This window comes from Streptococcus sp. SC1 (assembly GCF_030272855.1).
Taxonomy (GTDB): domain Bacteria; phylum Bacillota; class Bacilli; order Lactobacillales; family Streptococcaceae; genus Streptococcus.
Genome location: NZ_JAQCMU010000004.1, coordinates 171599 through 223341, shown reverse-complemented (window position 1 = coordinate 223341; position 51743 = coordinate 171599). Strand labels below are relative to the sequence as shown.

The following is a 51743-nucleotide window of genomic DNA, read 5'->3' as shown; positions in this document are numbered from 1 at the left end:
AGCAAGTGCAAGTGCCTCAGCTTCGTTGAGCTTGAGTCAATCAGTTTCAACAAGTGAATCAGCCTCAGCTTCGTTGAGTGGCAGCCAATCTGTCTCAACAAGCGCAAGTGCTTCAGCATCAGTAAGCTTGAGCCAATCCGTTTCAACAAGTGCGAGCGCTTCAGCTTCGTTGAGCGCAAGCCAGTCTGTCTCAACAAGCACAAGTGCTTCAGCATCAGTAAGCTTGAGCCAATCCGTTTCAACAAGTGCAAGTGCCTCAGCATCATTGAGCTTGAGTCAGTCAGTTTCAACAAGCGAGTCAGCTTCAGCGTCATTGAGCGCAAGCCAGTCCGTTTCAACAAGTGAATCTGTTTCAACCTCATTGAGCACCAGCCAGTCTGTCTCAGCAAGTACAAGTGCTTCAGCATCATTGAGCTTGAGCCAATCAGTTTCAACAAGTGAATCAGCTTCAGCATCAGTAAGCCTGAGCCAATCAGTTTCAACAAGTGAATCAGCTTCAGCATCAGTAAGTCTGAGCCAGTCAATTTCATTGAGCACGAGCGCTTCAGCATCAGTAAGCCTGAGCCAGTCAGTCTCAGCAAGCACAAGCACTTCAGCATCAGTAAGCTTGAGTCAATCTGTTTCAACAAGCGCAAGTGCCTCAGCGTCCTTGAGCTTGAGCCAGTCTGTCTCAGCAAGTGCCAGTGCTTCAACCTCATTGAGCACCAGCCAGTCCGTTTCAGTAAGTGCCAGTGCTTCAGCTTCGTTGAGCTTGAGCCAGTCAGTCTCAGCAAGTGCCAGTGCTTCAGCATCAGTAAGCCTGAGCCAGTCAGTTTCAACAAGCGAGTCTGCTTCAGCTTTGTTGAGCTTGAGTCAGTCTGTATCAGCAAGTGAATCAGCTTCAACCTCAATGAGCACCAGTCAGTCTGTCTCAGTAAGCACAAGTGCCTCAGCGTCCTTGAGCTTGAGCCAGTCAGTCTCAGTAAGTGCCAGTGCTTCAGCATCAGTAAGCCTGAGCCAGTCAGTCTCAGCAAGCACAAGCACTTCAGCATCATTGAGCCTGAGCCAATCCGTTTCAACAAGCGAGTCTGCTTCAGCGTCATTGAGCGCAAGCCAGTCGGTTTCAACAAGTGCGAGCGCTTCAGCTTCGTTGAGCTTGAGTCAGTCAGTTTCAGCAAGTGCAAGTGCTTCAGCTTCGTTGAGCTTGAGCCAGTCTGTATCAGCAAGCACAAGCACTTCAGCATCAGTAAGCTTGAGCCAATCCGTTTCAACAAGTGCAAGTGCCTCAGCATCAGTAAGCCTGAGCCAATCAGTTTCAACAAGTGCAAGTGCCTCAGCATCGTTGAGCTTGAGTCAGTCAGTTTCAACAAGCACAAGCGCCTCAGCATCAGTAAGCCTGAGCCAGTCAGTTTCAACAAGCGAGTCAGCCTCAGCATCGTTGAGCTTGAGTCAATCAGTTTCAACAAGCGAGTCAGCTTCAGCGTCATTGAGCGCAAGCCAGTCCGTTTCAACAAGTGAATCTGTTTCAACCTCATTGAGCACCAGCCAGTCTGTATCAGCAAGTGAATCAGCTTCAACTTCATTGAGCACCAGCCAGTCTGTCTCAGTAAGTGCCAGTGCTTCAGCATCAGTAAGCCTGAGCCAATCAGTTTCAACAAGTGCAAGTGCCTCAGCATCGTTGAGCTTGAGTCAGTCAGTTTCAACAAGCACAAGCGCCTCAGCATCAGTAAGCCTGAGCCAGTCAGTTTCAACAAGCGAGTCAGCCTCAGCATCGTTGAGCTTGAGTCAATCAGTTTCAACAAGCGAGTCAGCTTCAGCGTCATTGAGCGCAAGCCAGTCCGTTTCAACAAGTGAATCTGTTTCAACCTCATTGAGCGCAAGCCAGTCCGTTTCAACAAGTGAATCTGTTTCAACCTCATTGAGCACCAGCCAGTCTGTCTCAGCAAGTGAATCAGCTTCAACTTCATTGAGCACAAGTCAGTCTGTCTCAGCAAGTGCAAGTGCTTCAACCTCATTGAGCACCAGCCAGTCTGTCTCAGCAAGTACAAGTGCTTCAGCATCATTGAGCTTGAGCCAATCAGTTTCAACAAGTGAATCAGCTTCAGCGTCACTGAGCTTGAGCCAGTCAGTTTCAACAAGCGAGTCTGCTTCAGCGTCATTGAGCACAAGTCAGTCTGTCTCAGTAAGCGCAAGTGCCTCAGCTTCGTTGAGCTTGAGCCAGTCAGTCTCAGCAAGCGAGTCTGCTTCAACCTCATTGAGCGCAAGCCAGTCTGTATCAGCAAGCGAGTCTGCTTCAGCGTCATTGAGCTTGAGTCAATCAGTTTCAACAAGTGCAAGTGCCTCAGCATCAGTAAGCTTGAGTCAATCAGTCTCAACAAGTGAATCAGCTTCAAGCTCATTGAGCTTGAGCCAGTCTGTCTCAGTAAGTGCCAGTGCTTCAGCATCGTTGAGCTTGAGTCAATCCGTTTCAATAAGTGAATCAGCATCGTTGAGCTTGAGTCAATCAGTTTCAACAAGTGCAAGTGCCTCAGATTCAGCAAGCACCAGCTTGAGTACTAGCCTCAGTGCCTCAATTAGTGCTTCAGATTCAGCAAGCACCAGCTTGAGCACGAGCCTCAGTGCCTCAATTAGCGCTTCAGATTCAGCAAGCACGAGCCTGAGCACGAGCCTTAGTGCTTCAATTAGTGCTTCAGATTCAGCAAGTACAAGTTTGAGCACGAGCCTCAGTGCCTCAATTAGCGCTTCAGATTCAGCAAGCACGAGCCTGAGTACAAGCCTCAGTGCCTCACTCAGTGCCTCAGATTCAGCAAGCACCAGCTTGAGTACAAGCCTCAGTGCCTCAATTAGTGCTTCAGATTCAGCAAGCACCAGCTTGAGCACTAGCCTCAGTGCCTCAATTAGCGCTTCAGATTCAGCAAGCACCAGCTTGAGTACAAGCCTCAGTGCCTCACTCAGCGCCTCAGATTCAGCAAGCACGAGCCTGAGCACGAGCCTCAGTGCTTCAATTAGTGCCTCAGATTCAGCAAGCACGAGCCTGAGCACGAGCCTCAGTGCTTCAATTAGTACTTCAGATTCAGCAAGTACAAGTTTGAGCACAAGTCTAAGTGCATCAATCAGTGCCTCAGATTCAGCAAGCACGAGCCTGAGCACAAGCCTCAGTGCATCGCTTAGTGCGTCAGATTCAGCCAGCACAAGCTTGAGCACAAGCCTCAGTGCATCAATCAGTGCCTCAGACTCAGCAAGCACCAGCTTGAGCACAAGCCTCAGTGCATCAATTAGTGCCTCAGATTCAGTAAGTACAAGTTTGAGCACAAGCCTCAGTGCCTCAATCAGTGCCTCAGACTCAGCAAGCACCAGCTTGAGCACAAGCCTCAGTGCCTCAATTAGTGCGTCAGATTCAGTAAGTACAAGTTTGAGCACTAGCCTCAGTGCCTCAATTAGTGCCTCAGATTCAACAAGTACAAGTTTGAGCACTAGCCTCAGTGCCTCAATTAGTGCCTCAGATTCAACAAGTACAAGTTTGAGCACAAGCCTCAGTGCCTCACTTAGCGCATCAGATTCAGCCAGCACAAGTTTGAGCACGAGCCTCAGTGCATCAATCAGTGCCTCAGACTCAGCAAGCACAAGCCTGAGCACGAGCCTCAGTGCCTCAATTAGTGCCTCAGATTCAGTAAGTACAAGTTTGAGTACCAGCCTCAGTGCCTCAATTAGTGCCTCAGAGTCAACAAGCACCAGCTTGAGTACCAGCCTCAGTGCCTCAATTAGTGCTTCAGATTCAGCCAGCACAAGCCTGAGCACAAGCCTCAGTGCATCAATTAGCGCTTCAGATTCAGCAAGTACAAGTTTGAGCACAAGTCTCAGTGCCTCAGATTCAGCAAGCACCAGCTTGAGCACAAGTCTCAGTACCTCAATTAGCGCTTCAGATTCAGTAAGTACAAGTTTGAGTACGAGCCTCAGTGCCTCAGATTCAGCAAGCACAAGCACTTCAGCATCAGTAAGCTTGAGCCAATCAGTCTCAACAAGCGAGAGCACTTCAGTATCATTGAGCACTAGCGCGTCTGCTTTGGCAAGTGAAAATGATTTGGCATCACTGAGCGTAAGCGAATCTCTATCAGCAAGCGCAAGCTTCAGCACTAGTGTATCGGCTTCACTCAGTGCGTCAGATTCAGCAAGCGTAAGTGTAAGTACCTCTACATCACTTAGCGATAGCCTTTCAAGCAGCTTGAGTACAAGTGTGTCACAAGAGTCAAACTCATTCAGCTACAGTAAGGGTGATCCAACCAGCGAGTCTAAGCCAGAGTTTAACCTGCCAAGCTACCTCGCATCTGTAAGTGCAAGTACTTCAGCTTCTGTAAGTGATAGTCAGTCTATCTCTACTTCATTGAGTACAAGTGCAAGCATTTCAGGATCAATCAGTGCCAGTCATGCTATCGCCGACGATTCACTTTCAGCAAGTGCCTACTTGAGCATGAGTGTCTCTGTTTCATTGAGCACATCTGCAAGTGTGTCACTGAGTGATAGCGCGAGCATCTCTACTAGTCTGTCTGAAAGTGCATCTGTATCTAGTGTTACAAATCACTCTCAAGCACCTAAGCCACAGCCTGCACAACCAGAAAAAGTTAAGGTTACTCCAAATACTAAAGCTTTACCAAATACAGGAACTGCCAATAATCCATTAGCAGCTCTTGGATTAGGAATAGCAACGTTAGCATCAGCCTTTCTTAAGAACAAAAAGAAGAAAGAATCAACATCTGATGTGAATTTGGAAGACTAATCTTAAACCCCAGCTAAAATGATACCAGCATTTTAGTGATGGAAAGCAAATCCCAGATAGCCTATGGCTATCTGGGGTTTTTGCTTTTTGCACGTATAGAATGTGAGTTGTGCTGAGACAAACGATAAACTGGGCAATTTAGATGTTTTAAGCCTGAGACTAGAAAGCGGTGAACCAAGCTAAAATATTGAAATTTAGTTCTGTCTACTTGTCTTTTCTTGTAGTGAGAGGGCCTTGTCGCTTGCTCTAGTTTGCTCTTGGGTGTGAAGAAAATAAAAGTTTCAAAATGAGCAAAAATAATTCAATTCTTTTTTAGAAAAGGCTTGTGAGATTAGGCTGGATGTTTTAAAATAGTATAGGAGATTATCCGCTATTTATTTTTCGGAGGAAAAGAAATGTCCATTAATTGGCAAGAAATTATATTTAGCTTTTTAGGAGGCTTAGGGCTGTTCCTATACAGTATTCGTATGATGGGTGACGGCTTGCAGCAGGCAGCGGGAGACCGACTGCGCTATTTCATTGATAAATACACGAGCAATCCTTTTTTAGGTGTGCTAGTTGGAATTGGGATGACAGCCCTGATCCAGTCTAGTTCAGGTGTGACAGTGATCACAGTTGGTCTGGTTAGTGCGGGGCTGTTGACCCTGCGTCAGGCTATCGGGATTGTCATGGGGGCCAATATTGGTACGACCGTGACTTCCTTCATCATTGGTTTTAAGTTGGGTGATTATGCCCTGCCCTTGCTCTTTATTGGTGCGGTCTGCCTCTTTTTCACAAAAAATCGCTCTGTTAACAATATTGGGCGTATCTTCTTTGGTGTTGGCGGGATCTTTTTTGCCCTCAATCTCATGAGTGGAGCCATGGAGCCGCTTAAAGATCTGCAAGTCTTTCGCGACTACATGGTTCAGCTGAGTAAAAATCCAGTCTTAGGTGTCTTTGTCGGAACAGGTTTGACCTTGCTCATCCAGGCATCATCAGCGACTATTGGTATTCTACAAAATCTCTATGCCAGTAATCTCATTGATTTGCATGGAGCCTTGCCTGTCCTCTTTGGTGACAATATCGGAACGACGATTACAGCAATCATTGCTTCCTTGGGCGCTAATATCGCAGCCAAGCGTGTTGCTGGAGCCCATGTGGCCTTTAACGTGTTGGGGACAATCATCTGCATGATTTTCTTGTTGCCTTTTACATCGCTGATTCAGTGGTTTGAGACAGCCTTGCACTTGTCACCAGAAATGACCATTGCCTTTGCCCACGGAACTTTTAATATTACCAATACCATTATCCAGTTTCCTTTTATCGGCCTCCTAGCTTATTTGGTTACTAAGCTGATTCCGGGTGAGGATGAAACCGTTAAATACGAATCCCTCTACCTAGATACGATTTTGATTGACCAAGCCCCATCACTGGCTTTGGGGAATGCCAAAAAGGAACTCCTTCACTTAGGTGGCTACGCTGCTAAATCTTTCGAATTGGCCTATGATTATATCGTGAACTACGAAGAAAAATCTGCCGAAAAGGGTCATAAGACAGAGGAAGCCATCAATGCTATTGATGATGAATTGACGCGCTACCTGATTGTCCTATCTGGTCAGCAGCTCAATCCAAAAGAGAGTGAAGTCTTGACCAGCATTCTGGACTCTAGTCGTGATTTGGAGAGAATCGGTGACCACTCAGAAGCTTTGTTGAATTTGACAGACTACTTGCACCGCAAGAAGGTGGAATTCTCACCAGCTGCCTTAGCAGAGTTGGAAAACATTTATCAATTGACCTTGGACTTTATCAAAGAAGCTTTGACTTCTGTGGAAACAAATAATGTGGAATTGGCCAACACTTTAGAAGCCAAGCATGCAGCTATTGACAAGCTAGAACGCAGCCTGCGCAAGACCCACATTGCCCGTCTCAACAAGGGAGAATGTACGCCTCAGGCTGGGGTCAACTTCATCGATATTATTTCCCACTATACTAGAGTTGCTGACCACGCCATGAATTTGGCTGAGAAAGTACAGATGGAACAAATTTAAAACAGGAGGCTGGGACAAAAGTCCTAGCCTCTCAATTGTCTTTGGATTGTCGAGCAAGACGCAGTGGTTGAGTGGGCTCTACTAGGCTGATTTCATCAGCTTTTACAGCCTTACTCAACTGTGCGGAGGTGGGACGACGAAATCGAATTCTAACGAATCACCGATTTTTGTTCCACTCTCTTTTCTTGATTTAAATAATATAATAAATTTTTCTAAAAAAGAGGTATAGACCATTTACAAATAAAATAGAAAGCGTTATAATAGAGTCAATAGAAATAGAACAAGGGAGGCAGTCAGATGCCTAAATATATCAAAGCCGATCAGTTCTTCTATCCTCAAGGAATTCGCAAAGGTGGATTTTTGGAAGTGATTGATGGAAAATTTGGAAAATTAGTAGAGGAAGTCCCTGCGGATGCAGAAGTGGTGGATTATACAGGCTACTCTGTCGCACCAGGTCTGGTGGATACCCATATCCATGGTTTTGGTGGGGTCGATGTCATGGACAATAACATCGAAGGTACCCTCCATACCATGAGTGAAGGGCTTTTGACGACTGGGGTGACTAGTTTCTTGCCGACTACGCTGACATCATCTTACGAGCAACTCCTAGCTGTGACGGAAAATATTGGTGCTCGCTATCAAGAAGCAAGTGGTGCCAAGATTCGCGGTCTCTACTTTGAAGGGCCTTACTTCACCGAAAAGTACAAGGGTGCCCAAAACCCAGCCTACATGAAGGATCCTCGTATGGATGAATTTCGTGCTTGGCAAAAGGCAGCTAATGGTCTGCTTAATAAGATTGCTTTGGCACCTGAGCGTGAGGGCGTGGAAGAATTTGTCCGCACCATCACTGATGAAGGTGTGACAGTTGCTTTGGGGCATTCTAACGCAACCTATGATGAAGCCAAGACTGCGGTCGAAGCAGGTGCTAGTGTCTGGGTGCATGCCTACAATGGTATGCGAGGCCTGACCCACCGTGAGCTAGGTATGGTTGGGGCTATGTACGAGCTGCCCCACACTTATGCGGAGCTGATTTGTGATGGTCACCACGTGGATCCCAAGGCCTGTGATATTTTGCTCAAGCAAAAGGGTCATGAACATGTAGCCCTCATCACAGACTGTATGACTGCAGGTGGGCTGGAAGACGGCGACTATATGCTGGGAGAATTTCCAGTGGTGGTAGCCAATGGCACAGCTCGTCTCAAATCGACTGGCAACTTAGCAGGATCTATCCTGCAGCTCAAGGATGGCCTGAAAAATGTGGTTGAGTGGGGCATCGCAAATCCTCACCAAGCAGTCATGATGGCCAGTCTCATCCCAGCAAAATCCGTCCACATTGACGATGTCTGTGGCCAGATCAAGGAAGGCTATGATGCCGACTTTATCGTTCTGGACAAGGATTTGGAGCTGGTTGCTACTTATCTGGATGGCGAAAAACGCTTTGAAGCTGCCTCCAGTATTCTTTAATTGAGTCTCCTTATATTTTTAGAAAGGATGGGGTAACCTGTCCTTTTTAATGTGGAGCTACATGCTTTTGATGTAGGACTTCCTAGAGTGGCTGGTGAGAATCAGGAAATGCAGAGCGTGAAAAAAACTTTCTGAGATAGGCCCTTTAAAAAATGATAAGGCTTTCTCAATGAAAGAGAAGATGTTATAATAGGGTTATCACAGACGAGGAGGACAGGATGAAAAAGATTGATTATAAATTTATGGGAATGGGCTTGGTGTTCCTCTTCTTTGGATTGCTATTGCATCGTTTCTTGATATTTATTGCTGGGCTGGCCTTTATCATTTACAGCTTTTTCAGCCGAGGCATGGCCCCAACCAAGGAAAATATCTTTAAGCCAAAATTGTCCAAAAGAAAGAAAAAATAAGGAGAACAGATATGAAAAATTATACCCTTAACAATGGCGTCAAGATCCCAGTTTTGGGCTTTGGTACTTGGAAGGCTCAGGACGGAGAAGAGGCTTATCAGTCAGTCTTGGCCGCCCTTAAGGCTGGCTATCGCCACATTGATACAGCAGCTATCTATAAGAATGAGGAGAGTGTCGGTCGGGCAATTAAAGACAGCGGCATTCCGCGTGAAGAGCTCTTCGTCACCACCAAGCTCTGGAATAGCAAGCATACTTATGAAGAGGCCATGGAAGACTTTGACAGCTCTATGGAGCGGTTGAGGTTGGATTATCTGGATCTCTACCTTATCCACTGGCCAAATCCTAAGCCTTTACGAGAAGATGGAGCTTGGCAAAAGCGCAATGCAGAAGTTTGGCGGGCCATGGAAGACCTCTACCAAGCTGGTAAGATCCGAGCGATCGGCGTCAGCAATTTCCTGCCTCACCACCTAGAGCCTCTGTTGGAAACAGCGCGCATCATTCCGGCTGTCAATCAAATCCGCCTAGCGCCAGGTGTCTATCAGACAGAGGCGGTGGACTTCTGCCGTGCCCATGATATCCTACTTGAAGCTTGGGGACCATTTGGTCAGGGCGAACTCTTCCAAAATCCAGCTGTGCAGGCGATAGCAGATAAGTATGGCAAGACCATTGCCCAAATTGCTCTAGCTTGGAGCTTACAGGAAGGCTTCCTACCCCTACCTAAATCAGTCACTCCAAGTCGGATTGCTAGCAATCTGGACTGCTTTGACATCGAACTGAGTCCAGCTGACCTAGAAATTCTTAAAAATATCAGCGGTTTGGAAGGCGGAGCCCCTAATCCAGATGGAGTGGATTTTTAAGCGCCTGATAGGTATCAGCTGAGTTGAAATCAAGCTACTCTCTGTACTAGTTATTAGTATTTAATGACGTTTTGTAGTGACCTAGGCCTCGGCCGGTCACTTTTCCTATAGTTTCGTGACAATCTAGGTCTCGGCTAGCTACTTTCCCTATAGAATCATGGTAACCTAGGCCTCGGCTGGCTATTTTTCCTATAGAATCATGGCAACTTAGACCTCAGCTAGTCACTTTTCCTATAAATTCATGGCAATCTAGGCCTCGAACGCCCTTTTCTCTTTTATTTATAAAATCGATCGCCCCTCGGTCATTTGTCGTCAAAAACAAGTGCCAGATGAGTGGCGATTTTGTGTCTTTTCTTTTAAAAGGGAAGAAGAGGAGCTGGCAAGAGACTCCGTTTTTGATAAAAATGCCCCTTTCAGGGATAAAAAACGACATTTTAGGTCAGGAGACCCCAAGTTTCATCTCTACATGCTATACTTGCTTTATCAAAAATATTGGAGAGATTTTATGATGAACACTACTTACACCATTCGCCCCTTGTCTTATAGCAATCTGACTCACCGTGAGTTTGAGAGTCTAATGGTTGATTCCTATCAGGTACTCACGATTTTTACGAGTTCCTATAGAGATGAGGATATGTACAGCAAGCACCTAGAGGGCTTTCATAGCAAGCTAGAGCAGTTTCAGGCTCAATTGGCCAATGTGGAAAAGAAAGATTCTATGAGTCTCGTAGAACTAGACAAGGAGCGAGATAACGCTCTGGTTGGTCTGTTTACCTTGCATAAGGGCTTTGCTAAAATCAAAGACAGGGACTTGAAAGAAGCCTACGAAGTTCTGCTTCCAGTCTTTAAAAAATATAAGGATATCACCAAGCGCACCAATGCTGTCGCAACGGCTGAGATTAAGAGTCTGCTTAAAACATTGCAGGAAGAGCCCTATCAGGGAGCTGTGACGAGTCTAGGCCTTCTCCCTATGCTGACGGCTGTGATAGCGGCCCAAGCGGACTATGATAAAGGAGAAGCAGAAGCGCGTGCAGCCAAGTCAGCCAAGGAAGTCGGTAAAACCAAACAGTTACGCAACGAAATCTCCCGTACCTACGACCTCTTTGTGCGCTACACAGCAGCCGTCGCAGAAGCCTATCCAGAGAAAGCTCACTTGACCAAACTTCTCAAAGACCTCAATACGATCCGAGACAGCAAGCGCCGTTTGGTTGGTACAAATAAGAAAACAAAAGCGGAAGAAGCGGGAGAGAAATCAGCATAAAGAAGACCCCCTTAGAAGGAAGATTCTGAGGGGGGATTTTTAGTGCTTTCGTGGTATAATTTAGTTAGTAATTCATTGAAAATAAGAAGTATTAATTTATTTTATCTATAAATTTCAGTGAGGGAAAGATATATGATAGATTGTAATAGTGAAGAAAAGAATACAAAGGAATCAGAGGGAGTAACTATAGAAATAGACTCAAAGCCTTCAAGTTTAGAAGAAGTTAGAGTAAACTTGCAAAAAATCAATATAGATATTTCTGATAAGATGAGATCAATTGCTGGGGCATCTTTAAAAATATTATCTCAAATAGAGATACAAAAAATAGATTTAAGTCCAATGCTTTCAGTGCTTAATAAGATAAAAGAGTCCTATTCCTATACTTTTAAATCGTTAATAGATACTTTTTCTTCGATTGATTTTGAAAAATATAAAAAAGATTTAGAGGAGCTTGATAAAAGAAAAATAGCGCAATTCTTGCACTATGATATTTATCCTCCGTTATTATTCATTGATGAAATGGAACCATATGAAATAGAAAACCAAAAAGAAGCAAATATTGTACTGACGGAATATCTATTATTATGGGAAGAAAAATATGGTAGAACAGTCTATGATTTTGTTCCTAAATCTCTTAAAACTTTTAAAGAGATGGAACAATTACAAAATCTTGAGCAGCTAAAAATGTATAAAACAATGGTTATGTTTTGTTGTGAAAGAATTGAAAATGTACTTGCTAAACTCCAACTACAAAAACAAGAGAAAAAGAAATCTGAAATTAAAGTTTCTCATGAATCGTTTAGAAATTTTATGGATTCTTTGAATCATGATGAGTACCTGAAAGAGTTAATTTCTCATATTGCTTATATTTCTGAATATCATGATAAAGGTTTTAGGGAGATAAACCTCTTCAAGAGATTTGAGAACTTAGACGAAGAATATGATGAAGAAACACTCCCATTAAATAGAAATCTCTTTATGCATGGTTTGGTTGATGAAAAAAATGTGAATTATTTAATGGTTCAGAAGGCTATTTTAGCTTACTCGTTTTTTGAGCAACTATATGTATTAAAAACTAGAAATAGTAAAAAAGCTAGGATAAAAAATTTGAGAAGAAAAGGGATTTCTAGAATTTCAAAAAGTAAAAGGAGATTTTATGCTGACGAATCAATACATTGAAGATATTGTGAGAGAGTTTTTTTATCAAGAAACTGAAGGGGAATATTGGGATTTTAAAGAAAAACCATATTTCTATGAAGGTCAAAGCGAAAAGGATAAGAACAAGAAAAAAGGAGACCTTCTCCATGATATTATTTGTATGGCAAACAATATGAGTAATCATGATGCATACATTATAATGGGAATTAGTGATCATCCAGTAGAGATTACAGGTGTAAAACAATTTACTAAAAAATGGACTCAGGAAAGCTATCAAGATTTTTTGCAAAATTTATCTTGGGCTGGAGATTGTGTGCCGTCAGTTGAGTTAAGAAGTATTAATAATGGTAATTTAGAAGTTCTTGTAGTTAGAAAGTCTAATAAAGTTCCCTTTTATTTGACTAAAAGGTATAATAAAGTGAATGAAAATCACATATATGTAAGAAAGGGAGCAAAAAATACTGCTATTGATAGTCAGGCTAATATAGATGACATTGAAAAACTTTTTAAGTTTAGATTGGGTATAATACCATTTCCGAAAGAGAGAGTTATCACATATATTGATGATACAGAGAATTGGGTGAAGATGAAGAGCTCATATGAAAGTATTTCATGGTACTATGATCCTTTTCCAGAATTTACTATTGATTTAATTGATGATCCACAAAACTATGCATTAAGAACACCAGTTTATGCACTTATTCATCCTAACGCAAGAAGTTCTTGGCAAATTTTACGTCTAAGATACCATCAAACAATCTTATTAGAGTTTACTTCACATTATATTGATGAGCATAGAGGTTTTTCTGTTCAACCACAGTTTAATTTTTTAAAATTTTCCAACGGATTTGAAGATATAAAATTAAATTCTACTTATTACTACTATTTGCATGATTCTATCGAAATTAAGCTAATGTATTTGTTGAAGGAACTACTTGAGCAGGATGGTGATGCATGGAGACGACATTTAAGCTTAATTCCTGTTTTTTATAGCGATGATGAAAGAAAATCTATTGAAGTATATATTGAAGAGAATAAAGATAATATTATTATGAAAATAGCGAAAGAGAGTGAGAAGATTTGTTTGGGTTATAACTATGATGGTGATGAGGAACGAAGTAAATGGGACAAAGAAGAAATAGCAGTAACCAAAGTGGTAAAAAAATTATTAGGTGAATTAAGGGAAAAACAGTTATATACCAAGGGTAAATGAATTGTCCTCATTGGCACCAATAAGGGCGCTATTTTCGAATTATATAAATGAGTCCCTTTTGAATATTTCTAAGGGGACTTATCAGTATTTGATAACTTAAAAGTATTTACTTTCGATAGCTTTTGAGTTATAATAAATTCGAAAAGAGGATGCTTTGTGCACACTATTTATTTTTATAAAGATAAACATGGGAATCAACCAGTTTTGGACTATATGAAGGAGCTGGCTAGTCGCAACAGCAAGGATAGCCGGATCAAACTCAATAAGCTCAATGACTATATCGAGCTCTTGAGTCAACAGGGAACTCGTGCCGGTGAGCCCTACATCAAGCATCTAGAGGCAGAGATTTGGGAGTTAAGACCCTTACGGGATCGGATTTTGTTTGTGGCTTGGATAGATGGAAGCTTTGTCTTACTGCATCATTTTGTTAAAAAGACGCAAAAGACTCCCAGACGGGAGATTGAGAAGGCCAAACGAGAGTTGCAAGATTTGAAAGAAAGAGGGCTAAAAGATGAAGAATAGTGCTATTGGTAGTAATTGGAAAGAAGTGAGGGCAGAGCTTTTCACCAAGGAAGAAATCCTAGAAAGTGATCTGCGGGTAGCGATTATGACAGAGCTGATCGAGGCCAGACATGAAAAGGGTATTAGCCAAAAGAAGCTTGAAGAACTCAGTGGGGTCAGTCAACCTGTCATCGCTCGAATGGAGACAGGAAAGACCAACCCTCAATTGGATACGGTATTGAAAGTATTAGCAAGCCTTGGCAAGACCCTAGTCGTCGTCCCACTAGAGCAAGAAAAGGCTTAATAGAAAATAAGAAATATATATTAGAGAAACAAATCAAACTTACCAGAGGCTTTGACCAATTCCTGCCATAGAGCCAGCTTAGACGCACTCTGATAAAAAGCACACCCCAATCGTTAGATTTTCTGTCTAACTTTTGAGGTGTGCTTTTTTTATTGCAATCTGTTTTATTTATCAATACAATTTCAAATCACGAGGGTCAACTGGGAAGGTTGGGTTGTATGGGTTGTGACGTAGTTTGAAGTGTTTGATATCTTCAATGGTTTGAGTTCCAGATAGTTGCATGACAGTCTTCAATTCTGCATTCAAGTGTTCAAAGACTTGACGCACACCGATGCTACCACCAAGGGCCAAACCATAGATCACAGGGCGACCAATGGCTACTAAGTCTGCTCCTGAAGCCAAGGCTTTAAAGACGTGTTGGCCACGACGAATACCAGAGTCAAAGACAATCGGTACCCGTTTATCTACTGCTTCAGCGACTTCTTGGAGCGAGTCAAAGGCAGCTGGTCCACCGTCGATTTGGCGGCCACCGTGGTTGGTTACCCAGATTCCAGAAGCACCTGCGGCAAGGGAACGTTCGACATCTTCACGGCATTGAGGACCTTTGACATAGACAGGAAGTCCTGAGTATTCAGCGATAAATTCTACATCTCGTGGAGACAGGCGTTGTTTAGCTGATTTGTAGACAAAGTCCATGGACTTACCAGCACCTTCGGGTAAGTATTCTTCAACGATAGGCATGCCAACTGGGAAAACAAAACCATTGCGCCTATCAACTTCACGATTGCCCCCTACAGTCGCATCCGCAGTTAAGACAATGGCTGTGTAGCCTTCTGCCTTGACACGATCCATGATATGGCGGTTAATCCCGTCATCTTTGCTGAAGTAAAATTGGAACCAGTGCGGTGTTCCTTGGAGGGCTTGAGAAATTTCTGGAAGATCAACTGTGGAGTAGGAGCTGGTTGTATAAAGAGAGCCAAACTCATGTACACCACGCGCAGTAGCCACTTCCCCTTGCTCATTTGCTAATTTATGGGCTGCAACAGGCGCCATGATAATCGGTGAAGACAGTTTTTCGCCTGCAAATTCAATCTCAGTGCTTGGATTTTCCACATCACAGAGTGTATGAGGAACAATGAGTTTATGATTAAAAGCTCGAATGTTCTCGCGTAAAGTGAACGTGTCCTCAGCTCCACTCGCGATGTAGCCAAAAGCAGCTTTAGGAATGACTTGCTGCGCCATGGGCTCCAGATCATATGTGTTAATAAAATCCACAGGGCCTTCAGCATTGCTTGTTTTGTATGACATAAAATGTCCTCCTTGATAAAAGTAAACGTTTACTTTTTGATTTACAGGAACATCTTAACTCTTTTTCATATCATTTTCAAAAAATTTGTCTGGAAGTTTCAGAGTCTAATAAATATGATAAATATTTTCTATCATTGTGATAGAAAATACATATTATCCAAACATGCCTTTTAGTGCTACAATAGCTGTATTATTCCTAGATGGGAGGTTCTCTTTTTGGATTGGTCCATTGTTGAACAATATCTACCATTATATCAAAAGGCATTTTTTCTAACCCTACATATCGCAGTTTGGGGCATTTTGGGAGCTTTTCTAGTTGGTTTACTTGTTAGTATCATCCGACATTATCGCATCCCTGTTTTGGCACAGCTAGCCACAGCTTATATTGAATTGTCGCGAAATACGCCTCTTTTGATTCAACTCTTCTTTCTCTATTTCGGGCTTCCTCGGATTGGGATTGTCCTTTCCTCAGAAGTCTGCGCAACTCTAGGCCTCATCTTTTTGGGAGGCTCCTATATGGCAGAATCTTTCCGAAGCGGGCTAGAAGCAGTTAGTCAAACCCAGCATGAGATTGGCTTAGCAATCGGTCTGACACCCGTTCAGGTTTTTCGCTACGTGGTCTTGCCACAAGCCACAGCAGTGGCTCTGCCGTCCTTCAGTGCTAATGTGATTTTCTTGATCAAGGAAACCTCTGTCTTCTCTGCGGTTGCTCTAGCCGACCTCATGTACGTTGCCAAGGACTTGATTGGGCTTTACTATGAGACAGATATTGCACTGGCTATGTTGGTAGTGGCCTATCTTATCATGCTCCTGCCTATATCATTGCTTTTTAGTTGGATAGAAAGGAGGCTCCGCCATGCAGGATTCGGGAATACAAGTACTCTTTCAGGGAAATAATCTCTTGCGAATCTTACAGGGATTGGGAGTCACGATTGGGATTTCCATCCTCTCTGTCCTCTTATCCATGATTTTCGGTACGGTCATGGGAATCATCATGACCTCCCATTCCAGAGTTATTCGTTTTTTAACACGCTTATATCTGGAATTTATCCGTATCATGCCTCAGCTGGTTCTACTCTTCATTGTTTATTTCGGTTTAGCCCGAAATTTTAATATCAACATTTCTGGAGAGACTTCTGCTGTTATCGTTTTTACCCTCTGGGGAACGGCTGAGATGGGAGATTTGGTTCGTGGAGCCATCACTTCCCTTCCCAAACATCAGTTTGAAAGCGGACAGGCGCTGGGCTTAACGAATTTCCAACTTTACTACCACATCATCATCCCGCAGGTCTTGAGAAGACTGCTTCCGCAGGCCATCAACTTGGTCACTCGGATGATTAAAACGACTTCTCTAGTTGTTTTGATTGGGGTTGTTGAAGTCACAAAAGTAGGGCAGCAAATCATCGATAGCAATCGTTTGACCATTCCAACCGCCTCCTTTTGGATTTACGGCACCATACTGGTTCTGTATTTCGCAGTTTGCTTCCCTATTTCCAAGCTATCCACTCACTTAGAAAAACACTGGAGGAACTAAATGTCTGATACCATATTAGAAATCAAGGATCTAAAAAAATCCTTCGGAGACAATCCCATCCTCCAAGGACTTTCCCTAGAAATCAAAAAAGGAGAAGTAGTGGTTATTCTAGGACCATCTGGTTGTGGGAAAAGCACCCTCCTTCGCTGCCTCAATGGCTTGGAAACCATTCAGGGTGGAGATATTCTTCTGGATGGCCAGTCCATTATTGGAAACCAGAAAGACTTTCACTTGGTTCGTCAAAAGATTGGCATGGTCTTTCAAAGTTATGAACTCTTTCCCCATCTGGACGTTCTGCAGAACCTTATCCTAGGTCCTGTCAAGGCACAAGGACGGGATAAGAAAGAGGTGACGGAAGAAGCCCTGCAATTACTGGAACGCGTCGGATTGCTCGATAAAAAACACAGTTTCGCTCGCCAATTATCTGGTGGACAGAAGCAACGGGTTGCCATTGTCCGTGCCCTGCTCATGCATCCAGAAATTATCCTTTTTGACGAAGTGACAGCTTCTCTGGACCCCGAAATGGTGCGTGAGGTCCTTGAACTCATCAACGACCTAGCTCAAGAAGGTCGCACCATGATCTTGGTGACCCACGAAATGCAGTTTGCCCAAGCCATTGCGGACCGGATTATCTTCCTCGACCAAGGGAAGATTGCTGAGGAAGGAACGGCTCAGTCCTTCTTTACCAATCCACAAACCAAACGAGCACAGGAATTTTTAAACGTTTTTGACTTTAGCCAATTTGGCTCATATTTATAAAGGAGATTCTTATGAAACTACTCAAACCACTTTTAACTCTTTTTGCACTTGCCTTTGCCCTTATCTTTGTTACAGCTTGTGGTTCAGGCGGAAATGCTACTTCTTCATCTGGCAAAACTACTGCTAAAGCTCGCACTATTGAGGAAATCAAAAAAAGTGGTGAACTTCGAATTGCTGTATTTGGAGACAAAAAACCTTTTGGTTATGTAGACAACGACGGTTCTTACCAAGGTTATGACATCGAACTGGGAAATCAGCTGGCTAAAGACCTCGGTGTTAAGGCAAAATACGTGTCTGTTGATGCTGCCAACCGTGCGGAATACTTGATTTCTAACAAGGTGGACATCACCCTTGCTAACTTTACCGTCACTGACGAACGTAAGAAACAAGTTGACTTTGCCCTTCCATACATGAAGGTTTCACTGGGTGTTGTGTCTCCTAAGAAAGGTGTCATCACAGATGTTAAACAGCTTGAAGGCAAGACCTTGATTGTAACCAAAGGAACCACCGCTGAAACATACTTTGAGAAAAATCATCCAGAAGTTAAGCTTCAAAAATACGACCAATACAGTGACGCCTACCAAGCTCTTTTGGATGGACGTGGAGATGCCTTCTCGACTGACAATACTGAAGTTCTAGCTTGGGCTCTTGAAAATAAAGGATATGAAGTAGGAATTACTTCTCTCGGTGACCCAGATACCATCGCACCAGCAGTCCAAAAAGGAAACAAAGAGTTGCTTGATTTCATCAATAAAGACATTGAAAAATTGGGCAAGGAAAACTTCTTCCATAAGGCTTATGAAAGGACTCTTCACCCAACCTACGGTGATGCTGCAAAAGCAGATGACCTCGTTGTTGAAGGTGGAAAAGTAGAATAGAAGCGTTGGTCAAGTAGAAAAATCAGCCTTAAAAAATGAACCGCATCTCAACAGTTAGACAGAAAGAGTCTAGCAGTTGAGGTGCGGTTCAAATTATGTTTGTTTTGATTTTTACAAGTAGAGCTCAGTCAGCTTGTGGGCTACACCGTCTTGGTCGTTGGTGAGTTCAAGCTGTCGGTCAGCATAGGACAGCAGGGTTTCGCTGGCATTTTTCATGGCATAGCCTGTTCCCGCAAATTCTAGCATTTCGGTATCATTGTGCTCGTCACCAAAAGCGATCAAGTCTTTGCGATCGGCATTGAGGATATTGAGCAGGTACTGGAGGGCGAAGGCCTTGTTGACACCTTTAGGACCGCACTCAAGGATATTGAGCGGACCGCCCCAGGTATTGATGGAGAGTTCATGCTGGTAAAAAGCATTCATCTCTTCAGCCAGAGCGTATTTGTCTGTGGCATGTGTTTGTAGCAAAATAGCATTTGGATTTTTAGTGACCAGCTGCGCCTGAAATTGATTTTCTGGCTTGAAATTATCAATGCCAAAGAGCTTGGGATCTGCGATTTCTTCGTTTGTATTGGTGATGTAGAATTTCTTACGGTATTCACCAGCGATAAAGTCGGCTTCGATCTCCTCTTTTCGTTGGACCATATCTAGCAAAAAGGCTTTGTCTACTGTCAAGGATTGCTCAAATTCCCACTTTTTTTCAGGAATATGGGTCAAAGAGCCGTTGAAATTTATCATGGGAGTATTCAGCTCTAACTCTTTATAGAAATCCAGAGCCATGCGGTAAGGACGGCCGGTTGTGATGATGACCTTGTGTCCTTTAGCCGATATTTTTTTGATGGTTTCTTTGGTAAAATCAGAAATCTTACTCTCAGAATTGAGCAAGGTTCCGTCCAAATCTACAGCAATTACTTTATTCGTCATTCTTATTCCTCGTACAGTATCAATCAGTATAGTAAATCTATTATAACAGAATTAAGAAAAAATGACACAAGTTGTGGTATAATGTTTCCTCAATAGCTAAGACGAAAGATGTCTGCTAACAGTCTATGAGCGAAGAGAGTTAAAGTAAGGGGAGGATCTTGTATGCGTAAACCAATTTTCATTCACATTTTTTTCATACTAATTGCATTTGTTGTGTATATTCAGGGGATTACGGTTCAGGGACCAGACCTGATCTGGAATATGATTCTGGCCTTAATTGCCTATGACGCTGCTGTCTTAACGACGATATCTAAGAAGCAGAAATGGCTTTATCCACTTTTGTTGGTGGTTTGGCTGGCCTTTTATCCTAATACTTTTTATATGCTGACAGACTTGGTGCACATGACTTGGGTGGGAGATACTCTGTGGAACCCTGTTAGCATGCGCCTATTTATGGCTTTTGTGCCGAGCATTTTATTTGGCATTTACTGCGGGATTGAAAGCTGGAATATTTTGCGTGAGCGCTGGAAGTGGACTTGGTGGTTGGATATGCTTGCAGTTGCGGCTCTGTCTTATCTGTCGAGTCTAGCCATTTATATCGGCCGTTATGACCGCCTCAACTCCTGGGATCTGGTGACGCGGCCCCAGCTAGTTGTCCAAAAGCTACTGGAGACCTTTCAGAAGGATCGTCTGGTATTTATCCTTGGATTTACCTTTATCCAAATCATGACTTTGCTCTTTTTAAGCAGAGAGAATAAAAAATAAGACACTTTAAAGTAATTTTTGGAGCAATGGACTTGAAAAAGTGAATGTTTTTGAGTATAATCATAGTATTGTTCGTAAATAACGAATAAGCAGCACTGTTTTAAAGAAAATCAGGAGTTCTCTTTTAATCAGTTGCCATAAAACAATTTAGGAGATTATCTATAATGGATAAATTATTTAAACTCAAAGAGCACGGTACGGATGTTCGTACGGAAGTTCTCGCTGGGTTAACAACTTTCTTTGCTATGAGCTATATCCTCTTTGTCAATCCAGCCATGCTGTCGCAAACGGGTATGCCAGCTCAAGGTGTCTTTCTGGCTACGATCATCGGTTCCGTTGCTGGAACACTTATGATGGCCTTTTATGCCAACCTCCCTTACGCACAGGCGCCGGGGATGGGTCTCAATGCTTTCTTTACGTTCACGGTTGTCTTTAGTCTGGGCTATACTTGGCAAGAAGCTCTGGGCATGGTCTTCATCTGTGGTCTGATCTCGCTCTTTATTACCCTGACTAAGATTCGGAAGGCTATTATCGAGTCTATTCCATCAGCACTTCGTTCAGCTATTTCCGCTGGTATCGGTGTCTTCCTAGCTTATGTAGGGATTAAAAATGCCGGACTGTTGAAGTTTTCGATCGATCCTGGCAACTATGTAGTAGCCGGTAAGGGAGCTGACCAAGCCAAAGCTGCTATTACAGCAAACTCAGCTGCGACTCCGGGACTGGTTGATTTCAATAATCCGGCAGTTTTACTTGCCTTGCTTGGCCTAGCGATTACAGTTTTCTTTGTTATCAAGGGTATCAAAGGCGGCATTATCTTATCTATCTTTACAACGACAGTCGTAGCGATTGCTGTTGGCTTAGTAAACCTGTCTGCGATTGACTTCGGTCAGCACAATCTGTCAACAGCTCTGAAAGAACTTGGACAAGTGTTCGGGGTGGCAGTTGGTCCAGAAGGTTTGGGAGCTCTCTTTGCTGATACGGCTCGTCTGCCTCAAACATTTATGGCCATCCTAGCCTTCTCTCTGACTGATATTTTTGATACTATCGGTACCTTGATCGGAACTGGTGAAAAAGTGGGTATCGTCGCAAGCTCTGGTGAAAACCATGAGTCAGAAGGTTTGGACAAGGCTTTGTACTCAGACTTAATCGGTACGACTATCGGTGCAATCGCCGGAACATCTAACGTTACTACTTATGTAGAGTCTGCAGCTGGTATCGGAGCTGGCGGACGGACTGGTTTGACAGCCTTGGTTGTAGCGGTCTGCTTTGCGGTATCTAGCTTCTTTAGCCCGCTGTTGGCCATCGTTCCAACAGCAGCAACTGCGCCAATTTTGATTGTCGTAGGGATCATGATGCTTGGCAGTCTGAAAAATATCCAGTGGGATGATATGGCAGAAGCTGTCCCAGCTTTCTTTACTTCTATCTTCATGGGCTTCACTTACAGTATCACGAACGGGATTGCAGCAGGATTTATCATGTATGCTCTTGTGAAAGTTATTAAAGGTCAAGCTAAGGATGTGCATCCAATGATTTGGATTTTAAATCTGCTTTTCATCCTTAATTTTATCAGCCTAGCTTTATCTTAAGAACACTAAGAAGTTGGAATCTTCCAGCTTCTTTTTTGTAGGAAAAATTTAGGAAATGTTCTAGTTTACTTCTAAATAAAAGCGAGTAACCTGCTTTGATTAGAAGATTTCGAAAGCTTATCTAATTTTTTTCAAACATTTTGCTTCCTCTATTAGAAAATTGAGCGCAAACGCAAATCTTCTGGTATAATAAAAGAATGTTTAGTCATAATGAGGAAGAATTAATCAAATGGGGCCAGCGTCTCGGAAGCCTCCTTCAGGAGCAAGATGTTTTGGTTTTGACAGGAGACTTGGGTGCGGGTAAGACGACTTTTACCAAGGGCTTGGCCCAAGGTCTGGGCATCAAGCAGATGATCAAAAGTCCGACCTATACCATTGTTCGCGAGTATGAAGGGCGTTTGCCGCTTTATCATTTAGATGTCTATCGGATTGGTGAAGATCCAGACTCGATTGACTTGGATGATTTTCTCTTTGGTGAGGGAGTTACGGTCATCGAGTGGGGAGAATTGCTAGGTGAGAGTTTACCAGATGATTATCTGAAACTGACTCTTCTAAAGAAAGACGACGGTCGTGAGTTAGTCTTTGAAAGTCAGGGACGCCGTTCTCAGGAACTACTGGAGGAATTACTGCATGGCTGAGTTTGAATTGGCCTTGCGGGAGGCCGAAAAGGCGGATGCCGCTGACTTGATTCGCTTCTTAAATCAAGTCGGAGCCGAGTCAGACTACATGACCTTGGATGAGGCTGGGATTTTGATGGATGAAGATCAGATGGGTCAGTTCATTCAGCGTCAAGCTGAGTCGGATAATCAGCTTTATCTCTTGGCCTTGCTTGATAATGAAATCGCTGGGATTGTCAGTATCACAGCGGATTTTCATGAGCGGATTCGCCACATTGGGCAAGTCTTTATCGTTGTCAAAAAAGCCTTTTGGAATCAAGGTCTCGGTCGTATCTTGCTAGAAGAAGCTGTGGACTGGGCAGAGAATGGAAGTAGTCTTCGCCGTTTGGAACTGACTGTCCAGGTCAGAAATGAGCGAGCTGTTCATCTCTATAAAGAATTAGGATTTGAAATCGAAGGCCTGCAAAAAAGAGGGGCCTATTTAAGAGAAGGGATATTTCTAGATGTTTACCTGATGGGAAAACTGATAGATTGATGAAATATGTTAAAAAAAATTGTACAAATGTTTTTGAGCCTGTTACTTGTCACAGCTATTGGAGTAGGAGGCTATGCTTGGACTATTTACAATCAGTCAACGGACGCTTTGTCCCATACTTACAAGGGTTTTGGGAATGAGACGAACGTTATTGCAGAAACCAAGCCCTTGACGATTTTACTGATGGGGGTAGATACAGGAAGCGGCTCGCGGTCTGATACCTGGAAGGGAAATAGCGACTCCATGCTCCTCCTATCTGTCAATCCTCAGACTAAAAAGACGGTCATGATGAGTTTGGAGCGGGATATTCTGACTCAAATCGATGAAAATGGCGAAACGACAGAAGCCAAACTCAATGCTGCCTATGCTTATGGCGGTGCAGAATTGGCCATTGCGACCATTGAGAAATTGATGAACATCCATATTGACCGTTATGTGATGATTAATATGCAAGGACTGGTTCAGCTAGTCGATGCAGTTGGCGGTATTGAAGTCAACAATACTTTTGATTTCCCTATTTCCATCGAAGAAAATGAACCGGAATATACTGCAACTGTCGAGCCAGGTAAGCATTTGATCAACGGAGACCAAGCTCTGGTTTATGCCCGCATGCGTTACCAGGATCCAGAGGGGGATTACGGTCGTCAGAAACGTCAGCGTGAGGTGATCCGAAAGGTCGTTGAGAAGGTGCTCAGCCTTAATAGTATCAGTCATTATCAAGCTATTTTGCGAGCAGTCAGCAAGAATATGCAGACCAATGTAGCGCTGGATGCGGGAAGTATTCCTCAGTTATTGGGCTACAAAGACGCCTTTAGAAGCATTCAGTCTGAACAATTGCGCGGGGAAGATGCTACCTTGGCTGATGGCGGTAGCTATCAGCTGGTTACGTCTGAGCATTTACTGGAAATGCAAAATTTGATTCGGAAAACGTTGGGCTTGTCTTCAGTTAAGACTCTGAAAACCAATGCCGTACTGTATGAAGACTTGATGGGAGGCCGGAGCTTGCGCTCTTCTAATTCTAGCTCTTCAACAACTTATCAGCATGATGAGCAGCCGATTTACAATCAACCAACGGAGAGCAATTATGGAGGTGCCAACTATAGTAGTTCGACACCGACCTCTCCTGAGCCAAGTGCTAGCAGTGAACCGCCAGCAAGTTCTGCGCCTGCATCTACTCCAGCTCCGACACCGTCAGCATCATCTGCAGATCACCCCACAACATCAGCATCTTCAGAATAAACAAATCGAGGCTGGGACAAAAGTCCTAGCCTCTCAATTGTATTTGGATTGTCGAGCAAGACGCAGTGGTTGAGTGGACTCTATTACGCTGATTACATCAGCTTTTATAGCCCTACTCAACTGTGCGGAGGTGGGACGACGAAATCGAATTCTAACGAATTACCGATTTCTGTCCCACTCTCGATTTTTAATGTTTTTGAGTTTTATTTTGTTAGCAACTTCCAGAAGAAATCGATAATATAGGTCAGTCCGTAAGTGTAGATGATGAGGGTGATGGGTTTGCAGAGAACGATAATCAGCATATATTTTTTGAAGGTCATCTTGGTCAAGGCGGCTAGCATACAGAGGAAATCAGCGGGGCTGATAGGCCAAATCATCATAAAGATAAAGAAACGCTCAAAGCGATTGCCCTCATCCAGCCAGCCCACATACTTGTCATAGGTCCGCTTGCTGACGACGGACTGAACAAAGGCTGGTCCATAGGTGCGAGCCAGATAGAAGATGATGGCGCAGCCGATGACAATACCAACATAGTTGTAGATGGTGCCGACAATATGCCCGTAGATAAAGATGCCTGCAACAGAGGTCAAGGCACCAGGGATAATGGGCACGACAGTCTGTAGGATTTGCAGGAAGATAAACAGAGGTGGCCCCCAGATGCCTGCTTGTCTGATAAAGGCAGACAAGGTTTCCTTGGACTGGAGGATTCCTGCATAGTAGGCCCAGATGCAAAAGGCCACTGTACCTACAGCCCCGATGATGGACGACCAGTTGATGATTTTTTGCAAAAAGGGAGAAACAGTTTTCATTTCTCGATCCTTGCTTGCCATAGGCACCTCCAAGAGAATTATTCTTATATCTACTATAGCATCTTTTGCCATTTTTGTAAGCTTTGAAGCTATAGGTGCTAAAAAGTATGAAAGATGATATAATGATATGACTGGTGAGCAATAATCTATAAGCATTCAAAAATCAGGGAGAGCGATTGTGCTTGCACTAAAAATTCTAAGAGTTAGGAGAGTTATAGTGGAAGAATTTCTAAACTTATATCATCAAAAATTGTGGGAGATTGCTTTCGGTCATGTTGAGAAAGTATTTGGCGTTTTTTTCGTCATTTTGTTAGTTCTATCCATTTTTCCTAGTTATATTTACTTTAACTCCTTGGTCAAAAGAAAAAGCTCGTTTTATCGCTTACATGTATTCCGTTGTGTTTCATTTTCCTTTTTTGTATGGTTGCAGAGTATGCCCACAGTTATGATAAAATTATGAATCCATCTTCTCCATACAACGATTCTTTAAGAATTGCTTCAGTAAAACCTGAAAACGCTCTTCCGATACTTAAGCATGTAGATGAGATTCGCCTAGCTAGTGTTGATGGGGAGCTTAAGAGAGAAGATATTATATTATTTGCGGTATCTAATCCTATTTATTATGATGGTCTGTTTGAAGATGTGGCAAACTCTTTGGCGGGTGATCGGACAATAGGAGCAGCATTTCTAGTTGCTTTAGTAGGCTACGAAGAGAAAAATGGTCAATGGCAATCTGTTGATATTCGCATTGCACCAGGTATTGAGGAGAAGGATTTTCAGAAATTTTCTAAGGTTCTTCACATAAAAAAAGATGAAGCAGAGGGTGCTACCGGTATTATTTCTAAACTTCAAAAACTTTATGAAAAAAAGTTAGAGAGCGAAAAAAAATAGATAGAGGTCTTATGAGCATGATTTTTGTTCCATTTTAAATGAAGCTTCCCGCTTGGGGAGCTGTTTTCATTTGTTTGGGAAATAGGAAGTGGGAATCTCCCAATGGCTCTTGGAAGAAATGGGGTTATAGGTGCCAAAAAGCCCATTTTATGCTATAATAGTGCGAATACGATTTTTGGAGAGAGATGTGGCGATTGAAGATTACATGCCCGACTTTGCGGTCGAGGCGGTTTACGATTTGACAGTAGAGAGTTTGAAAAGACAGGGGATCAAAGCGGTTTTGGTGGATTTGGATAACACCCTGATTGCTTGGAATAATCCTGATGGAACCCCAGAGATGAAGAAGTGGCTCCATGATTTGCGGGATGCTGGCATTCGGATTATCGTGGTGTCCAATAATAACCAAAAACGGGTCAAGCGGGCTGTTGAAAAGTTTGAAATTGACTATATCTACTGGGCCATGAAACCCTTCACTTGGGGCATTGACCGGGCGCTCAAGCTTTTTCATTTTGAAAAAAATGAAGTGGTCATGGTGGGGGACCAGCTCATGACGGATATTCGGGCTGCTCATCGGGCCGGGATTCGTTCGATTTTGGTCAAACCGCTGGTCGAGCATGACTCTATCAAGACCCAGATCAATCGGGCGCGTGAACGCCGTGTGCTCAAGAAAATCACTGAAAAATACGGCCCAATTCAATACAAAAAAGGAATTTAAGAAAGAATGGAAGAACTTCTCTGTATCGGCTGCGGAGCCACTATTCAGACAGAAGACAAGAGCCAGCTAGGCTACACGCCCCAGTCAGCTCTAGAAAAAGGCTTGGAGACAGGCGAACTCTATTGCCAGCGCTGTTTCCGCCTGCGCCATTATAATGAAATCAGCGATGTCCAGCTGACGGATGATGACTTTCTGCGACTTCTGCATGAGGTTGGAGATAGCGATGCTTTGGTCGTCAATGTTGTCGATATTTTTGATTTTAATGGGTCGGTCATTCCTGGCCTGCCTCGCTTTGTCGCAGGAAATGACGTTCTCTTAGTCGGGAACAAAAAGGACATTCTGCCTAAGTCGGTCAAGGATAGCAAGGTGACCCAATGGCTGACGGAGCGAGCTCACGAAGAAGGCCTGCGTCCAGTTGATGTCATTCTGACCTCTGCTCAGAACAAGCAGGCCATCAAGGACTTGATTGACAAGATTGAGCATTACCGCAAGGGACGTGACGTTTATGTGGTCGGCGTGACTAATGTAGGAAAGTCTACTTTGATTAACGCCATTATTCAGGAAATCACAGGGGACAAAGATATTATTACGACTTCGCGCTTCCCAGGTACGACTCTGGATAAAATCGAGATTCCTTTGGCAGATGGCAGTCATATCTATGATACACCGGGCATTATCCATCGTCACCAGATGGCTCATTATCTTTCTGCTAAGAATCTCAAATATGTCAGCCCCAAAAAGGAAATCAAACCCAAAACCTACCAGCTCAATCCTGAGCAAACCCTCTTTTTGGGTGGTTTAGGTCGCTTTGATTTTGTGGTGGGAGACAAGCAAGGCTTCACAGCTTTCTTTGACAATGAGCTCAAGCTCCACCGAACCAAGTTGGAAGGTGCTAGCGACTTTTATGATAAGCATGTCGGCAGTCTCTTAGTGCCGCCAGTTGGCAAGGAAAAGGAAGAATTTCCAGCCTTGGTCAAACATGAATTTACCATCAAGGACAAGACAGACATCGTCTTCTCTGGTCTGGGCTGGATTCGCGTCAGTGGTCCTGCCCGCGTAGCTGGCTGGGCGCCAGAGGGTGTGGCGGTTGTCACTCGGAAAGCTATTATATAATACTCAGGAGAATAAATCTCCTTAAAACAAGGAAGGAAAAGGCTATGAGCAGTAGGGAGTAAAGCGAATCCTAGCTGTATCAAGCCTTATAGAAGAACATGACACTAACATCAAAACAACGCGCCTTTCTCAACAGTCAGGCACATAGTCTCAAACCTATCATTCAGATTGGGAAAAATGGACTCAACGACCAAATCAAAACCAGCGTCCGTCAGGCACTGGACGCACGAGAATTAATCAAGGTTACGCTCTTGCAGAATACGGATGAAAATATCCATGAGGTTGCTGAGATTTTGGAAGAGGAAATTGGAGTGGATACGGTGCAGAAGATTGGCCGGATCTTGATTCTCTACAAGCAGTCCAGCAAGAAGGAAAATCGCAAACTCTCTGTCAAAGTCAAGCAAATTTAAGGAAAAATTTCTGTGGAGATGTCAGCCTATGGCTATTGAATTACTGACCCCCTTTACCAAGGTGGATTTAGAACCAGAAGTTAAAGATAAAAAACGCAAGCAGATTGGGATATTAGGCGGGAATTTCAACCCTGTTCACAATGCTCATTTGGTCGTGGCGGATCAGGTCCGGCAACAGTTAGGTTTGGATCAGGTTCTGCTCATGCCAGAGTATGAGCCGCCCCATGTGGATAAGAAAGAGACCATCGATGAGCAGCATCGGCTGAAAATGCTGGAATTGGCTATCGAGGGCATTGAAGGCCTAGGGATTGAAACCATTGAGCTGGAGCGCAAGGGAATTTCCTATACCTACGACACCATGAAGCTGCTGACGGAGCAGCATCCAGATACGGACTATTACTTTATCATCGGTGCGGATATGGTGGACTATCTTCCCAAGTGGTACCGGATTGATGAGCTGGTTGAGCTAGTTCAGTTTGTCGGTGTTCAGCGGCCACGCTACAAGGCGGGGACTTCTTACCCTGTCATCTGGGTGGATGTCCCACTTATGGATATTTCCTCCAGCATGGTGCGGGATTTCCTGGCCCAGGGACGGACTCCTAATTTCCTGCTGCCTCAGCCAGTCTTAGACTATATTGAGAAAGAAGGGCTTTACCTATGACCTATGAAAGTTATATCCGCATGAGCCGTGAGGCCTTACTGGCTAAGATGGAAACTGTCATGCCCGAGAAACGCTTGCGGCATTGTCTAGGTGTGGAAAAGGCTGCCCGTGAATTAGCGGAGCGCTTCGGTCTTGATGTCGAAAAAGCGGGTTTGGCAGGACTCCTGCACGACTACGCGAAAAAGGTCCCGGATGAGGAGTTTCTAGCCTTGATTGACAAATACCAGCTGGATCCTGACATGAAAAACTGGGGCAACAATGTCTGGCATGGCATGGTGGGCATTTACAAGATTCAGGAAGATTTAGGTGTGAAAGATCCTGAGATTCTGCGAGCCATCGAGATTCATACAGTGGGTAGTGGCACCATGTCTGAGCTGGACAAGGTCATCTACGTAGCTGACTATATTGAGCACAATCGAGACTTTCCGGGAGTGGACAAGGCTAGAGAGCTAGCTCAGCAGTCGCTCAATCAAGCTGTGGCCTACGAAACAGCAAGGACAGTAGAGCATTTGGCTCATAAGGGAATGCCTATCTATCCGCAGACCTTGGGAACCTACAATGCCTTTGTAGGATATTTGAAGGAAATAGAAGAAAATTAAAGAGGAACTATGAAAGAACAAGAATTATTGGAACTGGTCGTGAAGGCGGCCGATGAAAAACGTGCAGAAGATATTGTGGCTTTGGACTTGCGAGGCCTGACCACTGTGACAGACTACTTTGTCATCGTCAGCTCGATGAACAGCCGTCAGCTGGATGCGGTTGCTGAAAATATCCGTGAGAAAGCTGCTGTGGCTGGTGTTTCTGCTGGCCATGTTGAGGGCGACGCAGCAGGTGGCTGGGTTCTCTTAGACTTGGGCGGCATCGTTGTCCATGTCTTTTCTGAGGAAATGCGGGCGCATTACAATCTAGAAAAGCTCTGGCACGAAGCAACTGGTGTGGATGTTGCGGCCTTATTGGAAGAAAAAAATAAGTGATTTTTTGCCCTTAGGCAGAAAGCAGAATTCGGCTCAGTCAGCCTGCTGGCTGGGCTATTTTTGAAAGGAAAAGTATGGCAACTTATGAAACCTTCGCATCGGTTTATGATGCGATTATGGATGATTCTTTGTATGAGAAGTGGACGGATTTCAGTCTGCGTCATTTTCCCAAGGATAAGAAAAGGCTGCTGGAACTGGCCTGTGGTACGGGCATTCAGTCCATTTATTTTAAGCAAGCTGGTTTTGATGTGACGGGGCTGGATCTGAGTCAGGAAATGCTGGATTTGGCAGAGAAGCGCAGCAGAGAGGCCGGTTTGGACATTCCCTTTATCCAGGGCAATATGCTGGATTTGAGTGGTGTCGGTCAGTTTGACTTAGTGACTTGCTATTCGGACTCGATTTGCTACATGGAGGACGAAGTGGATGTCGGTCAGGTATTTACTGAGGTTTACCAGCATCTAAATGAGGGTGGCCGCTTTATCTTTGACGTGCACTCGATTTACCAGATTGACGAGGTTTTTCCAGGTTATTCTTATCATGAAAATGCTGAAAATTTTGCCATGGTCTGGGATTCTTATGCGGACGAACCGCCTCATTCCATCGTGCATGAGCTGACCTTCTTTGTCCAAGACGAGGATGGGAGCTTCACGCGCCATGATGAGGTGCATGAGGAGCGGACCTATGAGATTCTGACCTATGATATCTTGCTGGAGCAGGCTGGCTTTAAGAATGTCAAGGTTTACGCGGACTTTAAGGACAAGGAGCCAACTTACAAGAGCGCTCGCTGGTTCTTTGTGGCGGAGAAATGAGATGACAGTCACCGGTATTATCGCAGAGTTTAATCCTTTTCATAATGGGCACAAATATCTGCTGGAGCAGGCTTCTGGTCTGAAAATTATCGCTATGAGCGGCAATTTTGTTCAGCGAGGGGAGCCGGCTATCGTGGACAAGTGGACTCGGGCTCAGATGGCTTTAGAAGCTGGAGCGGATCTGGTTCTTGAGCTGCCTTTCTTGGTCAGCGTTCAGGCAGCGGATTTTTTCGCTAAGGGGGCAGTAGACATCTTAGAGAGACTGGGCATCGAACAGCTGACTTTTGGGACCGAGGAAGTGCTGGACTACGAGAGTATTTCCAAGGTCTATAGTGAAAAGGCAGAGCAGATGGAGGCTTATCTGGCTGGCTTGCCTGATTCCCTATCTTATCCTCAGAAGACTCAGGCTATGTGGCAGGAATTTGCAGGTCTCAATTTCTCAGGTTCTACTCCCAATCATATCTTGGGTTTGGCCTATGCCAAGGCTGTGGCGGGAAAGGGTATAAAATTGTGTCCGATTCAACGTCAGGGGGCTGGCTACCATTCCTTGTCAGCTGATCAGGAATTTGCCTCCGCAACGGCCCTTCGTCAGAATCTAGATCAGCCAGATTTTCTGAAAAAATTCACTCCAGCCTATCACTCGCTTGAAACGACACCCAAGGTGACTTGGTCGGATCTCTTTCCTTATCTCCGTTACCAGATAGTGACCTATCCTGATTTGACGGACTACTATCAGGTCAATCAGGAGTTGGCTGTTAGGATTAGAGAGGCCTTGAAAAGCAGTGAGACCATAGAAGAACTGGTTGAGCAGGTGGCGACCAAGCGCTATACCAAGGCTCGGGTTCGGCGTTTGCTGACCTACATCCTGGTCGGAGCTAGACAAGAAGAACTTCCGTCTGGCATCCACATTTTAGGCTTTTCCGAGCAGGGGCGCCAGCATTTGTCCAAGCTTAAGGGAAAAGTTGAACTGGTCAGCCGTATTGGCAAAGAGCCATGGGATAGTCTAACCCAGCAGGCTGATAAGGTCTATCAGTTAGGAAATCCTGCACTTAAGGAACAGAACTTTGGACGCTTTCCACTACAAAATACTCTCTGATAGTATGAGCGGATTCGAGCAACCTATTTGTAAATAGAAAAAAGGGGCTAGCAGCCTCTTTTTCTTATTCACTAAATCGTAGGAAATATCCATCTGGATCCAAAACCGCAAATTCATGTGGGTAGATAAAGCTATCTCCTACGCGAAATTCTCTTTTTGTCAGCGGACGATGGATGGGATAGTCAGCTTCCAGCAGTTTTTGGTGGAGCTGAGGGACATCTTCGATGCCAAAGGAAATATTGACACCGCGCCCGAAAGGATAGGTCAGTTGGGCTAATTCTTCTGCGCTGCCTTCTTCTAACATGAGCTGGCAGTCTTCAAGCGAGAGGAAGAGAAATTTCTCCTCTGGACGCTCGTATTCGACAGAGAATCCCAGTAAGTCACAGTAGAAGTGGCGCGACTTTTCGATGTTGGATACCACAAATTCGGGAATAACAGCCTGATAGTCCATCGGATTCCTCCTTAAAGTTCAATTTCCATGACAATCGGAGTGTGGTCTTGCCGTGCACCAGAGTCAATCATATCAGACTTGGTTACCTTGTCAGCCACGCGGTTGCTGGTCAACCAGTAGTCGATTCTCCAGCCGGTATTGTTGATTTTAGAAGTCTTGCTGCGTTGCGCCCACCAAGTGTATTGGTTAGGGATATCGCCGTGCAAGTGGCGGAAGGTATCGGTAAAGCCTTTAGCCAGCAGATTGGTGAAACCAGCACGCTCTTCATCAGTAAAGCCTGGTGAACGGCGATTGCTGGCAGGATTAGCAAGGTCGATTTCCTTGTGGGCTACATTGTAGTCGCCAGTTGCGAGGACTGGTTTTTGTTCATCTAGTGAAGCCAAGTATTCAGCGTATTTGACATCCCAGACTTGACGCTCTTCCAAGCGTTTGAGACCATCGCCAGCATTGGGCGTATAGACCTGAGTGACGAAGAAGTCGTCAAATTCCAGCGTAATGATGCGGCCTTCAGCATCCATGGTTGACGGAGCGCCGATTTCTGGGAAGGTTACGATGGGTGTCAGCTTTTTTTTGTAGAGGAACATGGTTCCTGCATAGCCCTTGCGGGCTGGCTCTTGAGACGAGCGCCAAGTATTTTCATAGCCTGGGAAGAGCTCTTCTAAAATTTCAAGGTGTTTTTTAGTCGGGCCTTTAGCGGAAAGCTTTGTTTCCTGAATAGCGATGATATCCGCATTTTCTGCTTGCAAGGTCCGAAGGACAGCCTGAGAGAGCTGAGCGCGGGCAGAATCACTGGTCAAAGCAGCGTTTAGAGAGTCTATGTTCCAAGAGATGAGTTTCATAAAATGTCCTTTTCTAGTAGAAATTTCCTGAGTTTATTATACCAAAAGATAGAGTTGATTTATAGCAAAGTGATTGCAAAGCTACAAAAAGGCTAGAAGAAGGAGTAGTCCCCTCTTTCAATCGCTAGGAAATATGATATAATGAAGTGTTATCAAAAAAGGTTTCATTAGCCTTGAAAGGATTAAAAAATGACTACAAAACAATCGTTTTATATTACGACACCTATTTATTACCCGTCTGGCAAGCTCCATATCGGGTCTGCCTATACTACCATTGCCTGCGACGTCTTGGCTCGCTACAAGCGCCTCATGGGCTATGATGTTTTTTATTTGACTGGTCTTGATGAGCACGGTCAAAAGATCCAGCAAAAAGCTGAAGAAGCTGGTATCAGTCCGCAAGCTTACGTCGATGGTATGGCGGTTGGAGTCAAGGAACTCTGGAAACTGCTGGACATTTCGTATGATAAATTTATTCGGACGACCGATGACTACCATGAAAAAGTTGTGGCTGACGTCTTTGAACGTCTCTTAGCCCAAGATGATATCTACTTGGGTGAATATTCAGGCTGGTATTCTGTATCTGATGAGGAATTCTTTACTGAAAGCCAGCTGGCTGAAGTCTTCCGTGATGAAAATGGGAAAGTAACTGGCGGAATTGCGCCATCTGGACATGAAGTGGAGTGGGTTTCTGAAGAGTCTTACTTCCTCCGCCTCAGCAAGTACCAAGATCGCTTGGTAGAATTTTTCAAATCACAGCCCGACTTCATTACGCCAGACGGCCGTCTCAATGAAATGCTGAAAAACTTTATTGAACCTGGTTTGGAAGATTTGGCCGTATCTCGGACGACCTTTACTTGGGGCGTGCCTGTGCCATCTAATCCTAAACACGTTGTCTATGTTTGGTTCGATGCCCTGCTCAACTATGTGACTGCTCTTGGTTACGGTCAAGATGAGCACGGTAACTTTGATAAGTTCTGGAACGGAACAGTCTTCCACATGGTTGGGAAAGACATCCTTCGTTTCCACTCCATCTACTGGCCAGTCCTCCTTATGATGTTGGATGTGAAATTACCAGAACGTTTGATTGGCCATGGTTGGTTTGTCATGAAGGATGGCAAGATGTCTAAGTCTAAGGGCAATGTGGTCTATCCTGAAATGCTGGTTGAACGCTATGGCTTGGATGCCCTGCGTTATTACCTCATGCGCAGTCTTCCGGTCGGCTCAGACGGAACTTTCACACCTGAGGACTATGTTGGCCGTATCAACTATGAGCTAGCCAACGACCTTGGAAACCTCCTCAACCGTACGGTTTCCATGATTAACAAGTACTTTGACGGTCAAGTGCCAGCCTATGAAGAAAATGTGACAGATTTTGACGGAGCTTTGGCTCAGGTAGCAGCTGAATCCATCGCTGACTACTACAAACACATGGACGCGGTGGATTACCCACGCGCGCTGGAAGCAGTCTGGACGCTTATCTCCCGCACCAATAAATACATCGATGAAACCGCTCCTTGGGTTCTGGCTAAGGATGAAGCCAAGGTCAAAGAACTGGCAGCAGTTATGAGCCACTTGGCAGCTAGCCTTCGTGTTGTTGCCCACATGATTGAGCCTTTCATGATGGAAACCAGCAAGGCTGTCCTCAGCCAACTTGGCTTGCCTCAAGCAATTTCGCTGGAAAACCTAGCAATTGACCAGCTCCCAGCAGGTCTGACAGTTGTAGAAAAAGGGACACCAATCTTCCCTCGTCTGGATATGGAGGAAGAAATTGCCTATATCAAAGAACAAATGGAAGGCAATAAACCTGCGGTTGAAAAAGAATGGAATCCAGAAGAAGTCGAGCTCAAACTTAACCGCAAGGAAATCAAGTTTGACGACTTTGATAAGGTAGAAATCCGTGTCGCAGAAGTCAAAGAAGTTTCTAAGGTTGAAGGCTCTGACAAACTCCTCCAGTTCCGCTTGGATGCAGGAGACGGCGAAGACCGCCAAATTCTCTCTGGTATTGCTAAATACTATCCAAACGAGCAAGAACTGGTCGGTAAAAAAGTCCAAATCGTAGCCAACCTCAAACCCCGCAAAATGATGGGCCGCATCAGCCAAGGTATGATCCTCTCAGCCGAGCACGGCGACCAACTGACTCTCCTAACTGTGGACGAGAAAGTACCAAATGGAAGTTTGATTGGGTAGAGAATTTTGTAGCCCATTATTTCAATTGCTAACATTCGTGTTAATCTCATCTAATGTAAAGCCCCCAGCAAGTTTATTTTGCTGGGGGCTTTTTGATTGAATAAGATTTTTCACTGAACTGTTTATTCATAGATCCTATATACAGGTTCTATGGACTGGTGAGGCTAGCGATTTGATGGCGATGAGGATAAGGAGACAGTGTTGCATAATTGTTCTAATATATGCCAATTCTTTATTTAAACTTAAAACCTTCATAGACCAGATCTGCTTTAGGATTGGTCTTTTTAAATTCGTTGGCTAGTTTATCCATCATCTTGACAGGTCCGCACATGAAGACGGTGGTTTGGTTGTCCAGAGGATAATTCTTGAAGTCCAAGTAGCCGGAGACTTTACTATCAACCAAATGAAGGTCAAACAGTGGATTCTTGGCTGCGTAGTCTTTGAGTAGGTCTAGGTAAACAGCATTTTCAGCTCCAGTGTAAGCATAGTAGAAGCTGACTGGACGATTCAGATTAGGATTTTCTCGGATATAGGAAATGAAGGGCGTAATACCAATTCCACCAGCAATCCAGATTTGCTTTTCTTGTCCTTGGTCAAGTATCATGTGGCCATAAGCCCGGTCAATGGTGACCTTGGTTCCCTCTTGGATTTTGTCATACAGTTTCTTAGTGTGGTCACCAGAGTTCTTGATAGTAAAGTAGACGATATTGTCATGGCCACCAGAGATAGAGAAAGGATGCGGCGCTTTTTCAAATCCTTCTTGGAAAATCTTGATAAAGGCAAACTGTCCATACTGGTAGTCTAGCTTTTGACTGAGCTGGATCTTCAACTCCACAGTATCGTGGTTCAGTCGCTTGACTTGCAGGATTTTCCCCAGATGGCGAAAGGCCAAACTTTGGTAGAGGAAGATGATGTAAAAGCCAGAAGCTAAACCGATGATAGCGTAGAATCCCACTACGAATCCTAGCAAGGTAGGTGTTAGGAGTTGACCGCCCATCAGCATATAAGCATGGAAAAGACCAAAGATATAGGCCAAATAGACAAAGCGGTGAATCCAGCGCCAAGCCTCGTATTTGATGTGCTTGCCAAGATAGGCTACCAGAACAATGCTGACAAAGAGATAGATACCGACATTACCAAGCTGGCCTGCTAGATGAGAGCCCCAGAGACTGCCACCCATAGCAACGTTGTGGAGAGCGAGCAGGACGACGGAAAAGATAGCTGTAAACTTATGATAGGCGTACATCTTTTCGATGCCATTGAACCATTTTTCCAATAGGGCATTCCGAGTCGCAAGTAAAAAGGTCAGCGAAAGGGTAGTTAAGGCCAGACCGGGTACGATAAAGTTGGTCATTCCAGCTGAAGCCCAAGCATAGATGGTCAGGACTATGCTGACAGCGATAAGGGCGATTCCTTTGATAGATTTCATGATGTTCTCCTTTCTGATTTTTATCACTACTTAGTTGTAAATGAATTCATTACATTCTAACAAAGAAAAAACAAGCTGTCAAGACTGAGTTGTAATCATGCTACAAGTTGCTTCCAATTTTAGAGAATTCACTTATTAGCCATAAAAAACGCTCCTGAGTCTAGTTTTCTAGATTGTGGCAGGAGTGTTTTTCTTTTATATTAGAGAGTTGTCAAGTGCTGTATTTATAGCTTATTGCTCATTGGGTTCATCTGTTTGAACAGGCTCATTACTTGTGAAAGAAAGATTCTTAGTGAATTCGGATAGATTTTCCTTGACCTCTTGAACAAGTTTGCTAGGCTTCAGCAGATTCATGTCGTCTTTCCAAGACTGGTAGCGCATGTCTACCAGTAGTTTGGCCAGGCGCGTCAGCATTTCCCGCTCCTGGTCCGTGAGGGCATTGGCATTTTCAAAAACAGCCAGGATTTTGTTAAAATTTTCCAGCTTGGTGAGGTCATTGATGGAGCTGATACCAGCATCTAGGATGAGACCGAAAAAGAGATCGAAAAAGTCTTTTAATTCCTCATCGGAAACGCTATCCACCCAGTTTTTTAGAGTTTTATCTACTTGAAGGCTGTCTGGATTGAGGTTGTCCAGTAGGACAAAAGTCTGGTCAATGATCTGCCAAGTGAAGGTATCGTGCTGAGCCAGACCGCCGAAAGCTGTGCTTTTGACAATCTGAGCCTGCTTGGGCGTTTCGAGCATCATTCCGACGATAGAGCCTTGCGGAATGTAGCGCTTTATCTTGTCTGAAATAGTCTGGTAGCCTTGACTGGTAATGACCGAGTGATTCAGTCCGGGAGCATCATAGCTGTAAATGCTCTGAATCCGCTCTTGGTATTCTGGCTCGATTTGACTAGCAGCGTAGGAAGCTAAGTTGCCACCCTTTGAGTGACCTGTCAGGATGAACTGACCAGGCAGAGCATCCATAGCTTTTCGCAGATAATTGACCGCCGTTTTTTGAGCTGGGACCTGATTCATATAGGTCATGTGGAAGTCCTCTTTCCAGCCGATAATGGAATCATCAGTTCCTCGGAAGGTCAGGACATAACTATCGGGCTTGATTTTGAAAATCATAGTTGCAAATTGCTTTTGAACATCAGGGTCAATATCATTGACATAGCCCATGAGCTTAATATTTTTAAAACGGGTGGAGCTGGCTACCTTTTCTAAAAGTTTCAACCGATTTTTAGTCACCAACATGGACAAATCTTGAGGCACTTTTTCAGCAGCTTCAAACAAGCGGCAAGTACAATCAGGGGACATCTGGTCAGACACAATCTGGTCAAAAGGCAGATAAGTTATCTCTGTCAGCATCAGCATATCCAGTTCATTAAAGGGGGTGTCGTAGATACTGTCGTAAGCTACTTGGTCTAGGTAATCAAAAATTATTCCCATATTTATCTCCAATATTCTATCTTCTTCCAGTATAGCATAAGTGGGGTGAGTTGTCAGAAAGGAAAAAATAAAAGAGCGGAAACCTGAAGATGTGCTTCAGGTTTCCAGCTCTTTTGATCTAGTAAGCCTTGCCAATGAGGATGGCGTAGATAAAGAATAAGGCAAAGCCAAAGAGGAAGATCAAACCAAGGATGGAAAGACCTTTTAGCCATTTGCTCAGATGTTTATTCTCGCTCGTAACGAGGAGATAGTTTAGAAGAGCAAAAAATGGAGTAGTCAGGAAGGAAGCAATCATGGCGAAACGAAGCATGAGAGCCACACTACCTTGGAAGAAGTAGATGATAACGCCACCGATAATAGCTGTAGCGGTCATCCAGATATGCAGAGTTTTTTGAGAAGTCTTCTCTTCATTGAGAAGGAGGCGTAGAGATTCAGCATTTACACGGGAATAGCCATCGATAACGGTAATAACCGTACCAAAGATACAGAGAAAGGCGATGAAAGTAATCAGAATCCGTGACCAGTCGCCAAGAACGGATGCGTACATCCCAACGAATTGCTGGATGTAGGCAGCACCAGCATCTTGAACTGCTTGGCCAGTTGGATACTGAATGAGAGCGCCCATAGCGACGAAGAAGATAGCCAGAATGGCCGTACCGATATAGCCAACGTTAAAGTCAAAGAGTCCGTCCGTGACAGAGATATTGACAGATTTTCCTTTCTCAGCAGTCCAGAGGGAGTTGATTGCTGAAATCTCGATTGGAGCTGGCATCCATCCCATTAGAGAAACGATGAAAGGCAAGGCAGCCATTTGCCAAGGGGTCTTTTCAACGAAGTCTGCCCCGTACTCAGGATGCTTGATAATGGCAACGATGACCGCAATAACGGTTGCAAAGGTTAGAGCGGACATGATCCATTTGGCAAGGCCATCGAGGAACTTGTAGCCACCAAAGAGTAGCATTGCCCAGATCAGGATGATAAGGATCAGAGACCATTGAGTAATGCTGAGTCCAAGGGCGTTTGGAAAGGCGCTGGCGATGATAGCAGCACAGAGAATTCCAACCCCTGCTGTATTGACCAAGGCGGAGAAGACATTTAAAACGAAGAAGATGCCTAAGTAGACTTTTCCTTTTTGCGCATAACCTTCAACCAAGCTGTGACCAGTTTCTAAGGTGTACTCAGCACCGAAGCGAAAGAAGGGATATTTGAAGAGGTTGGCCAAGATGACCAATCCCATCAAAGCCCAGCCGTACTTGGCGCCTGCTTGAGCAGAGGAAACAATGTGAGAGCCACCAACAGCGGCAGAGGCCATGAGGATCCCAGGGCCTAGGGCTTTTAGTTTAGACTGCCAGGTAGATGTCTGAGTTTGTTCTAGCATAATAATCTCCTTATTATAAAAAATGAATTTTCAGACAATTCTGAATGTAGTGTTATTTTATCTTTTTACTCTGTCTTTGTCAACACTTCTTGAATGATTTCTTGAAACTTTCTGAAAACAACATGAATTTCAGACTAAAAAAGTGTCTGTGATTTAAGGGAGAATTTGATATAATAGCAGTAAGAAAAATGAGTGAGGAAATGGAATGCACAAGATTTTACTGGTCGAGGATGATGCGGTTATCCGTCAAATGATCAAAAAGATGCTGGAGCAATGGGGCTATCAGGTTGTGGCGATTGAGGATTTCATGCAGGTTTTGACAACCTTTGTCAAGGAGGAGCCTCAGCTGGTGCTGATGGATATTGGCCTGCCCCTATTTAACGGCTACCATTGGTGCCAAGAAATTCGGAAAATTTCGACGGTACCGATTATGTTTCTGTCTTCGCGCGACCAGTCCATGGATATCGTCATGGCCATTAATATGGGCGCAGATGACTATGTGACCAAGCCCTTTGATAATAATGTCTTTTTGGCCAAGGTTCAAGGCCTGCTGCGGCGTTCGTACGAGTTTGGGACGGATCAAAGCCTTTTGGAATATCAGGGCGTTATTTTAAATCTTAAATCCATGGATTTGGTCTATGAGGGCGAGCTTGTGACGCTGACCAAGAATGAATTTCAGATTTTGCGGGTGCTCTTTGAGCATTCTGGCAGCATCGTGGCGCGTGATGACTTGATGAAGGAGCTCTGGAACAGTGATTTCTTTATCGATGACAATACCTTGTCCGTCAATGTTGCCCGTCTGCGTAAGAAGCTGGAAGAGCACGGTCTGAAGCATTTCATTGAGACGAAAAAAGGGATAGGGTACGGTTTAACCAATGGATATGCAGGATAAATTTTTCTTTTTGAAGCATCATCTGTATTCCCGTCGCTTCATCTTGTTGCTCTTGCTGATTGTATTTTCAATTATGGGGATGTTTGCCTTTATTTTCGAAGATGGGCGCAGTCTGCTAGAGTATCAGCTGCTCTTAGCCTTTCTCCTTGCTAGCTTTTTCTTGGGAATGGATCTCGCTAGTGCCTATAAGGAATACCTCAACCAGCTCTTTTATGCGTCAGGTCGGCCTCAGACAGCCTTAGAGGTTCTCCTTTTTGAGAAACTGGCTCTTTTGGAAATGGACAAGAAGAACCGTGCGATTGAGGAGAGGGAGAAGTTAAATGACCTGATGGACTACTATACGCTCTGGGCTCATCAGATCAAGACGCCTATTGCGGCTAGTTCATTGCTGGTCGGAGAGATTGAGGACAAGAAGGTCAAGAACCAGCTGGAGCAAGAGCTCTTTAAGATTGAGTCCTATGTCAATATCGTCTTGCAGTATCTTCGCTTGGAGAGTTTCCACGAGGATTTGGTCTTGAAAAAGGAAAATGTTGAAGACTTGGTCAAGGAGATTGTCAAGAAGTATGCGATTTTCTTTATCCAAAAGGGCTTGAGCCTCAATCTGCATGATCTGGACCGAACCATCATCACAGACAGAAAGTGGTTCGTCGTTATTTTGGAGCAAGTGCTGTCAAATAGTCTGAAATATACCAGTCAGGGCGGGATTGAGATTTATTTTCAGGAGGATACGCTTTATATCAAGGACAGCGGTCTGGGTATTCAGGATGCGGATTTGCTGCGGGTTTTCGAGCGAGGTTTTTCGGGCTATAATGGCCGTTTGACCCAGCAATCGTCTGGCTTGGGACTTTATCTGTCCAAGAAAATTGCAGATGAGCTGGGGCATCAGATTAGCATCGCTTCTCAAGTTGGACAGGGAACAACTGTCATGATTAGTTTTTCAGAGAAGAAGATGATATTTGAATAAGGCATTCTTACAAATTTGTAAGGTTGGCCAGTGAAATTGAAAGGTTAGGTTATGGTACTGGCCTTTCTTTTTTTGTAAGATAGATGTATAAAGAAGACAAGGAGATATGAAATGAAAACAAGAGGATTAAATGCTTTCCAACTCAAGCTTTTCATGGCCTTTTTAATGGTTTTTGATCATATTGGTAAGATTCCAGGGCTTTTGCCGACAGGCTGGGACGGGATTTTTCACCTGCTGACTCGCTGTGTAGCTGCTTGGTTTGCTTTTGGCGCAGTAGAAGGCTTTCTGCATACGCGCAACCGCTTGGCCTACAATGCACGCTTGTTTATCTGGGCGGCTATCATGCAGCTGGGCAATAGCATCTTGACCATGCTCTTTCATAGTAAGGGAATTCATCTTGAGAATAATATCTTTCTCAGCTTAGCCTGTGGCGTTCTGGTGCTTAATCTTGTATTTGGTTTTTCCAAAAATGGTGAAGAGATTATGGATGAGAAGCGCTATTTGCGGATTGGAGCGGCAGTCTTAATTGGTTTGGCAGGAGTTTTTTTGACAGAAGGCGGCATGACCATTATTCCTTTGATGCTGATTAGCTATATCTTCCGCAATCAGCCTGCTCTCAGAACTTTTTCTTACATGGTCTTGGCTTTTCTGCTCTTCTGTCTGAGCATTGAAATCTACCCAACCATGGGAGCCACCATTTCGATGATGCTCTACAATTCAGACTGGGCCTTTATTACCGTCTTGCCCTTCCTCCATCTCTACAATGGCGAGCGAGGCTATAATGGCAAGTGGGGCAAGTATTTCTTCTATATCTTTTACCCAGCCCATCTCTGGATCATCGCACTGATTGCATATCTAGTGCAGAGATAAAAATATTGGCATTTAAAAATTAGTAAAATATGGAAATAAAGCTGTTTCTGTATTAAAATGGAATTATAGAAAAGGAGATCATGATGACCTTATTAGATGTACAACACGTGAAAAAGATTTATAAGACTCGCTTTCAGGGTAGCCAAGTAGAGGCGTTAAAAGACATTCACTTTACGGTAGAAAAAGGCGAATATGTCGCCATCATGGGTGAGTCAGGCTCTGGGAAATCCACCCTGCTCAACATTCTAGCCATGCTGGACAAGCCGACTGAGGGCCGCGTCTTTCTCAACGGAACTGACACAGCAACAATCAAAAACAGTCAGGCTTCCAGCTTCCGCCGAGAAAAATTAGGCTTTGTCTTTCAGGACTTCAACCTGCTGGATACCCTGTCGGTCAAGGATAATATCCTCCTACCTCTGGTCCTTTCTCGTCGTCCTATTACCGAGATGATGCAAAAGCTGGTTACAACCTGCAATGAACTGGGAATTAACAAACTTCAAGAGAAGTTTCCTTATGAGATTTCCGGTGGCCAGAAGCAGCGGGTAGCAGTAGCTCGGGCCATTATCACTGAGCCTGAGATTTTGCTGGCAGATGAGCCGACGGGAGCCTTGGATTCCAAGTCTTCAGCAGCCTTGTTGGATGTCTTTGATGATATCAACGACCGCGGCCAAACCATTCTCATGGTAACCCACTCGACTTCGGCGGCTAGTCGGGCCAAGCGGGTGCTCTTTATCAAGGACGGGATTCTTTACAACCAAATCTTCCGCGGCAACAAGACCGAGCGGCAGATGTTCCAAGAGATTTCCGATACGCTGACAGTTATGGCAAGTGAGGTGGGCAACTATGTTCAAACTAACGAGTAAACTGGCTTTATCAAATCTGATCAAAAATCGCAGTTTGTATTATCCATTTGCCTTGGCAACGGTACTGGCAACAGCGATTTTGTATAGTTTTGTCTCACTGGCTCACAGTCCAAATATGGAGACCTCTTATGGTGGTACAGCAGCTCGCATGACCTTGCAGTTTGGTATCCAAGTCATTCAGATTGCAGTGCTCATCCTTATCACCTATGCCAATAGCTTTGTCATGAAGAACCGTTCACGGGAGCTCGGTGTTTATAGTGTGCTAGGGATGGAGAAGCGTCACTTGCTACTTATGACCTTCTTTGAGCTCTGTGTCTTTTATCTGGGCACGGTCGGTCTGGGAGTCTTGTCTGGTCTAGCTTTGGACAAGATGCTTTACGCAGTCCTTTTGAAATTGATGGGAATGCCAGCAGTTCTTGCTTCGACTTTCCAGTGGCAGAACGTCTGGGTGACCCTAGTCAGTCTAGGTGTCGCTTTTGCGGTGATTTTATTGCTCAACTCGACTCGCCTTTTACGCTATAGCTCTCTTAACCTAATGAAAGAAAAGAAAGCAGGCGAGAAGAAGGGACGCTTCCTTTGGGTGCAAACCTTGCTGGGGCTTTTGCTCATGGGTGTGGCTTATTACATGGCTTTGACCGTTACCAAACCTGTCGCTGCTATCGGCAATTTCTTTATAGCTGTGATCATGGTTATCCTAGCGACCTATCTGCTTTTTAATGCCGGTTCGATTACGCTATTGCAATTTCTCAAAAAGCGCAAAGGCTACTACTACAAAACGCAGAATTTCATTTCTGTTTCCAATCTCATCTCGCGGATGCGTAAAAATGCAGCAGGATTGGCAACTATCTCCATTCTATCTACCATGCTCTTAGTGACTCTGGTTGGTACAATCAATATCTATGTTGGGGGTCAAGATTATATTACTACCTTGCATCCAAAGGATTACAATGTCAGCGTCGTCTTGCCGAAATCGACCGAGCAGAAGGAGGCTATGTTGGACAAGGTTCAGCAAGTCGCTCAGGACACAGGCCTGAAGAAGCCAAGCTATACTACCTATCTCTATCAATCAGCCTTCATCATGAAACTGGCTGGTAATGATGTGACGGTTCCAATGCAAAGCGAGCTGGATTCGGATCCAAGTATCTTGACCAAGTCTGCTGGCACGATTACAGTTATCAATCGCCAGGATTATGAAAAAATGACAGGGAAAAAGATAGACTTGGCAGATGATGAAACTCTTGTCTATGGAAAAAATGTTTCCTTAAATAAGGATAAGCCTCTCCGAGTGAATGGCAAGGACTGGAAGATTAAGCAGCTTTTACCGTCGAATTTCACGCATGGGGAAATCCCTAATCCAAACGACGTGGCCATGGAACAGGGCCTCTATATGGTGGTCAATGATAGTAAAGAAGTAGGGCTAAATGTTGCACACTATTACTACATTGGAGTTGCTTCAGAGACTAAGGGCAGTAAGAAATTTGTCGAGCAAGTCCAGCTGGGACTGAGGGACACTTTGGATCAGGAACAGGCCCAAGATGGCAGCTACGCAATGGCTAGTGACCGTCATAGCGCAGAGAAGAGCTATCAGGAACTTACCGGAACCTTGCTCTTCATCGGAGTCTTCCTCTCCGTTATCTTCCTTCTAGGAGCTGTTCTCGTAATTTACTACAAGCAAATCTCTGAAGGCTATGAAGATCGTGATGGCTTTATCATCTTACAAAAGGTTGGTTTAGATGAAAAGCAGACTAGAAGTACCATTCGCAAGCAAATCTTGACTGTCTTCTTCCTACCTCTCATCTTTGCTTTTCTACATATAGCAGCAGTCTTTCATATGCTGCGCTTGATAGTTGCTCTATTGGGTGTGACCAATCTTCCTCTCTTAATCCAGACAACACTTGCGACTTGCGGCGTCTTCCTCCTGACCTATATTTTAGTATTCTTACTAACTTCCCGCAGTTATCACAAGATTGTTGCCAGATAAGGGCAAATCCCTGACCTAGAGGTCGGGGATTTTTTGGTGTCTGGAATATTACCACTCATCTCCCTCATTTTACCGCTTGTGCAAAAAGCCGAGATTTTTCAAAAAAGACTTGCTATCATAGTCTCAGAAGTTAAGGCAGGAGAAAAGATCATGTTAGTCCAAGTAAAAAATCTGACCAAAGTTTATGGAGACAAGGTAGCAGTAAATGGCCTGAATTTAGAAATTGAGTCAGGCAGTTTCACAGCAATTCTGGGTCCTAATGGAGCGGGCAAGTCGACAACCATTCAGATGTTGATTGGACTTTTGCAGCCAACATCAGGACAAATCATTTATGCAGAACAAACCAAGCTGGGTGTGGTCTTTCAAAATAGTGTGCTAGATGCCAATTTGACGGTAATAGAAAATCTGCAAATCCGTGCTAAACAGTACAAGCAGGTGGAAGCTAGGAAAATTGAACAGTTGATTGAGCAACTGGGGCTGACTAGCTTTGCCAAACAACGCTATGGGACACTTTCTGGCGGACAAAAGCGACGGGTAGATATTGCGCGTGCTCTACTCAATAGCCCCGACTTGCTTTTTCTGGATGAGCCAACGACGGGCTTGGATATTCAGACTAGAGAAAGCATTTGGAAGCTGCTCAAAGACTTGCAGCAGAAGGAAAAGATGACCGTAGTTTTGACTACCCACTATCTAAATGAAGCTGACGACGCAGATAAGATTTACATCGTAGATCATGGTCAAGTCATTGCGCAAGGCTCTGCCGACCAGATCAAGGAGCGCTATGCCCGCAATGTTTTGCGGATTTTAACCCAAGATTCAGAGGGCTTGAAGGTTGCTTTGCCGACTAGCTGCGAATGGGAGCAAGCCAAGGAAAATGAGTTTTTCTTTTATCCAGAGGCGACCCAAGAAGCGCTGACGTTGCTGAGCCAGCTTGGCTCCTATATTGAACAATTTGAATTTCAACCAGGAACGATGGATGATGCCTTTATGGCTCTGACAGGAAGAGAGGTACGTTAAATGTTAATGTTGATCAAACGAAATTTTTTACTTTATTTTCGCAATCATAGTGGGGTGATTCTCTCTCTCTTTGGAGTCATTATTCCCTTTGTTTTATATCTGGTTTTCCTAAAGAACAACATGAAAGGCTCTTGGTCAGACAGTAGTCATGCGACGGAGCTGCTTGACTTTTGGTTGATTAGCGGAACACTGGCTGTTACTGCCTTGACAACCACCCTATCAGCTTTTTCACAACAAACTGAAGATCGAGAAAGAAAGGTGACCGCTGACCTCTTTATCACAGATTTGGGGCAATGGGGCTTGAGGTTTAGCTACTTAATCAGTGCCCTTGTGATTGGTTTTGTCATGCAAGTCTTCATGTTTGCTGTCATGCTGACCTACTTTATTCTAGCAGACAAGATTTCCTTTGACTGGAAGCTTCTTCCCCAGCTGGTTGGCCTCATGATGCTCAATAGCTTGCTGGCAAGTCTCCTCAATGCGCTAGTTGTTCCTTGTTTCAAATCGGTGAATTCCTTGGGGCAATACGCAACGGTCATTGGTGCGGCTTCTGGTTTTCTAGTGGGAACCTATATTCCGATCGGGACTCTGCCTAGCCTCGCCCAAAATCTCATGAAACTGACTCCCTCAACCTACATGGCTTCCCTTTTCAGACAAGTCCTGATGAAGGATTCTCTGACAGAAGTTTTTGCTGGTCAGGGTCAGCTCCAGCAAGACTTTGAGAAGCTCCTAGGTATCCGTATCGAATGGCAACAGCTCTTGACAAGCCAAGAAACATACTATATAGTTGGAGTAGTGCTCACGGTAGCAGCCCTGTTCTGGCTAGGTCAAAATTGGCTGCTGAATCGACGGATGAGCTTCAAGTAAAGAAAGTAGGAGGCCTAGGTTTGCAGACAAGATTTGAAGAAGATGCTCAGATTTCCTCCCAAGACCCGCTGGTCGTCGTGAAAGCGGATCAGTTGGCTGGCGAGGCCAAGACCGTCCTAGACTATCTGGAACGCTATAAGGCTGGTCCAAGTGGTGTCCTGCCTATTAAGTCGGATGATAAGCTGGTCATGCTCAAGACGGAGGACATTATCCTGGCCGATATTAATCAGACAACCCTGATGATTTACAGTACCGAGGGCGTTTATACAACGACAGAAACGCTGACTCGTTTTCAAAATCGTCTCAATAGTCGCAATTTTATCCAGGTATCTCGGCATGCAGTCATTAACATCGATCATCTGGAATCCTTGTCGGATAGCTTTTCGGGCAATATGACTGCTAAGCTGACCAATCAGCTCAAAACCGATGTCAGTCGTCGCTACGTCAAGCTGCTTATGGACTATTTGGGAATTTAGGAGGAAAATCATGACCTTTAAAAAAATTCTGATCGGTATGCAGGATGGTCTGAGAACAGGTAGCTTGGTCTTTCTGCTGGTAGGCCTGTTCTCAGGAAAAACATTTTCGTTGACTTCTAGCTCTATTCTCAGTGTCCTCCTTGTCAGCGCCTTAATCGGAGTAGCAAGCTATATCTTTGATGCGACAGATCGCTTTCCATTTCCTTTCCTACTTTTCTGCCACTTTGTAGTGACAGCGACCATCGTTTGTCTAGCTGTGATCTGCAATGGCTGGGGTAATATGCTTTTCGGCTGGCCCTTCTGGCTAAGTTTTATTTTGATCTACCTCTTGGTTTGGTTTCTTGTCACTATTGATTCTATGATTAAAACCAAGAAAATCAACGAGGCCTTGAAAAATCGTAGAAAACACTAATGTATCCAAGATGCAAGCAAGTTTTATCGAAAACTTGTTTGTTTTTTTATTTAACAAAGGAGCTATTATCTCAAACTGCCGTCTTCCTTTTAAAGTACGATTTCCGCTTTTCTTGACAAAGATTTTTAAAGTGTTATAATTTGAATGAATAGAAAATTTAATTCATTCACAAAAGGAGAAGGTCATGGACAAAAAGGCTAAATTATTGGCTGAGGCTAGGCAGGTGTTTGCTGAGAAGGGTTATAAAAAGACGAATATTTCAGATATTACCAAGCGTGCTGGTATGGCTGTTGGCTCCTTTTATAAGTATTATGAATCCAAGGAAGCTATTTTTTTAGAGGTCTATGTAGCGGAGAATAACCGCATACGTGAGGAAACCATGCAGCGCGTGGATTGGCAGGGTGAGCCAGAGGCAGTCGTAGAACAGCTTTTTGCAGTCACTTTTGAATTGATTTCACCTAACAAAATTTTGGCTGAGTGGAGCAAGCCGGGGATTTCTCAGATCTTGCACGACTACTATAATCAGGATGATGGTCGCGCGGCCAATGCCTTTCATCAGTTTTTGATTCGGACTTTCAGCCAGCGCTTGCAGGAGAAGGGCTTTTCACAGGAGGAAGTCGCCCAAATCATGAAGGTTTACGATTTGATCTACTACATTGACATGCATGTGACAGAGCAGGATTTTCCAGGTTATTTTGAGAGTATCGAGACCTTGGTGAAATATTTTTTAAAGGGAGTTTTTTCTAAATAAGAAATTCCTTTTCTTAGAAGATAATGTGAATGAATATATATTAAAATTCATTCAGTTAAGGAGGTGGATTTGTGTGATATAGAGCGATGGAGAAAGCAAATTAGAGGAAAATATTTTTTTGAGAAGATGTGAATGAACCTTTAAGAATATTCATTCAAATAGGGAAGTGAGGAAAATGATGATGAAACAAGATGGAAATCTATTGAGTGGAAGGACTATTTTGGGGCTTTGCCTAGTTGTGATTGGTCTTTTGACTCTTGGTTATGGTGGGGTGGAATTTGGCTTTGGCCTAAGCTTAGGCTTTCAGTCATTTCTGATTGGTGGTCTCCTTTGTATCTTGGCTGGATTGCTTGTAGTGCCGGGCGTAGCGGTAGCTGTCAAGCTGGTGGTCTTGGCCTTGACGGCGATCAGTATCTTGCTCTATATTCACAGTATGCCTGATTTGGTAATTCTCTTACAACTGATATCGGATGTAGTGGTTGTAGGCTTTGCTGCTTTTCTGGCAGTGCTTTTGTTGAGAAAGTAGGAGGAAAAAATGATTATAGTTTATGATTCAGTAACGGGTGTTGGGAAGCAATTTGCAGAATCGCTGGGCTATCCAACACAAAGCATCAAGGAAAAGTTGGAAGAGCCTTGCATTCTCATTACGCGAAACGCAGGTGCTGGGAAAATTCCCTGGTCCACTAAGCGCTTTATTAAGAAACATTCAAGCTTGATTAAGGGTTTTGTCAATAATGGAGATTCGGTGAAGCATGGACGGACCTTCTGCGGGGCTACAGCTTTGATTATCGAAAAATACGGGCTGGCGCATATCTGCGATATTGACCGAGGTGGCAAGGAAGAGGACATCAAACTTGTGCAGGAATACCTGGCTAAATTCTAAGAGTGGATGATTTATATGATAAATCTATAGGAAAAGGATGGGTGATAATCACTCATCTTTTTTGTAGGAATGTTCGATAAAGTTTGTTTTTCTCCTAATTTTAGGAAAAACGCTCAAAAATATAAAAAAGGTTCTTGGCTTATTGAGATAAACGATCCTGTTTTATAAAATAGGAGGGAAACGATTATAAAAATAAAGCGCTTTCTTTTTAAAAATGGAAGCGGTTACTAAAGAAAAGAAGGAGGATCCTATGGAAAAGGATCATTGGAATCGAAAGAGAGTTTATAGCATAAGGAAGTTTTCTATTGGCGTTTGCTCGATAGTTATTGGAACTTGCTTCCTCTTATTTGGAGCAAGTGTGGCGGGAGCAAGTCCAGTTTATGCCGAGGAGACAACTGCGTTGGTTGCTGCAGAAAAGCCCACGGAGGAAAAGCCCGTTGAGGAAGAAGTGACTGCTGAAGCAGTGACACATCAGGCAGCTGAGCCTGTTGTGCATTCTCAGGAGGAGAAAAAAGAAGAGAGCCCTCAGTTTGCTAAAGCGGCGGAGGACATTTCAGCAGTATCTCAAAATGGAGCAAAAGAGAATGCACAAGAAGCTACTCAAGAAAAAGCTGCTCAGCCTGAGATAAAATCTGCGACCAAGGAAGAAGTGAGCCAAATGATCGAAGATAGGAAAGTGAATTTTAATCAGAATTGGCACTTTAAATTAAATGCTAATGCTAAGGAAGCTGTCCAAGCTGAGACGGATGTCACATCGTGGCAAAAATTAGATCTGCCTCATGACTGGAGTATCCACTTTGATTTTGACCATGAGTCGCCTGCACAGAATGAAGGTGGCCAGCTCAATGGTGGAGATGCTTGGTATCGTAAGCCTCTGAAATTAGACGAAAAAGATCTTGATAAAAATGTTCGTCTGACATTTGATGGTGTCTATATGGATTCGCAGGTCTTTGTCAATGGCCAGCTGGTCGGGCATTATCCAAATGGTTATAACCAATTTTCATACGATATCACTAAATACCTCCACAAAGATGGTCGGGAAAATGTCATCGCTGTGCACGTTGTCAACAAGCAACCGAGCAGCCGTTGGTATTCAGGGAGCGGGATCTACCGTGATGTGAGTTTGCAAGTGACAGATAAGGTTCATGTTGAGAAAAATGGTACCACTATCTTAACGCCAGAACTTGAGAAACAACAAGACGGTAAGGTTGCAACTCATGTGACGAGTAAGATTGTCAACACAGACGAAAAAGACCATGAAATCACAGCAGAATATCAGATTGTTAGACGTGGTGGTGAGGCAGTCACAGACCTCATCCGCACTGCTAGTCAAAAGATAAAAGCCCACGAAAGCCGTGCCATTCAGGCAAGCTTAGAAGTAGAAAAACCGGAATTGTGGACTGTATTTAATGACAAGCCTGCCTTGTATGAGCTGGTAACACGGGTCTATCGTGATGGTCAGCTAGTCGATGCTAAGAAAGACTTGTTTGGCTATCGTTATTACAACTGGACTCCAAACGAAGGCTTCTCTCTTAATGGCCAGAAGGTCAAGTTCCACGGAGTATCCTTGCACCATGACCACGGGGCTCTAGGAGCAGAGGAAAACTATAAGGCAGAGTACCGTCGCCTCAAGCAAATGAAGGAAATGGGTGTCAACTCCATTCGTACGACCCACAATCCTGCCAGCGAACAGACTTTGCAGATTGCGGCAGAGCTGGGTTTGATGGTCCAAGAAGAGGCTTTTGATACTTGGTATGGAGGTAAGAAGCCTTATGACTATGGTCGTTTCTTTGAAAAAGATGCAACTCACCCAGAAGCTAAAAAGGGTGAAAAATGGTCTGACTATGACCTGCGGACCATGGTTGAAAGAGGTAAAAATAATCCTGCTATCGTTATGTGGTCGATCGGAAATGAAATCGGTGAAGCAAACGGCGATGCTCATTCGTTAGCGACTGTTAAACGCTTAGTCAAGGTCATCAAGTCAGTTGATAAGACCCGCTATGTCACGATGGGGGCTGATAAATTCCGCTTTGGTGATGGTAGTGGTAGCCACGAGAAAATCGCAGATGAACTGGATGCAGTTGGTTTTAACTACTCAGAAGATAATTATAAAGCCTTACGTGCCAAACATCCAAACTGGTTGATTTATGGTTCTGAAACGTCTTCGGCAACTCGTACGCGTGGCAGCTATTTCCATCCAGAGCAAGAATGGGTTGGAAGCAATCAGTATTGGCGCAACTATGAGCAGTCTGACTATGGAAATGACCGTGTTGGCTGGGGTAAAACGGCAACCGCTTCTTGGACTTTTGACCGAGACAATGCGGGCTATGCAGGACAATTTATCTGGACAGGAACAGATTATATCGGTGAACCAACTCCTTGGCACAACCAAAACAGCACTCCTGTAAAGAGCTCTTACTTCGGAATAGTGGACACGGCGGGCATTCCGAAAAACGACTATTATCTTTACCAAAGTCAGTG

Annotated in this window: 51 protein-coding genes and 2 pseudogenes (1 of these 53 cut by a window edge); 43 read left to right on the top strand and 10 right to left on the bottom strand. The window is 44.1% G+C overall.

The annotated features are described in order from the left end of the window. Both PAN94_RS09820 and PAN94_RS09815 read right to left on the bottom strand, forming a co-directional pair. Positions 1 to 2501: hypothetical protein (locus PAN94_RS09820; RefSeq protein ID WP_353048981.1), on the bottom strand; the 2501-nt coding region annotated here is incomplete at its 3' end. Further along, positions 2479 to 4113, bottom strand: a complete 1635-nt coding sequence (locus PAN94_RS09815) for a coiled-coil domain-containing protein (protein ID WP_353048980.1) — start codon at positions 4111 to 4113, stop codon at positions 2479 to 2481. The genes PAN94_RS09815 and PAN94_RS09820, both read right to left, overlap by 23 nt. A gap of 100 nt (positions 4114 to 4213) precedes the next feature. Between PAN94_RS09815 and PAN94_RS09810 the strand changes: the two genes are divergently transcribed. The 11 genes and pseudogenes from PAN94_RS09810 (at position 4214) to PAN94_RS07625 (ending at position 13945) form a co-directional block, all read left to right on the top strand. Continuing rightward, complete coding sequence (locus tag PAN94_RS09810; RefSeq protein ID WP_353048978.1) at positions 4214 to 4753, top strand: LPXTG cell wall anchor domain-containing protein; 540 nt, start codon at positions 4214 to 4216, stop codon at positions 4751 to 4753. Positions 4754 to 5148: 395 nt separating this feature from the next. Next, the gene (locus tag PAN94_RS07665; RefSeq protein ID WP_285875357.1) at positions 5149 to 6780 is read left to right on the top strand and encodes a Na/Pi cotransporter family protein; all 1632 of its coding nucleotides are present in this window, start codon (positions 5149 to 5151) and stop codon (positions 6778 to 6780) included. Positions 6781 to 7077: 297 nt separating this feature from the next. Further along, complete coding sequence (gene nagA / locus PAN94_RS07660) at positions 7078 to 8244, top strand: N-acetylglucosamine-6-phosphate deacetylase (protein ID WP_048763992.1); 1167 nt, start codon at positions 7078 to 7080, stop codon at positions 8242 to 8244. Positions 8245 to 8462: 218 nt separating this feature from the next. Continuing rightward, positions 8463 to 8651: a hypothetical protein gene (locus PAN94_RS07655; protein ID WP_125388213.1), complete on the top strand. Its 189-nt coding sequence runs from the start codon at positions 8463 to 8465 to the stop codon at positions 8649 to 8651. A gap of 11 nt (positions 8652 to 8662) precedes the next feature. Continuing rightward, positions 8663 to 9508: an aldo/keto reductase gene (locus tag PAN94_RS07650; RefSeq protein ID WP_285875356.1), complete on the top strand. Its 846-nt coding sequence runs from the start codon at positions 8663 to 8665 to the stop codon at positions 9506 to 9508. Between the two features lie 508 nt (positions 9509 to 10016). Further along, positions 10017 to 10757, top strand: a pseudogene (locus PAN94_RS07645) (DUF6261 family protein); the annotation flags it as partial. Further along, on the top strand, positions 10717 to 10812 hold the full coding sequence (locus tag PAN94_RS09840; RefSeq protein ID WP_502963016.1) for a hypothetical protein: 96 nt from the start codon (positions 10717 to 10719) through the stop codon (positions 10810 to 10812). The pseudogene PAN94_RS07645 and the gene PAN94_RS09840, both read left to right, overlap by 41 nt. An 89-nt stretch (positions 10813 to 10901) precedes the next feature. Beyond that, positions 10902 to 11948 (top strand): hypothetical protein, encoded by a 1047-nt coding sequence (locus tag PAN94_RS07640; RefSeq protein WP_285875355.1) that lies wholly within the window; start codon positions 10902 to 10904, stop codon positions 11946 to 11948. After that, the gene (locus PAN94_RS07635; protein WP_285875354.1) at positions 11926 to 13140 is read left to right on the top strand and encodes an ATP-binding protein; all 1215 of its coding nucleotides are present in this window, start codon (positions 11926 to 11928) and stop codon (positions 13138 to 13140) included. Before PAN94_RS07640 ends, PAN94_RS07635 begins: the two co-directional genes overlap by 23 nt. Before the next feature lie 156 nt (positions 13141 to 13296). Further along, on the top strand, positions 13297 to 13662 hold the full coding sequence (locus PAN94_RS07630) for a type II toxin-antitoxin system RelE/ParE family toxin (RefSeq protein ID WP_187422055.1): 366 nt from the start codon (positions 13297 to 13299) through the stop codon (positions 13660 to 13662). After that, positions 13652 to 13945 (top strand): helix-turn-helix domain-containing protein, encoded by a 294-nt coding sequence (locus tag PAN94_RS07625; protein ID WP_125388210.1) that lies wholly within the window; start codon positions 13652 to 13654, stop codon positions 13943 to 13945. The genes PAN94_RS07630 and PAN94_RS07625 overlap by 11 nt, the downstream gene beginning before the upstream one ends. A 171-nt stretch (positions 13946 to 14116) precedes the next feature. Here PAN94_RS07625 and lctO read toward each other — a convergent pair whose 3' ends face one another. Beyond that, the gene (gene lctO, locus PAN94_RS07620) at positions 14117 to 15253 is read right to left on the bottom strand and encodes an L-lactate oxidase (protein ID WP_285875353.1); all 1137 of its coding nucleotides are present in this window, start codon (positions 15251 to 15253) and stop codon (positions 14117 to 14119) included. Positions 15254 to 15469: 216 nt separating this feature from the next. Here lctO and PAN94_RS07615 point away from each other — a divergent pair, with 216 nt between their 5' ends. Genes PAN94_RS07615 through PAN94_RS07600 form a run of 4 tightly spaced genes read left to right on the top strand, consistent with a single transcriptional unit; the run spans position 15470 to position 18424 of the window. After that, entirely contained in the window at positions 15470 to 16150 is a 681-nt protein-coding gene (locus tag PAN94_RS07615; protein WP_005592376.1) for an amino acid ABC transporter permease, read from the top strand. Beyond that, positions 16110 to 16787, top strand: a complete 678-nt coding sequence (locus PAN94_RS07610; RefSeq protein ID WP_125382112.1) for an amino acid ABC transporter permease — start codon at positions 16110 to 16112, stop codon at positions 16785 to 16787. Before PAN94_RS07615 ends, PAN94_RS07610 begins: the two co-directional genes overlap by 41 nt. Beyond that, positions 16788 to 17546 (top strand): amino acid ABC transporter ATP-binding protein, encoded by a 759-nt coding sequence (locus PAN94_RS07605; protein ID WP_125382114.1) that lies wholly within the window; start codon positions 16788 to 16790, stop codon positions 17544 to 17546. An 11-nt stretch (positions 17547 to 17557) separates the two neighbouring features. After that, on the top strand, positions 17558 to 18424 hold the full coding sequence (locus PAN94_RS07600; protein ID WP_285875352.1) for a cysteine ABC transporter substrate-binding protein: 867 nt from the start codon (positions 17558 to 17560) through the stop codon (positions 18422 to 18424). A gap of 111 nt (positions 18425 to 18535) precedes the next feature. Here PAN94_RS07600 and PAN94_RS07595 read toward each other — a convergent pair whose 3' ends face one another. After that, entirely contained in the window at positions 18536 to 19348 is an 813-nt protein-coding gene (locus PAN94_RS07595) for a Cof-type HAD-IIB family hydrolase (RefSeq protein ID WP_285875351.1), read from the bottom strand. A gap of 162 nt (positions 19349 to 19510) precedes the next feature. Here PAN94_RS07595 and PAN94_RS07590 point away from each other — a divergent pair, with 162 nt between their 5' ends. The 5 genes from PAN94_RS07590 (at position 19511) to lytR (ending at position 24090) form a co-directional block, all read left to right on the top strand. Then, a complete protein-coding gene (locus PAN94_RS07590) occupies positions 19511 to 20113 on the top strand; it encodes a DUF1361 domain-containing protein (protein WP_062123451.1) in 603 nt (200 codons plus the stop codon). A 164-nt stretch (positions 20114 to 20277) separates the two neighbouring features. Then, the gene (locus PAN94_RS07585; protein ID WP_015605350.1) at positions 20278 to 21699 is read left to right on the top strand and encodes an NCS2 family permease; all 1422 of its coding nucleotides are present in this window, start codon (positions 20278 to 20280) and stop codon (positions 21697 to 21699) included. 197 nt (positions 21700 to 21896) lie between these two features. Then, a complete protein-coding gene (gene tsaE, locus PAN94_RS07580) occupies positions 21897 to 22337 on the top strand; it encodes a tRNA (adenosine(37)-N6)-threonylcarbamoyltransferase complex ATPase subunit type 1 TsaE (protein WP_125372032.1) in 441 nt (146 codons plus the stop codon). Then, on the top strand, positions 22330 to 22851 hold the full coding sequence (locus PAN94_RS07575; protein ID WP_285875349.1) for a GNAT family N-acetyltransferase: 522 nt from the start codon (positions 22330 to 22332) through the stop codon (positions 22849 to 22851). Before tsaE ends, PAN94_RS07575 begins: the two co-directional genes overlap by 8 nt. 6 nt (positions 22852 to 22857) lie before the next feature. After that, entirely contained in the window at positions 22858 to 24090 is a 1233-nt protein-coding gene (lytR, locus tag PAN94_RS07570) for a glycopolymer--peptidoglycan transferase LytR (RefSeq protein ID WP_285875348.1), read from the top strand. A 203-nt stretch (positions 24091 to 24293) separates the two neighbouring features. Here lytR and PAN94_RS07565 read toward each other — a convergent pair whose 3' ends face one another. After that, positions 24294 to 24920, bottom strand: coding sequence for a TVP38/TMEM64 family protein (locus tag PAN94_RS07565; protein ID WP_148888252.1), 627 nt, complete (start codon positions 24918 to 24920; stop codon positions 24294 to 24296). Positions 24921 to 25355: 435 nt separating this feature from the next. On the opposite strand from PAN94_RS07565, the gene PAN94_RS07560 reads away from it, so the two are divergent. From PAN94_RS07560 to PAN94_RS07520, 9 genes are all read left to right on the top strand, one after another. Beyond that, positions 25356 to 25790 (top strand): hypothetical protein, encoded by a 435-nt coding sequence (locus PAN94_RS07560; protein ID WP_285875346.1) that lies wholly within the window; start codon positions 25356 to 25358, stop codon positions 25788 to 25790. Positions 25791 to 25977: 187 nt separating this feature from the next. Beyond that, positions 25978 to 26505, top strand: a complete 528-nt coding sequence (locus PAN94_RS07555) for a YqeG family HAD IIIA-type phosphatase (protein WP_187423856.1) — start codon at positions 25978 to 25980, stop codon at positions 26503 to 26505. Between the two features lie 6 nt (positions 26506 to 26511). Further along, positions 26512 to 27618, top strand: a complete 1107-nt coding sequence (gene yqeH / locus PAN94_RS07550; protein WP_285875344.1) for a ribosome biogenesis GTPase YqeH — start codon at positions 26512 to 26514, stop codon at positions 27616 to 27618. 98 nt (positions 27619 to 27716) lie between these two features. Continuing rightward, the gene (yhbY, locus tag PAN94_RS07545; RefSeq protein WP_002896287.1) at positions 27717 to 28028 is read left to right on the top strand and encodes a ribosome assembly RNA-binding protein YhbY; all 312 of its coding nucleotides are present in this window, start codon (positions 27717 to 27719) and stop codon (positions 28026 to 28028) included. Between the two features lie 28 nt (positions 28029 to 28056). After that, a complete protein-coding gene (locus PAN94_RS07540; RefSeq protein ID WP_227970153.1) occupies positions 28057 to 28689 on the top strand; it encodes a nicotinate-nucleotide adenylyltransferase in 633 nt (210 codons plus the stop codon). Then, complete coding sequence (yqeK, locus tag PAN94_RS07535) at positions 28686 to 29288, top strand: bis(5'-nucleosyl)-tetraphosphatase (symmetrical) YqeK (protein WP_285875342.1); 603 nt, start codon at positions 28686 to 28688, stop codon at positions 29286 to 29288. Before PAN94_RS07540 ends, yqeK begins: the two co-directional genes overlap by 4 nt. A gap of 9 nt (positions 29289 to 29297) precedes the next feature. Then, positions 29298 to 29663: a ribosome silencing factor gene (gene rsfS / locus PAN94_RS07530; protein ID WP_285875341.1), complete on the top strand. Its 366-nt coding sequence runs from the start codon at positions 29298 to 29300 to the stop codon at positions 29661 to 29663. 74 nt (positions 29664 to 29737) lie between these two features. Then, entirely contained in the window at positions 29738 to 30472 is a 735-nt protein-coding gene (locus PAN94_RS07525) for a class I SAM-dependent DNA methyltransferase (protein WP_285875340.1), read from the top strand. A 1-nt stretch (position 30473) separates the two neighbouring features. Beyond that, positions 30474 to 31568, top strand: a complete 1095-nt coding sequence (locus PAN94_RS07520) for a nucleotidyltransferase (RefSeq protein ID WP_285875339.1) — start codon at positions 30474 to 30476, stop codon at positions 31566 to 31568. A gap of 64 nt (positions 31569 to 31632) precedes the next feature. Here the strand turns inward: PAN94_RS07520 and PAN94_RS07515 are convergent, their stop codons facing one another. Further along, entirely contained in the window at positions 31633 to 32019 is a 387-nt protein-coding gene (locus PAN94_RS07515; protein ID WP_285875338.1) for a bleomycin resistance protein, read from the bottom strand. A gap of 11 nt (positions 32020 to 32030) precedes the next feature. Further along, a complete protein-coding gene (locus PAN94_RS07510; RefSeq protein WP_285875337.1) occupies positions 32031 to 32858 on the bottom strand; it encodes an exodeoxyribonuclease III in 828 nt (275 codons plus the stop codon). 189 nt (positions 32859 to 33047) lie between these two features. Between PAN94_RS07510 and metG the strand changes: the two genes are divergently transcribed. Further along, on the top strand, positions 33048 to 35045 hold the full coding sequence (gene metG, locus PAN94_RS07505) for a methionine--tRNA ligase (protein ID WP_285875336.1): 1998 nt from the start codon (positions 33048 to 33050) through the stop codon (positions 35043 to 35045). A gap of 232 nt (positions 35046 to 35277) precedes the next feature. Here the strand turns inward: metG and PAN94_RS07500 are convergent, their stop codons facing one another. From PAN94_RS07500 to PAN94_RS07490, 3 genes are all read right to left on the bottom strand, one after another. Beyond that, positions 35278 to 36474, bottom strand: coding sequence for a ferredoxin reductase family protein (locus PAN94_RS07500; protein ID WP_149556048.1), 1197 nt, complete (start codon positions 36472 to 36474; stop codon positions 35278 to 35280). 231 nt (positions 36475 to 36705) lie between these two features. Continuing rightward, positions 36706 to 37911, bottom strand: a complete 1206-nt coding sequence (locus PAN94_RS07495) for a DUF2974 domain-containing protein (protein WP_285875335.1) — start codon at positions 37909 to 37911, stop codon at positions 36706 to 36708. Between the two features lie 118 nt (positions 37912 to 38029). After that, positions 38030 to 39289 (bottom strand): NRAMP family divalent metal transporter, encoded by a 1260-nt coding sequence (locus PAN94_RS07490; protein ID WP_005590976.1) that lies wholly within the window; start codon positions 39287 to 39289, stop codon positions 38030 to 38032. A gap of 205 nt (positions 39290 to 39494) precedes the next feature. On the opposite strand from PAN94_RS07490, the gene PAN94_RS07485 reads away from it, so the two are divergent. The 13 genes and pseudogenes from PAN94_RS07485 to bgaA form a co-directional block, all read left to right on the top strand. Continuing rightward, a complete protein-coding gene (locus tag PAN94_RS07485; RefSeq protein ID WP_285875334.1) occupies positions 39495 to 40181 on the top strand; it encodes a response regulator transcription factor in 687 nt (228 codons plus the stop codon). Next, complete coding sequence (locus PAN94_RS07480) at positions 40165 to 41145, top strand: sensor histidine kinase (protein ID WP_285875333.1); 981 nt, start codon at positions 40165 to 40167, stop codon at positions 41143 to 41145. The genes PAN94_RS07485 and PAN94_RS07480 overlap by 17 nt, the downstream gene beginning before the upstream one ends. 111 nt (positions 41146 to 41256) lie before the next feature. Beyond that, positions 41257 to 42015: a TraX family protein gene (locus PAN94_RS07475; RefSeq protein WP_285875332.1), complete on the top strand. Its 759-nt coding sequence runs from the start codon at positions 41257 to 41259 to the stop codon at positions 42013 to 42015. Positions 42016 to 42098: 83 nt separating this feature from the next. Further along, complete coding sequence (locus PAN94_RS07470; protein ID WP_005592422.1) at positions 42099 to 42878, top strand: ABC transporter ATP-binding protein; 780 nt, start codon at positions 42099 to 42101, stop codon at positions 42876 to 42878. Further along, entirely contained in the window at positions 42859 to 44859 is a 2001-nt protein-coding gene (locus tag PAN94_RS07465) for an ABC transporter permease (protein ID WP_285875331.1), read from the top strand. The genes PAN94_RS07470 and PAN94_RS07465 overlap by 20 nt, the downstream gene beginning before the upstream one ends. A 150-nt stretch (positions 44860 to 45009) precedes the next feature. Beyond that, positions 45010 to 45658 (top strand): annotated as a pseudogene (locus PAN94_RS07460) (ABC transporter ATP-binding protein); the annotation flags it as partial. 218 nt (positions 45659 to 45876) lie between these two features. Next, positions 45877 to 46740 carry an ABC transporter permease gene (locus PAN94_RS07455; protein WP_285875328.1) on the top strand — a complete coding sequence of 288 codons (864 nt, stop codon included), beginning with the start codon at positions 45877 to 45879 and terminating at the stop codon, positions 46738 to 46740. Between the two features lie 20 nt (positions 46741 to 46760). Then, positions 46761 to 47216, top strand: a complete 456-nt coding sequence (locus PAN94_RS07450; protein WP_285875327.1) for a LytTR family DNA-binding domain-containing protein — start codon at positions 46761 to 46763, stop codon at positions 47214 to 47216. A gap of 10 nt (positions 47217 to 47226) precedes the next feature. Continuing rightward, complete coding sequence (locus PAN94_RS07445; protein WP_285875326.1) at positions 47227 to 47628, top strand: DUF3021 domain-containing protein; 402 nt, start codon at positions 47227 to 47229, stop codon at positions 47626 to 47628. Positions 47629 to 47812: 184 nt separating this feature from the next. Then, positions 47813 to 48379, top strand: coding sequence for a TetR/AcrR family transcriptional regulator (locus PAN94_RS07440; RefSeq protein WP_285875325.1), 567 nt, complete (start codon positions 47813 to 47815; stop codon positions 48377 to 48379). Between the two features lie 178 nt (positions 48380 to 48557). Continuing rightward, a complete protein-coding gene (locus PAN94_RS07435; protein WP_353048982.1) occupies positions 48558 to 48905 on the top strand; it encodes a hypothetical protein in 348 nt (115 codons plus the stop codon). 9 nt (positions 48906 to 48914) lie between these two features. Continuing rightward, complete coding sequence (locus PAN94_RS07430) at positions 48915 to 49262, top strand: class Ib ribonucleoside-diphosphate reductase assembly flavoprotein NrdI (RefSeq protein WP_187422066.1); 348 nt, start codon at positions 48915 to 48917, stop codon at positions 49260 to 49262. Positions 49263 to 49512: 250 nt separating this feature from the next. Continuing rightward, positions 49513 to 51743: the beginning of an LPXTG-anchored adhesin/beta-galactosidase BgaA gene (gene bgaA / locus PAN94_RS07425; protein ID WP_285875323.1), read on the top strand. Its footprint extends 4591 nt past the window's final position; only the first 2231 of its 6822 coding nucleotides appear in the window; it begins with the start codon at positions 49513 to 49515; its stop codon lies off the right edge, out of view.

Coding starts and splice junctions, on each gene's coding strand:
- yqeH (WP_285875344.1), top strand. CDS start 26,512: ATGGAAGAACTTCTCTGTATCGGCTGCGGAGCCACTATTCAGACAGAA.
- lctO (WP_285875353.1), bottom strand. CDS start 15,253: ATGTCATACAAAACAAGCAATGCTGAAGGCCCTGTGGATTTTATTAAC.
- PAN94_RS07655 (WP_125388213.1), top strand. CDS start 8,463: ATGAAAAAGATTGATTATAAATTTATGGGAATGGGCTTGGTGTTCCTC.
- PAN94_RS07515 (WP_285875338.1), bottom strand. CDS start 32,019: ATGGACTATCAGGCTGTTATTCCCGAATTTGTGGTATCCAACATCGAA.
- PAN94_RS07465 (WP_285875331.1), top strand. CDS start 42,859: ATGTTCAAACTAACGAGTAAACTGGCTTTATCAAATCTGATCAAAAAT.
- PAN94_RS07600 (WP_285875352.1), top strand. CDS start 17,558: ATGAAACTACTCAAACCACTTTTAACTCTTTTTGCACTTGCCTTTGCC.
- PAN94_RS07470 (WP_005592422.1), top strand. CDS start 42,099: ATGACCTTATTAGATGTACAACACGTGAAAAAGATTTATAAGACTCGC.
- yhbY (WP_002896287.1), top strand. CDS start 27,717: ATGACACTAACATCAAAACAACGCGCCTTTCTCAACAGTCAGGCACAT.
- PAN94_RS07540 (WP_227970153.1), top strand. CDS start 28,057: ATGGCTATTGAATTACTGACCCCCTTTACCAAGGTGGATTTAGAACCA.
- PAN94_RS07445 (WP_285875326.1), top strand. CDS start 47,227: ATGACCTTTAAAAAAATTCTGATCGGTATGCAGGATGGTCTGAGAACA.
- PAN94_RS07455 (WP_285875328.1), top strand. CDS start 45,877: ATGTTAATGTTGATCAAACGAAATTTTTTACTTTATTTTCGCAATCAT.
- PAN94_RS07500 (WP_149556048.1), bottom strand. CDS start 36,474: ATGAAATCTATCAAAGGAATCGCCCTTATCGCTGTCAGCATAGTCCTG.
- PAN94_RS07635 (WP_285875354.1), top strand. CDS start 11,926: ATGCTGACGAATCAATACATTGAAGATATTGTGAGAGAGTTTTTTTAT.
- PAN94_RS07520 (WP_285875339.1), top strand. CDS start 30,474: ATGACAGTCACCGGTATTATCGCAGAGTTTAATCCTTTTCATAATGGG.
- PAN94_RS07605 (WP_125382114.1), top strand. CDS start 16,788: ATGTCTGATACCATATTAGAAATCAAGGATCTAAAAAAATCCTTCGGA.
- PAN94_RS07665 (WP_285875357.1), top strand. CDS start 5,149: ATGTCCATTAATTGGCAAGAAATTATATTTAGCTTTTTAGGAGGCTTA.
- PAN94_RS07565 (WP_148888252.1), bottom strand. CDS start 24,920: ATGGCAAGCAAGGATCGAGAAATGAAAACTGTTTCTCCCTTTTTGCAA.
- PAN94_RS07475 (WP_285875332.1), top strand. CDS start 41,257: ATGAAAACAAGAGGATTAAATGCTTTCCAACTCAAGCTTTTCATGGCC.
- PAN94_RS07480 (WP_285875333.1), top strand. CDS start 40,165: ATGGATATGCAGGATAAATTTTTCTTTTTGAAGCATCATCTGTATTCC.
- PAN94_RS07495 (WP_285875335.1), bottom strand. CDS start 37,911: ATGGGAATAATTTTTGATTACCTAGACCAAGTAGCTTACGACAGTATC.
- PAN94_RS07650 (WP_285875356.1), top strand. CDS start 8,663: ATGAAAAATTATACCCTTAACAATGGCGTCAAGATCCCAGTTTTGGGC.
- lytR (WP_285875348.1), top strand. CDS start 22,858: ATGTTAAAAAAAATTGTACAAATGTTTTTGAGCCTGTTACTTGTCACA.
- PAN94_RS07485 (WP_285875334.1), top strand. CDS start 39,495: ATGCACAAGATTTTACTGGTCGAGGATGATGCGGTTATCCGTCAAATG.
- PAN94_RS07640 (WP_285875355.1), top strand. CDS start 10,902: ATGATAGATTGTAATAGTGAAGAAAAGAATACAAAGGAATCAGAGGGA.
- PAN94_RS07435 (WP_353048982.1), top strand. CDS start 48,558: ATGATGAAACAAGATGGAAATCTATTGAGTGGAAGGACTATTTTGGGG.
- PAN94_RS07595 (WP_285875351.1), bottom strand. CDS start 19,348: ATGACGAATAAAGTAATTGCTGTAGATTTGGACGGAACCTTGCTCAAT.
- PAN94_RS07430 (WP_187422066.1), top strand. CDS start 48,915: ATGATTATAGTTTATGATTCAGTAACGGGTGTTGGGAAGCAATTTGCA.
- PAN94_RS07525 (WP_285875340.1), top strand. CDS start 29,738: ATGGCAACTTATGAAACCTTCGCATCGGTTTATGATGCGATTATGGAT.
- PAN94_RS07625 (WP_125388210.1), top strand. CDS start 13,652: ATGAAGAATAGTGCTATTGGTAGTAATTGGAAAGAAGTGAGGGCAGAG.
- nagA (WP_048763992.1), top strand. CDS start 7,078: ATGCCTAAATATATCAAAGCCGATCAGTTCTTCTATCCTCAAGGAATT.
- PAN94_RS07440 (WP_285875325.1), top strand. CDS start 47,813: ATGGACAAAAAGGCTAAATTATTGGCTGAGGCTAGGCAGGTGTTTGCT.
- PAN94_RS07585 (WP_015605350.1), top strand. CDS start 20,278: ATGGATAAATTATTTAAACTCAAAGAGCACGGTACGGATGTTCGTACG.
- PAN94_RS07510 (WP_285875337.1), bottom strand. CDS start 32,858: ATGAAACTCATCTCTTGGAACATAGACTCTCTAAACGCTGCTTTGACC.
- PAN94_RS07590 (WP_062123451.1), top strand. CDS start 19,511: ATGCGTAAACCAATTTTCATTCACATTTTTTTCATACTAATTGCATTT.
- PAN94_RS07490 (WP_005590976.1), bottom strand. CDS start 39,289: ATGCTAGAACAAACTCAGACATCTACCTGGCAGTCTAAACTAAAAGCC.
- PAN94_RS07610 (WP_125382112.1), top strand. CDS start 16,110: ATGCAGGATTCGGGAATACAAGTACTCTTTCAGGGAAATAATCTCTTG.
- tsaE (WP_125372032.1), top strand. CDS start 21,897: ATGTTTAGTCATAATGAGGAAGAATTAATCAAATGGGGCCAGCGTCTC.
- rsfS (WP_285875341.1), top strand. CDS start 29,298: ATGAAAGAACAAGAATTATTGGAACTGGTCGTGAAGGCGGCCGATGAA.
- PAN94_RS07575 (WP_285875349.1), top strand. CDS start 22,330: ATGGCTGAGTTTGAATTGGCCTTGCGGGAGGCCGAAAAGGCGGATGCC.
- PAN94_RS07560 (WP_285875346.1), top strand. CDS start 25,356: ATGAATCCATCTTCTCCATACAACGATTCTTTAAGAATTGCTTCAGTA.
- yqeK (WP_285875342.1), top strand. CDS start 28,686: ATGACCTATGAAAGTTATATCCGCATGAGCCGTGAGGCCTTACTGGCT.
- metG (WP_285875336.1), top strand. CDS start 33,048: ATGACTACAAAACAATCGTTTTATATTACGACACCTATTTATTACCCG.